The 52,439-nt window shown below is 74.2% G+C and carries 49 protein-coding genes (1 of these 49 running past the window's edge); 21 read left to right on the top strand and 28 right to left on the bottom strand.

The window, feature by feature from the left end; genetic code table 11:
- Positions 1-255: 255 nt before the first annotated feature.
- Genes ACWDYF_RS33585 through dapD form a run of 3 tightly spaced genes read left to right on the top strand, consistent with a single transcriptional unit; the run spans position 256 to position 2,161 of the window.
- A complete protein-coding gene (locus ACWDYF_RS33585) occupies positions 256-576 on the top strand; it encodes a DMT family transporter (RefSeq protein WP_018567634.1) in 321 nt (106 codons plus the stop codon).
- Entirely contained in the window at positions 576-1,130 is a 555-nt protein-coding gene (locus ACWDYF_RS33580) for a TetR/AcrR family transcriptional regulator (RefSeq protein ID WP_381743854.1), read from the top strand. The genes ACWDYF_RS33585 and ACWDYF_RS33580 overlap by 1 nt, the downstream gene beginning before the upstream one ends.
- Before the next feature lie 44 nt (positions 1,131-1,174).
- Complete coding sequence (dapD, locus tag ACWDYF_RS33575; RefSeq protein ID WP_018567636.1) at positions 1,175-2,161, top strand: 2,3,4,5-tetrahydropyridine-2,6-dicarboxylate N-succinyltransferase; 987 nt, start codon at positions 1,175-1,177, stop codon at positions 2,159-2,161.
- 142 nt (positions 2,162-2,303) lie between these two features.
- Here dapD and dapA read toward each other — a convergent pair whose 3' ends face one another.
- Positions 2,304-3,233, bottom strand: coding sequence for a 4-hydroxy-tetrahydrodipicolinate synthase (gene dapA, locus ACWDYF_RS33570; protein ID WP_389472995.1), 930 nt, complete (start codon positions 3,231-3,233; stop codon positions 2,304-2,306).
- Positions 3,234-3,388: 155 nt separating this feature from the next.
- On the opposite strand from dapA, the gene ACWDYF_RS33565 reads away from it, so the two are divergent.
- The 5 genes from ACWDYF_RS33565 to ACWDYF_RS33545 all read left to right on the top strand — a co-directional run bounded on the left by ACWDYF_RS33565 (position 3,389) and on the right by ACWDYF_RS33545 (position 6,114).
- Entirely contained in the window at positions 3,389-3,565 is a 177-nt protein-coding gene (locus tag ACWDYF_RS33565) for a hypothetical protein (protein ID WP_389472998.1), read from the top strand.
- Positions 3,562-4,287: a hypothetical protein gene (locus ACWDYF_RS33560; protein ID WP_381743857.1), complete on the top strand. Its 726-nt coding sequence runs from the start codon at positions 3,562-3,564 to the stop codon at positions 4,285-4,287. The genes ACWDYF_RS33565 and ACWDYF_RS33560 overlap by 4 nt, the downstream gene beginning before the upstream one ends.
- Before the next feature lie 51 nt (positions 4,288-4,338).
- The gene (locus tag ACWDYF_RS33555; RefSeq protein WP_026252508.1) at positions 4,339-4,776 is read left to right on the top strand and encodes a phage holin family protein; all 438 of its coding nucleotides are present in this window, start codon (positions 4,339-4,341) and stop codon (positions 4,774-4,776) included.
- Entirely contained in the window at positions 4,773-5,186 is a 414-nt protein-coding gene (locus tag ACWDYF_RS33550) for a DUF3618 domain-containing protein (RefSeq protein ID WP_389473001.1), read from the top strand. Before ACWDYF_RS33555 ends, ACWDYF_RS33550 begins: the two co-directional genes overlap by 4 nt.
- A gap of 196 nt (positions 5,187-5,382) precedes the next feature.
- Positions 5,383-6,114, top strand: coding sequence for an antibiotic biosynthesis monooxygenase (locus ACWDYF_RS33545; RefSeq protein WP_389473004.1), 732 nt, complete (start codon positions 5,383-5,385; stop codon positions 6,112-6,114).
- Positions 6,115-6,196: 82 nt separating this feature from the next.
- Here ACWDYF_RS33545 and ACWDYF_RS33540 read toward each other — a convergent pair whose 3' ends face one another.
- Positions 6,197-8,029: an endonuclease/exonuclease/phosphatase family protein gene (locus ACWDYF_RS33540; protein ID WP_381743859.1), complete on the bottom strand. Its 1,833-nt coding sequence runs from the start codon at positions 8,027-8,029 to the stop codon at positions 6,197-6,199.
- 305 nt (positions 8,030-8,334) lie between these two features.
- Here ACWDYF_RS33540 and ACWDYF_RS33535 point away from each other — a divergent pair, with 305 nt between their 5' ends.
- On the top strand, positions 8,335-9,789 hold the full coding sequence (locus ACWDYF_RS33535) for a hypothetical protein (RefSeq protein ID WP_389473007.1): 1,455 nt from the start codon (positions 8,335-8,337) through the stop codon (positions 9,787-9,789).
- 118 nt (positions 9,790-9,907) lie between these two features.
- Positions 9,908-10,477 (top strand): TetR/AcrR family transcriptional regulator, encoded by a 570-nt coding sequence (locus tag ACWDYF_RS33530; protein ID WP_381743861.1) that lies wholly within the window; start codon positions 9,908-9,910, stop codon positions 10,475-10,477.
- 114 nt (positions 10,478-10,591) lie between these two features.
- Here ACWDYF_RS33530 and ACWDYF_RS33525 read toward each other — a convergent pair whose 3' ends face one another.
- From ACWDYF_RS33525 to ACWDYF_RS33490, 8 genes are all read right to left on the bottom strand, one after another.
- On the bottom strand, positions 10,592-11,782 hold the full coding sequence (locus ACWDYF_RS33525; RefSeq protein WP_389473135.1) for a TerD family protein: 1,191 nt from the start codon (positions 11,780-11,782) through the stop codon (positions 10,592-10,594).
- Between the two features lie 96 nt (positions 11,783-11,878).
- A complete protein-coding gene (locus tag ACWDYF_RS33520) occupies positions 11,879-12,100 on the bottom strand; it encodes a hypothetical protein (RefSeq protein WP_389473009.1) in 222 nt (73 codons plus the stop codon).
- A 137-nt stretch (positions 12,101-12,237) separates the two neighbouring features.
- A complete protein-coding gene (locus tag ACWDYF_RS33515) occupies positions 12,238-13,227 on the bottom strand; it encodes a zinc-dependent alcohol dehydrogenase family protein (RefSeq protein ID WP_018567648.1) in 990 nt (329 codons plus the stop codon).
- Positions 13,224-14,048, bottom strand: a complete 825-nt coding sequence (locus tag ACWDYF_RS33510; protein WP_018567649.1) for a carbohydrate ABC transporter permease — start codon at positions 14,046-14,048, stop codon at positions 13,224-13,226. The genes ACWDYF_RS33515 and ACWDYF_RS33510 overlap by 4 nt, the downstream gene beginning before the upstream one ends.
- Positions 14,045-14,983: a carbohydrate ABC transporter permease gene (locus tag ACWDYF_RS33505; RefSeq protein WP_018567650.1), complete on the bottom strand. Its 939-nt coding sequence runs from the start codon at positions 14,981-14,983 to the stop codon at positions 14,045-14,047. Before ACWDYF_RS33505 ends, ACWDYF_RS33510 begins: the two co-directional genes overlap by 4 nt.
- The gene (locus tag ACWDYF_RS33500) at positions 14,980-16,353 is read right to left on the bottom strand and encodes an ABC transporter substrate-binding protein (protein WP_381743863.1); all 1,374 of its coding nucleotides are present in this window, start codon (positions 16,351-16,353) and stop codon (positions 14,980-14,982) included. Before ACWDYF_RS33500 ends, ACWDYF_RS33505 begins: the two co-directional genes overlap by 4 nt.
- A 143-nt stretch (positions 16,354-16,496) precedes the next feature.
- Positions 16,497-17,267: a DeoR/GlpR family DNA-binding transcription regulator gene (locus tag ACWDYF_RS33495; RefSeq protein WP_018567652.1), complete on the bottom strand. Its 771-nt coding sequence runs from the start codon at positions 17,265-17,267 to the stop codon at positions 16,497-16,499.
- Positions 17,268-17,556: 289 nt separating this feature from the next.
- The gene (locus ACWDYF_RS33490) at positions 17,557-18,366 is read right to left on the bottom strand and encodes an NAD-dependent epimerase/dehydratase family protein (RefSeq protein WP_389473015.1); all 810 of its coding nucleotides are present in this window, start codon (positions 18,364-18,366) and stop codon (positions 17,557-17,559) included.
- 305 nt (positions 18,367-18,671) lie between these two features.
- Between ACWDYF_RS33490 and ACWDYF_RS33485 the strand changes: the two genes are divergently transcribed.
- The 4 genes from ACWDYF_RS33485 to ACWDYF_RS33470 all read left to right on the top strand — a co-directional run bounded on the left by ACWDYF_RS33485 (position 18,672) and on the right by ACWDYF_RS33470 (position 22,410).
- Positions 18,672-19,613, top strand: a complete 942-nt coding sequence (locus ACWDYF_RS33485) for a 5-dehydro-4-deoxyglucarate dehydratase (protein WP_389473017.1) — start codon at positions 18,672-18,674, stop codon at positions 19,611-19,613.
- Entirely contained in the window at positions 19,610-20,773 is a 1,164-nt protein-coding gene (locus tag ACWDYF_RS33480; RefSeq protein ID WP_389473020.1) for a hypothetical protein, read from the top strand. Before ACWDYF_RS33485 ends, ACWDYF_RS33480 begins: the two co-directional genes overlap by 4 nt.
- Positions 20,774-20,869: 96 nt before the next feature.
- The gene (locus ACWDYF_RS33475) at positions 20,870-21,469 is read left to right on the top strand and encodes a TIGR03086 family metal-binding protein (RefSeq protein ID WP_389473023.1); all 600 of its coding nucleotides are present in this window, start codon (positions 20,870-20,872) and stop codon (positions 21,467-21,469) included.
- 137 nt (positions 21,470-21,606) lie between these two features.
- Positions 21,607-22,410, top strand: coding sequence for an HAD family acid phosphatase (locus ACWDYF_RS33470; RefSeq protein WP_389473028.1), 804 nt, complete (start codon positions 21,607-21,609; stop codon positions 22,408-22,410).
- A 49-nt stretch (positions 22,411-22,459) separates the two neighbouring features.
- Here the strand turns inward: ACWDYF_RS33470 and ACWDYF_RS33465 are convergent, their stop codons facing one another.
- The 3 genes from ACWDYF_RS33465 to ACWDYF_RS33455 all read right to left on the bottom strand — a co-directional run bounded on the left by ACWDYF_RS33465 (position 22,460) and on the right by ACWDYF_RS33455 (position 25,286).
- Complete coding sequence (locus ACWDYF_RS33465; RefSeq protein ID WP_389473137.1) at positions 22,460-23,908, bottom strand: peptidoglycan D,D-transpeptidase FtsI family protein; 1,449 nt, start codon at positions 23,906-23,908, stop codon at positions 22,460-22,462.
- Between the two features lie 130 nt (positions 23,909-24,038).
- Entirely contained in the window at positions 24,039-24,509 is a 471-nt protein-coding gene (locus ACWDYF_RS33460) for a GNAT family N-acetyltransferase (RefSeq protein ID WP_389473032.1), read from the bottom strand.
- A gap of 3 nt (positions 24,510-24,512) precedes the next feature.
- On the bottom strand, positions 24,513-25,286 hold the full coding sequence (locus ACWDYF_RS33455; RefSeq protein ID WP_381743869.1) for an IclR family transcriptional regulator: 774 nt from the start codon (positions 25,284-25,286) through the stop codon (positions 24,513-24,515).
- Positions 25,287-25,445: 159 nt separating this feature from the next.
- On the opposite strand from ACWDYF_RS33455, the gene ACWDYF_RS33450 reads away from it, so the two are divergent.
- The 4 genes from ACWDYF_RS33450 (at position 25,446) to ACWDYF_RS33435 (ending at position 29,701) form a co-directional block, all read left to right on the top strand.
- Positions 25,446-26,975 carry an aldehyde dehydrogenase (NADP(+)) gene (locus ACWDYF_RS33450; protein WP_389473036.1) on the top strand — a complete coding sequence of 510 codons (1,530 nt, stop codon included), beginning with the start codon at positions 25,446-25,448 and terminating at the stop codon, positions 26,973-26,975.
- Between the two features lie 83 nt (positions 26,976-27,058).
- Positions 27,059-27,679: a DUF1349 domain-containing protein gene (locus ACWDYF_RS33445; protein WP_389473039.1), complete on the top strand. Its 621-nt coding sequence runs from the start codon at positions 27,059-27,061 to the stop codon at positions 27,677-27,679.
- Between the two features lie 148 nt (positions 27,680-27,827).
- Positions 27,828-28,550 (top strand): DsbA family oxidoreductase, encoded by a 723-nt coding sequence (locus tag ACWDYF_RS33440; RefSeq protein WP_389473042.1) that lies wholly within the window; start codon positions 27,828-27,830, stop codon positions 28,548-28,550.
- A gap of 101 nt (positions 28,551-28,651) precedes the next feature.
- On the top strand, positions 28,652-29,701 hold the full coding sequence (locus tag ACWDYF_RS33435; RefSeq protein WP_389473044.1) for an aminotransferase class V-fold PLP-dependent enzyme: 1,050 nt from the start codon (positions 28,652-28,654) through the stop codon (positions 29,699-29,701).
- Positions 29,702-29,783: 82 nt separating this feature from the next.
- Here the strand turns inward: ACWDYF_RS33435 and thpD are convergent, their stop codons facing one another.
- The 5 genes from thpD to ACWDYF_RS33410 all read right to left on the bottom strand — a co-directional run bounded on the left by thpD (position 29,784) and on the right by ACWDYF_RS33410 (position 34,552).
- On the bottom strand, positions 29,784-30,680 hold the full coding sequence (thpD, locus tag ACWDYF_RS33430; protein WP_389473047.1) for an ectoine hydroxylase: 897 nt from the start codon (positions 30,678-30,680) through the stop codon (positions 29,784-29,786).
- Positions 30,681-30,687: 7 nt separating this feature from the next.
- Positions 30,688-31,092 carry an ectoine synthase gene (locus ACWDYF_RS33425; protein WP_064532216.1) on the bottom strand — a complete coding sequence of 135 codons (405 nt, stop codon included), beginning with the start codon at positions 31,090-31,092 and terminating at the stop codon, positions 30,688-30,690.
- Between the two features lie 54 nt (positions 31,093-31,146).
- Positions 31,147-32,418: a diaminobutyrate--2-oxoglutarate transaminase gene (gene ectB / locus ACWDYF_RS33420; protein WP_381743875.1), complete on the bottom strand. Its 1,272-nt coding sequence runs from the start codon at positions 32,416-32,418 to the stop codon at positions 31,147-31,149.
- A gap of 122 nt (positions 32,419-32,540) precedes the next feature.
- Positions 32,541-33,080 carry a diaminobutyrate acetyltransferase gene (gene ectA / locus ACWDYF_RS33415; protein ID WP_355481564.1) on the bottom strand — a complete coding sequence of 180 codons (540 nt, stop codon included), beginning with the start codon at positions 33,078-33,080 and terminating at the stop codon, positions 32,541-32,543.
- 347 nt (positions 33,081-33,427) lie between these two features.
- Positions 33,428-34,552, bottom strand: coding sequence for a pyridoxal-phosphate-dependent aminotransferase family protein (locus ACWDYF_RS33410; RefSeq protein ID WP_381743876.1), 1,125 nt, complete (start codon positions 34,550-34,552; stop codon positions 33,428-33,430).
- Between the two features lie 169 nt (positions 34,553-34,721).
- Between ACWDYF_RS33410 and ACWDYF_RS33405 the strand changes: the two genes are divergently transcribed.
- The gene (locus ACWDYF_RS33405) at positions 34,722-35,819 is read left to right on the top strand and encodes an amidohydrolase family protein (RefSeq protein ID WP_381743877.1); all 1,098 of its coding nucleotides are present in this window, start codon (positions 34,722-34,724) and stop codon (positions 35,817-35,819) included.
- Between the two features lie 321 nt (positions 35,820-36,140).
- Positions 36,141-37,070, top strand: a complete 930-nt coding sequence (locus ACWDYF_RS33400; protein WP_389473053.1) for an SCO1860 family LAETG-anchored protein — start codon at positions 36,141-36,143, stop codon at positions 37,068-37,070.
- A 90-nt stretch (positions 37,071-37,160) separates the two neighbouring features.
- On the opposite strand, the gene cobC is transcribed toward ACWDYF_RS33400, so the two are convergent.
- From cobC to cobM, 5 genes are all read right to left on the bottom strand, one after another.
- Entirely contained in the window at positions 37,161-38,291 is a 1,131-nt protein-coding gene (gene cobC, locus ACWDYF_RS33395) for an Rv2231c family pyridoxal phosphate-dependent protein CobC (RefSeq protein WP_389473056.1), read from the bottom strand.
- Positions 38,281-39,213, bottom strand: a complete 933-nt coding sequence (locus ACWDYF_RS33390) for a sirohydrochlorin chelatase (RefSeq protein WP_381743880.1) — start codon at positions 39,211-39,213, stop codon at positions 38,281-38,283. Before ACWDYF_RS33390 ends, cobC begins: the two co-directional genes overlap by 11 nt.
- A gap of 82 nt (positions 39,214-39,295) precedes the next feature.
- A complete protein-coding gene (cobJ, locus tag ACWDYF_RS33385; protein WP_389473059.1) occupies positions 39,296-40,996 on the bottom strand; it encodes a precorrin-3B C(17)-methyltransferase in 1,701 nt (566 codons plus the stop codon).
- Positions 40,993-42,333, bottom strand: a complete 1,341-nt coding sequence (gene cbiE / locus ACWDYF_RS33380; protein ID WP_389473062.1) for a precorrin-6y C5,15-methyltransferase (decarboxylating) subunit CbiE — start codon at positions 42,331-42,333, stop codon at positions 40,993-40,995. Before cbiE ends, cobJ begins: the two co-directional genes overlap by 4 nt.
- On the bottom strand, positions 42,330-43,148 hold the full coding sequence (gene cobM, locus ACWDYF_RS33375) for a precorrin-4 C(11)-methyltransferase (protein WP_018567676.1): 819 nt from the start codon (positions 43,146-43,148) through the stop codon (positions 42,330-42,332). Before cobM ends, cbiE begins: the two co-directional genes overlap by 4 nt.
- 95 nt (positions 43,149-43,243) lie before the next feature.
- Between cobM and ACWDYF_RS33370 the strand changes: the two genes are divergently transcribed.
- Positions 43,244-43,975, top strand: a complete 732-nt coding sequence (locus tag ACWDYF_RS33370; protein WP_018567677.1) for a ZIP family metal transporter — start codon at positions 43,244-43,246, stop codon at positions 43,973-43,975.
- Positions 43,976-44,007: 32 nt separating this feature from the next.
- On the opposite strand, the gene cobI is transcribed toward ACWDYF_RS33370, so the two are convergent.
- The 5 genes in view from cobI to cobN are tightly spaced (at most 4 nt apart) and all read right to left on the bottom strand, a layout consistent with a single transcriptional unit that may run on beyond the window.
- A complete protein-coding gene (gene cobI, locus ACWDYF_RS33365) occupies positions 44,008-44,739 on the bottom strand; it encodes a precorrin-2 C(20)-methyltransferase (RefSeq protein ID WP_026252513.1) in 732 nt (243 codons plus the stop codon).
- Positions 44,736-46,163, bottom strand: coding sequence for a cobyrinate a,c-diamide synthase (locus ACWDYF_RS33360; protein ID WP_389473068.1), 1,428 nt, complete (start codon positions 46,161-46,163; stop codon positions 44,736-44,738). The genes cobI and ACWDYF_RS33360 overlap by 4 nt, the downstream gene beginning before the upstream one ends.
- A gap of 4 nt (positions 46,164-46,167) precedes the next feature.
- Positions 46,168-46,767, bottom strand: coding sequence for a cob(I)yrinic acid a,c-diamide adenosyltransferase (gene cobO, locus ACWDYF_RS33355; RefSeq protein ID WP_018567680.1), 600 nt, complete (start codon positions 46,765-46,767; stop codon positions 46,168-46,170).
- A complete protein-coding gene (locus ACWDYF_RS33350) occupies positions 46,767-48,824 on the bottom strand; it encodes a putative cobaltochelatase (protein ID WP_389473070.1) in 2,058 nt (685 codons plus the stop codon). Before ACWDYF_RS33350 ends, cobO begins: the two co-directional genes overlap by 1 nt.
- A protein-coding gene (cobN, locus tag ACWDYF_RS33345; protein ID WP_389473072.1) for a cobaltochelatase subunit CobN crosses the window boundary here: on the bottom strand, positions 48,821-52,439 show its 3' portion. The gene runs 35 nt beyond the window's last position; only the last 3,619 of its 3,654 coding nucleotides appear in the window; its start codon lies beyond the right edge, outside the window — the gene reads right to left on this strand; its stop codon occupies positions 48,821-48,823. Before cobN ends, ACWDYF_RS33350 begins: the two co-directional genes overlap by 4 nt.

Here is a 52,439-nt window from a genome sequence, read left to right as displayed (position 1 = left end):
TTGCGGAGCGGCTCATCCGCATCCAGTTCCCTCTGCCGGTGCACGACGCGGCCCGCGCGTACTTCCTCGACCTCAACCGGACGGTATGGGAAGGCCTGCCCGACGGTGAAAGCGTGCGGGACTACCTGGAGGACAACCGGCTGGCGTTTCTGGACGCGGCTCGCGCGGTCATGGGGTAGCGCACCGCCGTCCCCCGGAGACCTTTTACGGGACAGCCCTTAGAAGCTGCACAAAACGATGTGTACGCTCGTACACATGGGATACCTGTTCCTTGCCGGAGCCATAGCCGCCGAGGTCGCCGGCACCACCGCCATGAAGTACAGCGAGGGGTTCAGCAGGCTGGGGCCCTCGGTGCTGACCGCGCTCGGCTATCTGATCTCCTTCGGGCTGCTCGCCCAGACGCTCAAGACGCTGAACGTCGGTACGGCGTACGCCATCTGGTCCGGCATCGGGACCGCGGCCATCGCCGCCATCGGCGTCGCCTTCCTGGGCGAGGGCATGACGCTCACCAAGGCCGCCGGGGTCGCGCTGATCATCGTCGGTGTGGTGGTGCTCAATCTGGGCGGCGCGCACTGATGGCCCGGCGGCACGATCCCGGCCGGCGGCAGCGGATCATCGACGCGGCGATCCGGGTCGTGGGGGCGAAGGGCATCGCGGGGCTCAGCCACCGTACGGTCGCCGCCGAGGCCGACGTGCCACTCGGCTCGACCACGTACCACTTCGCCACCCTCGACGATCTGCTGGTGGCCGCGCTGCGCCAGGCCGACGAGAGCTTCGCCGAGGCCGTCGCCGCGCGCGGCGCCCTGAGCGGCCCGCACCCCGACGTGGCCCGGGAACTCGCCGCCGCGATGGGGGAGTGGCTGGCCGGGGACCGCACCGGGGTCGAGCTGGAGTACGAGCTGTATCTGGCCGCGCTGCGCCGCCCGGCCCTGCGTCCGGTCGCCGCCGAGTGGGCCGACGGCCTCGCCGCCCTGCTGGCCCGGCACACCGACCCGGTCACCGCCCGCGCCCTGGTGGCCGTGGTGGACGGCATCTGCCTCCAGGTACTGCTGACCGGTGGTTCCTACGACGAGGAGTACGCCTGCGGGACGCTGGCCCGGCTGATCCCACCGAAGCCGCCCGGCACGTGAGACACGGTTCGCTCCCGCACCCCGCCCCACGTTAGGTTTTCCCCATGACCGAGACTGCTCCCCGCACCACCGGCGCCGTGGCCGCCGGACTCGCCACGATCGCCGCCGACGGCACCGTCCTCGACACCTGGTTCCCCGCTCCCGAGCTGACGGCGGAGCCCGGCCCGGCCGGTACCGAGCGGCTGTCCGCCGAGCGCGCCGCCGAACTGCTCGGCGCCGGCGCGACCGCGGCGACCGGGCCGGACACCCGCCGGGGCGTCGAGGTGGTCGCGGTCCGCACGGTCATCGCCTCGCTCGACGACAAGCCGCTCGACGCGCACGACGCCTATCTGCGGCTGCACCTGCTCTCCCACCGCCTGGTCAAGCCGCACGGCGTGAGCCTGGACGGCATCTTCGGCCACCTCGCCAACGTCGCCTGGACCTCGCTCGGCCCGGTCGCCGTGGACGACGTGGAGAAGGTGCGCCTCAACGCGCGCGCCGAGGGCCTGCACCTCCAGGTGACCTCCATCGACAAGTTCCCGCGCATGACGGACTACGTGGCCCCCAAGGGCGTCCGGATCGCCGACGCCGACCGGGTCCGCCTCGGCGCGCACCTGGCCGAGGGCACCACCGTGATGCACGAGGGCTTCGTGAACTTCAACGCGGGCACCCTGGGCACCTCCATGGTCGAGGGCCGCATCTCCGCCGGTGTCGTGGTCGGCGACGGCTCGGACATCGGCGGCGGCGCCTCCACCATGGGCACGCTCTCCGGCGGCGGCAACGTGATCATCTCCATCGGCGAGCGCTGCCTGATCGGCGCCGAGGCGGGCGTGGGCATCGCGCTCGGCGACGAGTGCGTCGTGGAGGCCGGCCTCTACGTCACCGCGGGCACCCGGGTCAGCATGCCCGACGGACAGATCGTCAAGGCCCGCGAGCTCTCCGGCGCCTCGAACATCCTCTTCCGCCGCAACTCGGTCACCGGCGCCGTCGAGGCCCGCCCGAACAACGCGGTCTGGGGCGGCCTCAACGACGTGCTGCACAGCCACAACTGACCGCCCGGCAGCCATTGCGGCCACGGCGGCCACGGCGAGGCACCCTTCCCGTCCGGGGAGCGGTGCCTCGCCGCGTTTCGGGGCGGTCAGGGGGTGAGCGGGCCGTCGACGTCGAGGGACAGCAAGAGGGCCGCTCACCCGGTCAGCGTGCGGGGCAGAGTGCGGGGGCGGTCAGGTCTTCGTGTGCCGTCAGCAGGGCGGCCGTGGTTTCCTCGGAGGCGGGCAGCAGTGGGGCGCGGACCGGGCCCGCGGGCAGGCCGAGCGCGCTGAGCAGGGCCTTCGCGGTGACCGCGCCGGGCAGACCGGAGGACGTCGTCAGCTCGATGAGGTGTGTGGCCCGCTGCTGGGCGCGGGCCGCTCCCGCGGTGTCGCCCGCGTCGAACGCGTCCAGGACGGCGCGCAGCCGCCCGGGGACCGCGTTGGCGACCGTGCTGATGTATCCGGCGCCGCCGACCGCGTACAGGGCGAGGTTGTGCTCGTCGCAGCCCGCGTAGACGGCGAGATCGGTGCGGGCCAGCAGCTTCTGGACGCCGAGGAGGTCGTAGGAGCAGTCCTTGACCGCCGTGATCCGCGGGTGCTCCGCCAGGCGCAGCAGCGTGTCCGTCTCGATGCGGGTGCCGGTGCGGGCGGGGATGTCGTACAGCACGACGGGCAGCCCGCAGGTGTCCGCGACGGTGCGGAAGTGGGCCTCGACGGCGTCCTGCGGCGGCCTGCTGTAGTACGGCGCCACCACGAGCACCGCGTCGGCGCCGGCCTTCTCCGCGGCCAGGGCCAGCTCGGTGGTGTGCCGGGTGTCGGCGGTGCCCACGCCCGCGACGAGCCGGACGCGGTCCCCGACCGCGTCCCGGACGGCCCGGACCAGTTCGGCCTTCTCGGTGTCGGTGGTGGTCGGCGACTCGCCGGTGGTGCCGTTCAGCACGAGGCCGTCGCACCCCTCGCGCACCAGGTGGTCGGCCAGGCGCGCGGCGCCGTCCAGGTCGAGCGCTCCCGACGGGGTGAAGGGCGTGATCATCGCGCACAGGGCGCGGCCCAGCGGGGGCGTGGGGGCGGATGCGGGGTGCGTGGTCGTCATGGGGGTAGTCTCGGCAACCCGAACGTACAGCACCACTTAATTCTTCTACGCCATATTGATAAGTGATGCTTCAATCGTGGGCGGTCTGTCCAAAGTCGCCCGTCATGGGTCACCATGGGCATGAGGTCACCGACCGGCAGCTCATGGGAGGCGTCATGAAGCTCGGAAAGGCACTGGCCACCGGATTCGCCGAGGAGCGGCGGCAGCCGCGGCCGGAGGAGGCGGAGACCCTCGTACGGCCCGGACGGCCCGTACCGCTCCTGGAGGAGCGGCAGGACACCGTCTCCGCCGAAGAGAACCCCGTCGCCGAAGAGGTCCCGGCCGCCCGATGAGGCTGCGGCTGCCGACGGAGCACCCGGCGGAGCCGCCGACCGGATACAAGATCGCCCACCCGGTGCTGTGGCAGGACGGCAGCCGGGCCGGGTTCACCGGAGTGTCGCTCGGCGGCGCGCTGCCGTACGGCGTCGTCGCGGACGCCGGCTGCGTCTACGGCCGGCGGCACCGGCCGCCCGCGCGCCGGTGCGACTGCGGCTTCCACTGCGTGCGCGAACGCGCCGCCGCCGAGGCCCTGTTGTGCATCACGGAGCACCGGGCCGCCGTCCTTCTGGAGGTCTCGGTGCTCGGCGCCTACATCCGTTTCGAACGCGGCTACCGCTCGGCCCGCCAGCGGGTGCGCACGATGACGGTCGGGCCCTGCGCGTGCGGCGCGCCCGCCCTCGCGCTGGCCGACGCGGGCTGGGGCCGGCCCGGCCGCAGCGCCCTGGCCGCCACCTGCGCGGGCTGTGTGCGCGGGCGTACGCCCGTGACGTTCGCCGCCTTCGCGCGGCTCGCCGGGGACGGGCTGCGCGTCGTGGCCGCCCCCGGCGCGGAGGTCCTCCCGGGTCCGGCGGGCGCGGAGTCCGCTCCGGCAGCGGGCGGGCCGGGCAGCCAGGCTGTGCCGGGGATGCCCGAACTCGTCGCGGAGGCGGCCCTGTTGCAGGCCCGGCTCGACTGGTTCCAGACCCGGCTGGCGCTGCTGGGCGAGCGCGGACCCGGCGGCGCGGGCCAGGGGTAGCGCGGGCGACGCGGGGTACCCGGGCCTCCGACCGAGAGGAGGCGGTCCACCGTGACCGGGACCATCGATGCCAGACCAGTGCACGCGGAGCACGCTCCGGCGGGCGACCGCTCGGTGGGCGAGCTGGTGCACGACGCCACCGAACAGCTTTCCCTGCTCGCCCGGCAGGAAGTGGCCCTCGCCAAGGAGGAACTGACCGCGAAGGGTCGGCGCATGGGGCGCGGCGGCGGCCTCCTCGGGGCCGCGGGCGCCCTCGCCTACGTCGGCGTGTTCGCACTCGCCGGTACGGGCGTCGCCGCGCTCAGCCTGGTGCTGCCCGTGTGGGCCGCGGCACTCATCGTGACCGGCGTGCTGTTCGCGCTGGCGGGCCTGCTGGCCCTCACCGGCCGCGCCCAGCTGCGCCGCGCCGGACCGCCCACGCCGCAGCGGGCACTGGGCAGTGTCCGGGCGGATGTCGAGGAGATCAAGGAAAGGGCACACCACCGATGACCGACAGCAGGCACGGGACGGACAAGGCCGCGACGGCGCCCGGCGCCAAGGGGCCCGACGAGCTGCGCGCGCAGATCGAGCGGACCAGGACCCGGCTCGGCGACACCGTCGAGGAACTGGCGGCCAAGGCCGATGTGAAGGGCCGCACCAAGGCCCGCGCGGCCGATCTGCGCGACCGGGCCGGGGCGATGACGGTGCAGCTGCGCAGCGGCGCCGCCCACGTCGGACACCGCGCCCAGGACCGGGCGGCGCTCACGGCCCGCAACGCACCGGACGCCCTCGGGCAGCCGCTGGACAGCGCCGTGCGGACCGTCCGCCGCAACGCCCGCCCCCTGCTGTTCGCGGGCGCGGCCGGAGCGGCGGTCCTGGCGGTGGGGCTGCTGCTCAACCGGCGCCGCGCGCACTGCTGAACCGCTGGCCCCGGCGCGTACGGCCGACAGGGGACGACCGCGCCCCCGGACGCCCCGCGCCGGGGCCCGACCGGAGAGGCCCCCCGCCGGGCTCCTGCCGGGCTCCCGTCGGGCTCACGGACAGGGCTTGACCTCAATCTTGGTTGAGGTCGGAGAGTGATCGTGTCGCTCAGACAGCCGATCACCGGAGGCCCCGATGAGTTCCGTACCGCGTACGACCCTGCGCACCGACGACCACCCCGATCTCACCGATCCGCGCGTGGGCTCGCCGCTCTTCAGCACCTGGCGGGTGGGCACGCCGCAGCGGCAGCGGGCGACGGTCGAGGCGATCGCCGGGACCTGGCAGCGCCGTCCCTGGCCCGCGGACGGGCTGATCTCCTACCACGTCTACACGGGCGAGGACGGCACCACGCTGCTGCACCACTCGCAGTGGGCGAGCGAGCAGGAGTTCGAGGCGTTCGTACGGACCCGACGGCAGGAGCGGGTCGACGAGATCGACGTCGCCGTGCCCGGGATCGAGCGGGTCGGGCTCGGCCGGTTCCGGCACCACCGGAGCGCCGCCCGCGGCGGCCCCGCGGGGCGGGACCGCCGGGTGCCCGGCTGCCTCGTGGTCGTCGACGTCGAGTTCGACGGGCCCGACCCGGACCGGCAGCGGGCCTGGGTCGACGCCGTCCTCGAGGCCCTGGAGAGCGACCCCGCGCCACGCCCCGGCGGGATCGCCGCCCACTTCCATCTGAGCACCGACGGCCGGCGGGTGCTGAACTACGCCGAGTGGGAGAGCGCGGAAGCCCACCGCGCGGCGCTCGCCGCCCCGGGCGACGGCGTCGGGTCGGCGACCGCGCAGTGGAAGCGCGTGCAGACCTGGCCCGGCGTCCGGAGCAGCACGGTGAGCCGGTACGAGCACGCGCTCGGTCTCGTACCCGCCTGACGCCCGACGCCCGGCTCCTGCCCCCCGACGGCTGACGGCTGACGGGCGGGCACGGGACCGGGGCCGTGCGCCATGGCACGGCCTACGGGCGGAAGCGCAGCACCTGCGGGTCGTGGTCGCTGATCTGGTCGTGGAACTCCGAGTTGATGTGCACGCTGTCGTACGCGAAGCGGCCGTGCCGGATCGAGGGGCTGACCAGGATCTGGTCCAGGACCTGCGTGTTGCCCTGGTAGTCGTAGGTGTACCGCTCGCTCCTGGGCAGCGACTTGATCGCCGACCACAGCTCGCCGCGGCCCTCCAGGATCTGCGCGGTGCCGGAGAACTCGAAGTCGTTGATGTCGCCGAGGGCGATCACGTCCGCGTCGCGCTGGACCTTCAGGATGTCCTTGACGAAGGAGTTCACCTCGGTCGCCTGGAGGTGGCGCTGCGTCTCCGAACTGCGCACCGGCGGCTGGTACTTGGACGTCAGACCCTGGTCGCCGCCCTTGGAGGCGAAGTGGTTGGCGATCACGAGGACCGTACGGCCGTGGAAGACGAACTCGCCGGCCAGCGGCTTGCGGCTGGACTTCCACGCCTCGCTCGCCGGGTCGATCCGGCCCGGCGAGGAGGTCAGGGCGGCCCTGCCGTGCACCCGGGTGACGCCCACGGCGGTGGTGGAGCCGCCGCCGGGGCGGTCGGTGAAGGAGACCCGGGCCGGGTTGAACAGGAACGCCTGGCGGATGTTGCCGCCCGGTTCGCCGCCGTCCTGGTCGTTGACCGGGTCGATGGAGCGCCACTCGTAGCGCGGGCCGCCCGCCGCGACGATGGCGTCGATCAGCTTGGCCATCGTCACGCCCGCGGTGACGGTGCCGTCGTCGGTGGCGCCGTTGTCGTCCTGGATCTCCTCCAGGGACACGATGTCGGGCGAGCGGAGGTTGTTCACGATCGCGGAGGCGTGCGCCGCGAAGGTGGTGTCGGACGGGTCCAGGTTCTCCACGTTGTAGGTGGCCACGGCCAGCTCGTCGCGGGACTGCTTGCGGGTGCTCTCGCGGCGCAGGCCGCCGCTCTCCAGGGCGCCGATGCGGTTGGCCACCAGGGTGTAGCCGCCGTACTGGGTGTAGTCCAGCGGCCCGGCGGTGGTGCCGCGCAGGGTGTCGCCGACGTCCGCCACCGGGAAGTCGGCGGTGGCGCCGAGCGACTGGATCTGGAGCCGGCCGGTGTTCTGCGAGGTGTAGGAGCCGTACACCGTGCCGCCGCGCCTGTTGGCGTTCTCGTGCGGCTTCACCGTGACCCACAGCTCGGTGTACGGGTCGCTGGCGGTGACCACGCGGACGTCCTTGACCTGGACGTTCATGCCCTCCAGGGACTCGTAGTAGTCCAGGGCGTAGCGCTTCGGGCGCAGCGGCAGGGCGTCGATCGAGCCGTTGGCCGCGCTGTCGCCTGCCGGGGTGTAGGCGGCCGGGACCGACTTCGCGTCGACGACGACCGGGGCCGGGACGGCGTTGCCGGAGGAGAGCACGGTGACGGCCGGCTTGGTGATCTCGGTGATCGACTGGTTGCCCGAGGAGGTGCCGCCGGGCACGTACTCGGAGACGGTGCCGGTGACCGTGACGGAGTCGCCGACGGCGGCCTTCGGGGCGGAGCTGGTGAAGACGAAGACGCCCTCACTGGTGGCCGGGTCGGCGTCGGGGTGCGGGTCCTGCATCCAGAACCCCTTCGAGGCGCCGTAGGTGCGCACCCCGGTGACGATTCCGGCCACGTCGGAGACCTGCCGGCCGGCGTACGGGGAGATCCGGGTGGTGCCCTGGATGTCATGGATGCGCACGGAGTCCGCGTGTGCGGGCGCGGGGAGCACGATCATCTGGGTGACCGCCGCCGCGGAGCACACGGCGGCGACGGTCAGCGCGGCGAGACGGGCGGAAGACTTGCTCGGCAACGGAATCCCTCCGGGGACGTACAGAAGCGCCGGGACGAGGGTGGAGCGGGGAACAGGATGCCGCGACCGGGGCGGCCGTGGCACGCAGCGCGCTCGGTGGACAGTTGTCCCCCGAATGTCTACGCGCGTCAATCTCCTGCGGAGCCAGGGGCGTTGTCAAGGTTTCGGCCATGTACGAAGAGCGTCGGGGAGATGAACCGGGCGGCATGGGTGGAAATCCGTCTAGGCTGAGCGGTCGAGTCGTCAGGCTTCACCGGTCCGGGGTGCGCAACCCCCGGTCCATCAGGTCCTAGGAGAACCCGCCGATGTCAGACACGTCCCCGCTGCCGCCGGTGCGGCTGGCTTCCGAACCGGAGCTGGCCCGGGACGCCCTCGCCGCTCCGCTGCTGTCCCGGGCCGCCCGGCTGGCCCGCTGGGCCTCTCCCGCCACCCGGGTCGACGCGGGCGGCGCGCTGCTGCCCGAGCAACTGCCCGCCGCCGCCGGGGAGCTGGGGCTGAGCGGCGACGACGCGGCGGCCTCGGCGAGCGAGGCATGGCGGATGGCCGTCGACACCGGACTCGTCGAGATCACCGACGAGGAGGAGGGCACCGTCGCGGCGGGCGCGGAGCTGCGGCGGCTCACCGGCGGCTCGCCGCACGACGTGCTCACGCTCTGGCTGACCGCGCTGGACGCCGTCCTGGCCGACGCGAGCGTGCCCGACCTGGACGGCCTGATCGACGCCATGGACGAGGGCGGCGCCGTCGACCTCTCCGCCCTCGACTGGGACCCGCAGGCCGAGGCGGAGTTCCTGGACGGGGTGCTGGCCAATCTGTATCTGCTGACCGTCGGCGAGAGCGGGCCGGGCGCCGGGCCGGTGCCGCTGCCCGCGCTCGCCGCCTCCATGATCGTGCCCAGCGACATGGGCGAGCCCACCGACGACATACTGGAGCAGGTCTCCGACGCCATGATGCGGCTGGACGACCAGTTCCGGCTGCTGGAGCCGATCGGGCTCGTCGACCACCGGCCGGTGGACGAAGCCCTGCTGGAGGACGCCGAGTCCGGCACGGACGGCGGCAGGCCCGCCGCCTCGGCGCCGGGGTCCGACGACGACGTGGACGTCGCCCGCTACGGCATGGTCCGGCTCACCCCGCTCGGCCTGTACGGCGTCCGGGCGCGGCTGCTGGAGGCCGGGCACGACGCCCCGGCCGTCGGTGACCTCGCGGACAAGGGCGCCGACGCGCTGCTGGACGGCACCGCCGTCTTCCCGCCCCCGGCCGCGCACGCCGAGACCGAGCAGTGGCTCGCCCGCCGCGAACCGCTGGCCGCCGCCCGTGAACTGCTCGCCGCGGCCCGCGGCGCTGACGCCGGGGGCCCGCTGCGCCGGCTGCGCTGCCAGCAGGCCCTGTCCCTGGTGGGCGTGGTGGCCGAACCGGCGCTGCGCGAGGTGCTCGGCGACGCCGAACTGGGCGGTCTGGCCCGGGTCTGGCTGACCGAGCGGGGCCTGCCCGACGTACCGCCGCCCTCCCAGGACATGGTCTTCTGGCTCACCATCGACACGGTGGCGGCGCAACTGGCCGCCGAGGGCGACTCGGAGGAGCTGCTCGCGCTGGTGCAGGGGCTCGCCGAGCAGCACAGCGGGTTCTTCGCCGCGGCCTGGCGGGTGGACCATCCGCACACCGCCGACGTCCTGGAGGCCATGGGCCGGCTGCACCCGGACAAGAAGATCGCCAAGGAGGCCCGCAAGGCGGCCTTCAAGGCGCGCTCCGCGCACGGGGGCTGAGCGCCTGCGGGACGTGGCCGGGCGGGACCTGGGGGGCCGGGAGAGGGCGGGCGGGGAGGTGCCCGCTCCGGCTCCGGTACATTCTGGAGACGGCCTCCGGTCCCCGAGGAGTATGCGGATGGCGCAGGTCAGACCCATGCGGGCGGACGCCCGGCGGAACTACGAACGGCTGCTGGAGGTGGCCCTCCGGGCCTTCACCGAGCACGGCGAGAACGCCTCGCTCGATGACATCGCCAAGCGGGCCGGGGTCGGTTCCGGGACGCTGTACCGGCACTTCCCGAACCGGCAGGCGCTGCTGGAGGCGGCCTTCGTCGGCCGGGTCGAGGCGATCGCCGCGCGCGCGGACGAGCTGGCGGAGCGGCTGGCGCCGGGCGAGGCGCTGTCGCAGTGGCTGTACGAGCTGTGCGCCTGGACGATCGAGGCGCGCGGGCTGAAGGCGCTGCTGGGCTCGGCGGTCACGGACGGCAGCACGACGGCGGTCACCGTCTGTGGTACGTCGCTCATGGGCGCCGCGGCCCGTCTGGTGGAGGCCGCCCGGCGCGCGGGCACGCTGCGGGCGGACCTGGAACCGGTCGAACTGCTGCGGCTGGCGCACGGCGTGGCGACGGCCGCGGAGCTGGCGGACGGGCAGGGCGCGCACCTGCGCCGCTATCTGACGCTGCTGCTGGAGGGCCTGCGGGCGTCGTGAGGGTCCGTGGCCGCGGGGGAGCCGGGCGCGGGGCGGGCGTGGCCGGTGGCCGGTCCCGGGCGCCCGGGCGTCCCGGCACCGCCCGGTGCCGGGACGCCCTGACGGAGGGTGCCGCTACAGCGCCTGGGCCGCCGGCTTCACCATGTTCCGTACCGTGCGGGCCTTGACGAAGTCGCCCATGGCGGTCATGTCCCACTCGCCGGAGAACTGCCGGACCAGCTTGGCCATCATCACGCCGGTCTGGGCCTCGGCGTTGGTGAGGTCGAAGCGGACCAGCTCCTCGCCGGTGGCGGCGTCCAGCAGGCGGCAGTACGCCTTGGCGACCTCGGTGAACTTCTGGCCGGAGAAGGAGTTGACCGTGAAGACCAGGCCGGTGACCTCCTGGGGGAGACGTCCGAGGTCCACCACGATGACCTCGTCGTCGCCCGCGCCCTCGCCGGTGAGGTTGTCGCCGGAGTGCTTCACCGCGCCGCCCAGGATGGACAGCTTGCCGAAGTAGCAGCTGTCGATGTGGTTGCGCTGCGGGCCGTAGGCGATGACGGAGGCGTCCAGGTCGATGTCCGCGCCCCGGAACGCGGGCTCCCAGCCGAGACCCATCTTCACCTGGGACAGCAGCGGGCGGCCGCCCTTGACCAGGGACACCGTCTGGTTCTTCTGGAGGCTGACGCGGCCCTTGTCCAGATTGACCTTCCCGGCGCCGGGGGCGGGCGGCGCGGGCGGGGCGGGCGGCGGCGGGGCCATCGGCTGCGGCGGGGTGTGGGGCTGCGGCGGGGCCGCGGCCGGTGCGACGGGCGCCGCCGGTGCGGACGCCGGTTCCTCGACGCTGACGCCGAAGTCGGTCGCGATGCCCGCGAGCCCGTCGGCGTACCCCTGGCCGACGGCCCGTGCCTTCCACTGGCCGGCGCGCAGATAGATCTCCATGACGACCAGGGCCGTCTCGGTGCCCAGCCGGGGCGGGGTGAACGTGGCCAGCGCGGCGCCGCTGTCCGCGTCGCGCAGGGTGGCCGTGGGCTCGATGCCCTGGAAGGTCTGCCCGGCGGCGTCCGGGCTGGCGGTGACCACGATCTTCTCGATGCCCGGCGGCACGGCGGAGGTGTCGACGGTGATCGCGTCCGGCGCGCCGCCGCCGCCCGAGCGGTGGGTGACGCCCGGACCGGAGGGCTGGTTGTAGAAGATGAAGTCGTCGTCCGAGCGCACCTTGCCGTCGGCGGTGAGCAGCAGGCCCGAAACGTCCAGCCGCACCGGAGCGGCCACGTCCACCGTGACGCGGGCGGTGGGCAGGGGGATGTTCGAGCCGGGGGTCATAGCTGTCATGCCGGGTGTAACGAGCGAGGGCGCTTTACCGTTCCCTTACCCTCCATTCGGGTGCGTCCACGGCTGCCTGGTCATCGTCTGTGCAGGTCAGCGGCGGTTGCGAGGGTGCTCGCGCGCGGTGCGCTCGGTGCCGCGCCGGTAGTTGCCGGTCCAGCGGGCCATGACGAGCTGGGGATCGCCCGCGGCGACCTCGGCGAGGAAGCGGGCGGCGCGCGGACCCCTGAGGGTGGCCGCCGCGCGGTCGTGGTGGGTGATGCGGACGGTGCCGTCGCCGTCGGTGGCACAGGCGAAGCCGTGGGGTCGGGGCATGCGGGGGATCGTACGGCGGCGGGGCGGACGGTCCCAGCGGATTTCCGCCCGCCCCGCCCCCCGCATGCCCCGTACGATCCCCCGGGCTCACGATCCCCGGGTTCACGATCCCCGGGTTCACGATCCCCGGGCTCGGGTCAGGGCACGACCACGATCTTGCGGCCGACGCCCGCCGCGAACTGCTCCAGCGCCTGCGGGTAGCTGTCCAGCGGCAGGCGGTCGCTGATGAAGACGTCCGGGTCCAGGACGCCCCCCGCGAACAGTTCCGCCGCGCGCTCGTAGCTGTGCAGGACCGCCATGGAGCCCGTGATGGTGATCTCCTGGTTGTAGATGCGGTACGGGTCGATCTGCACGCGGGTGGCGTAGTCGGCCACGCCGAACTGGAGGAACGTGCCCGCCTTGGCGACCCGGTCCAGGCCGTCCTGGATGGCCGCCGCGTTGCCGGTGGCGTCGATGACCAGGTCCCAGCCCTCGGGGCGGTCCAGCTCGTCCGCGTTCGCGGCGGACGCCGAGACGCCGAGGCCGCGCGCCGTCTCCAGGCGGGCCGGGTTCAGGTCGACCACGTCGACGCTCGCCGCGCCGGTGCGCTTGGCCAGCTCCAGCATCATCAGGCCCATCGTCCCGGAGCCGTAGATCAGCACATGGGCGCCCAGCCGGGACCGGAGGACGTCGTAGCCGCGCACCGCGCAGGACAGCGGCTCGATCAGCGCGGCGTCCTCGGTGCGCACATGGTCGGGCAGCTTCACGCAGTTCGCGACCGGCGCCAGGGCGTAGCGGGCGGCGCCGCCCGCGGTGGTGACGCCGATGGCGGCCCAGCGCTCGCACAGGTTGTTGTGGCCGGTACGGCACTGTCGGCACTCGTAGCAGTACAGCGAGGGGTCCACCGCCACCCGGTCGCCCTCGGCGACCTCGGTGACACCGGTGCCCACGGCGACCACCCGGCCGGCGAACTCGTGGCCCGGCACGATCGGCAGCTTGGGCGCGAACTCGCCCTGGAGGATGTGCAGATCGGTGCCGCACAGCCCGCACGCGGCGACCTCCACGACGACCTCGCGCGGCCCTGGCGTCGGGTCGGGGACCTCGGTGACGACGGCGCGGCCCACGGACTCGATGACGGCGGCCTTCATTTCACGGCTCCCAACGACAGGCCCTGGACCAGTTTGTCCTGGGCGGCGAACCCCGCGGCGAGCACCGGCAGGGAGATGACGAGCGACGCGGCGCACACCTTCGCCAGGAACAGGCCCTGGCTGGTGATGAAGCCGGTCAGGAAGACGGGGGCGGTCTCGGCGACCACGCCGGTCAGGACCCGGGCGAAGAGCAGCTCGTTCCAGCTGAAGATGAAGCAGATCAGCGCGGTGGCCGCGATCCCGGGGACGGCGATGGGGGCCACCACCCGGGCCAGGATCGTGGGCAGCCGGGCCCCGTCGACCCGGGCCGCCTCGATGACGGCGACCGGCACCTCGGCGAGGAAGGACTGCATCATCCACACCGCGATCGGCAGGTTCATCGAGGTGTAGAGGATGACCAGCAGCCAGATGTTGTCCAGCATCCCGGTGTTCTTGGCGAACAGGTAGATCGGCAGCAGGCCCGCCACCGCCGGGAGCATCTTGGTGGACAGGAAGAAGAACAGCACGTCCGTCCACTTGCGCACCGGCCGGATCGACAGCGCGTACGCCGCCGGCAGGGACAGGACGAGGACGAGCAGCGTCGAGGCCACCGAGGCGACCGCCGAGTTGGCCAGCGCGGGCCAGGGGCTGGCCCCGCCGCCGCTGCCGAAGAACTCGCGGTAGCCGTCCAGGGTCAGGGAGGCGGCGAAGGACGGCGGGTTGGTCGCCGCGTCCGACTCGGAGTGGAAGGACGTCAGCGCCATCCAGGCGATGGGCAGGAAGAACACGATCCCGGCGAGCCAGGCCACGAGGCCGAGACCGTTGCGCTTGAGGGCGTTCATGCGCGGGACACCTCCTCGCGGAACAGGGACGAGACCACGCGCAGGGCGAAGGTCGCGATGAGGATCGAGCCGATGACGACCAGGACACCGGCGGCGGAGGCCAGTCCGTTCTCGTGGGCCTGGTAGAAGCTCTGGTAGACGGTGTAGGGCAGGTTGGCGGTGCCCAGGCCCCCGGAGGTGAGGGTGAACACCGCGTCGAAGTTCTGCACGATGTAGATCGAGCCGAGCAGCGCGCCGAGTTCGAGGTAGCGGCGCAGGTGCGGCAGGGTCAGATGGACGAAGATCTGCCAGTCGCCGGCCCCGTCGACCCGGGCGGCCTCGATCTGCTGCTGGTCGCGGCTCTGGAGCCCGGCCAGCAGGATCAGCATCATGAACGGCGTCCACTGCCACACCAGCGAGGCCTCGACGGCGAGCAGCGGGGTGTTCGAGATCCAGTCGGGCTGCGGGCCGCCCACGTAGTGCAGCAGGCCGTTGAGCAGGCCGTACTCCGGGTTGTAGAGGACGTGCTTCCACAGCAGGGCGGCGGCGACCGGCACCACCAGGAACGGCGCGATCAGCAGGGTGCGCACGGCGCCCCGGCCGGGGAAGCGGCGGTCCAGCAGCAGGGCGAGGGCGAGGCCGAGGACCAGGCTGGCCAGCACCACCCCCACGGTCAGCAGCACGGTCGTCCACACCGAGTGGCGCAGGTCCGCGTCGGTGAGCACCTGCTGGTAGTTGTCGAGCCCGGTGAAGCGGCGGGCCTTGGGATAGAGGGCGTTCCAGTCGAAGAAGGAGATCACCAGCGTGGCCACGAACGGCAGCTGGGTCACGGCGATCATGAAGACGAGGGCGGGCAGCAGCGGGGCGCGGGTGGCCCAGGCGCGCAGCCGGGGTGAGGTCCGGCGGCCCGTGAGCGGCTGGGTGGCGGCCACGGGGGCCGTGGTCGTGGCGGTCATCGTCCCTCGTACTCCTTGGAGATCTTCTCGGCGAGCCGCTGGGCCTTCGCGAGGGCGGACTCGACCGACTGGCGTCCGGCGACGGCCGCGCTGATCTCCTGGGAGACCTTGGTGCCGAGGTCGGTGAACTCGGGGATGTCGACGAACTGGATGCCGGGCGCGGGCCGGGGCTGGACGCCCGGGTCGTTGGGGCGGGCGTTCGCGATCGCGTCCTTGGTCCGCTCCTGGAAGGCGGCGGCCTCCGCGCGGTAGGCGGGGATCCGGTAGGTGGAGGCGCGCTTGCCCGCCGGGACGTTCGACCAGCCGCTCGTCTCGCCGACCAGCCGCTCGTACCCCTTGCCGGAGGCCCAGGAGACGAACTTCCACGCCTTGTCCGGGTTGCGGGACGCCTTCTGGATGCCCCAGGCCCAGGTGTAGAGCCAGCCGGAGGACGCGGTCTTCTCCACCGGCGCGGGGGCGTAGCCGACCTTGCCCTTGACGGGGGAGTCCTCGGCCTCCAGCAGGCCGGCCGCGCTGGTGGCGTCGTACCACATGGCGACCTTGCCCTGGGTCATGTTGTTGAGGCATTCGGCGAAGCCGGACTGGGCGGCGCCGGACTCGCCGTGCTGCCGTACCAGGTCGACATAGAACTTCGTCGCCCCGGTGAACTCGGGGGAGTCCAGGTGCGCCTTCCAGTCCTGGTCGAACCAGGTGCCGCCGAAGGTGTTGACGACCGTGGTGAGCGGCGCCATCAGCTCGCCCCAGCCGGGCAGTCCGCGCAGGCAGACGCCCTTCATGCCGGGCCGGGCGCCGTCCGCCTTCGCGGCCAGGTCGGCGACCTGCCGCCAGGTGGGGTGGGCGGGCATGGTCAGGCCCTTGGCCGCGAAGACGTCCTTGCGGTACATGAGGAAGGACGACTCGCCGTAGAAGGGCTCGCCGTAGAGCTTGCCGTCGTCGGCGGTGAGGGACTGGCGCATCGGGGCCAGTACGTCCTGCTGGTCGAAGCCCGGGTCCCGGGCGACATAGGAGTCCACCGGGTGCAGCCAGCCGTTGCGGGCGTAGATCGGGATCTCGTAGTTGGACAGGGTGGCCACGTCGTACTGGCCCGCCTGGTTGGCGAAGTCCTGGCTGATCTTGTCGCGGACGTCGTTCTCCGGCAGCACGGTGAAGTTCACCTTGATGCCGGTCTCCTTGGTGAAGTGCGCGGCGGTGAGCTTCTGCAACTCCGTCATCTGCGGGTTGTTGACCATCAGCACATTGATCGAGTCGCCGCCCGAACCGGCCCCGCCCGCCCCGACCCAGCAGCCGGAGAGCAGCGGGGCGAGCAGCGTCCCTGCGGCGGCCAGGGCGAGTGTCGCTCGCGGTGGCCGCCGTCGGCTCTGGGTTCGCATGGATCGCTCCTGAACATTGGGGAGGGAGGGGCATGGGGAGTGGGAAGTGCAGAGGTACTAGGTACAGGGGGATAGCGGGACATAAGGGGTGGTGCGGGGTGTGCCGGTCCGCGCGGCGGGGGCCGCCGTACGGGCGGGGTGGTTCAGACCCGGATGACCTGCGGGCCCAGCAGGGCGTAGCGGTGGGCCTCGGCGGCCGGGAGCAGGGTGCTGGTCACGATCGCCTCCAGCGCGCCGACCTCGGCGAACCGGCAGAAGCTGACCGCGCCGAACTTGGTGTGCACCCCGGCGAGCACCGTGCGCCGCGCGGCCCGCATCGCCTGCGACTTGACCTCGCTGACCGCCGGGTCGGGCGTGGTCAGGCCGTGTTCGCGCGAGATGCCGTTGGCGCCGATGTAGGCGAGGTCGACGACGAATCCGGCGAGCATCTTCGTCGTCCAGTGGTCGACGGTGGCCAGCGTGCCCGCGCGCACCCGGCCGCCGAGCAGCAGTACCGAGACGTTCGCCGCCCCGGCGAGGGCCCCGGCGACCGGAAGGGAGGCGGTCACCACGGTCAGCGGCCGGTCCACGGGCAGGGCCTCGGCGATCAGCTGCGGGGTGAAGCCCTCGTCCACGAAGACCGTCTCGGCGTCCCCGAGCAGTTCGGCCGCCGCCGCGGCGATCCGGCGCTTCTCGGGCACATGGGTGGTGGCGCGGACGGCGAGGGTCGTCTCGAAGCCGGCGCTCTCCACCGGATAGGCCCCGCCGTGGGTGCGGCGGACCAGCCCGTGGTCCTCCAGGGCGCGCAGATCGCGGCGGATGGTCTCCTTGGCCACGCCCAGCGTGCCGGCCAGCGCGGTGACGTCGACCTGGCCGTCGGCACGGGCGGCCCGCACGATCTCCCGCTGCCGTTCCTCCGCCGTCCGCGCGCCCATGGCCGGTACCTGCCCTCCTGGTGTGTTGCCCGTTCGGGCCCGGTGCGGCCCTCGGGGCACAGTTGTACAGCCGGTGTGCGGTGCTGACCAGGTCTGTTGCCGGTCCGATGATGCCCGGGTGCGCCCGTTTGCCGGGGTGTGTGTCCGTCGCGGACCTGGGCGGCTGTCCGGCGCCCGGTGGGACCGGGCACGGCGGATGCCCGCATGGCGCGGCGGGCGGGCCCGTTCGGTGCCCGCCCGCCGTGTGCGGGGGTGGTTCCGCGCCGTGCGGCGGACGGCCGCGGCGCCGTCAGTACGGCCAGATCGGCGGGTCGGTGACGAAGTGGCCGCCGAGGAAGGCGTGGGCCGGCTCGTCCGGGTCGAGTCCGCCCTGCTCGGCGACGAGCTTCGCGGCGTACGGCTCCGAGTCGTCCCGGGGGTCGTAGCCGAGCGCCCGCGCGCCCGACAGGTCCCACCACAGGCGGGTGTTGGCGGAGGAGCCGTGGACGACGGTGTGGCCCACGTGCTCGGCGGTGAGGGCGGCGTGGAAGAGGCGCGCGGCGTCGGCGGGACTCAGCCAGATCGAGAGCATGCGCACACTGGTCGGCTCGGGGAAGCAGGAGCCGATGCGCACCGAGACGGTCTCCAGGCCGTGCCGGTCCCAGTAGAGCTGGGCGAGGTCCTCGCCGAACGACTTGGACAGGCCGTAGAAGGTGTCGGGGCGGCGCGGCGTGCCGACCGGGATCAGCGGATCGCCCTCGCGCGGCACGAGCGTGCGGCCGACCGCGTGGTTGGAGGAGGCGAAGACGATCCGCCCGACGCCCTCCTCGCGCGCGGCCTCGTAGAGGTGGTACGTCCCCTCGATGTTGGCCCTGAGGATCTTCTCGAACGGGGCTTCCAGGGAGATGCCCGCCAGGTGGATGATCGCGTCGACACCGCGGACCGCCTCGCGCAGGGCCGCCCGGTCGGCGAGGTCGGCGGTGACGGCGTCCGGGGCGCCCTCGACCGGCCGCATGTCGAACAGGCGCAGCGCGTAGCCGTACGGGGGCAGCAGCTCCCGCATCAGGGTGCCGAGTCCGCCGGCGGCGCCGGTGAGCAGAACGGTGCGGGGAGCGGGCATCCGTGGACTCCTTGCGTCGGGCGTGCGCGACGGTCAGCCGTATGCGGAGTCAGCCGTATGCGGGCTCAGCCGTATGCGTGGACCGGATTCACATGCATGATCACGCTAGGGAGCGCGGGCGGGCGGCGTCAAGGGTGCCGTGCCGGGGCGGGATCCCTGGTCGCTCGCGGGTGGGGGCGCTTGACCGGCCGCAGGGAGGCCACTTAGCGTGGACGCGTTCATGCATATGGACGTCAGTCAGAAACATGAGTGACTGTCTGCCTGTTCTCTTGTCCGTCCCTGCCCGCCTGCCCCAGGGAGAGCCCGTGACGTCAGTCCCCCTCGCCGAGCGCCTCAGCATCCCCAGCGGGCCGCTGTTCTTCCCCGTCACCGCCTACGGCCCCGACGGCGCCCTCGACCTCGACGTCTACCGCGCCCATGTGCGCCGCGGCGTCGAGGCCGGGGCCGCCGCCGTCTTCGCCTGCTGCGGCACCGGCGAGTTCCACGCGCTCACGCCCGAGGAGTTCGGGACCTGCGTCCGCGCGGCCGTCGAGGCGGCCGGCGGACGCGTCCCGGTCGTGGCGGGCACCGGCTACGGCACCGCGCTCGCCGTGCGGTACGCCCGGCTCGCCGAGGCCGCGGGCGCGGACGGACTGCTCGCGATGCCGCCGTACCTCGTCGTCGCCGGACAGGAGGGACTGCTGCGGCACTACCGCGAGCTGGCCGCGGCGACCGCCCTGCCCGTCATCGTCTACCAGCGCGACAACGCCGTCCTCACCCCGCGGACCGCCGTCGCGCTCGCCCGCACGGACGGCGTCATCGGCCTCAAGGACGGCCTCGGCGACCTCGACCTCATGCAGCGCGTCGTCAGCGCCCTCCGCACCGAGGGCCTGGACGGCTTCCTCTGCTTCAACGGACTGCCCACCGCCGAACAGACCCAGCTCGCCTACCGGGGCATCGGCGTCACCCTCTACTCCTCCGCCGTCTTCTGCTTCGTCCCCGAGATCGCCCTCGCCTTCCACCGGGCGCTGCGCGAGGGTGACGACACCACCGCGCACCGTCTGCTGGACGGCTTCTACCGCCCCTTCGTCGAACTGCGCGCGCAGGGCGCCGGATATGCCGTCTCCCTGGTCAAGGCCGGGGTGCGGCTGCGCGGACTGGACGTGGGCGGCGTACGGCCGCCGCTGCACGAACCGGCCCCCGAGCACATCGAGCGGCTGGCCCGGCTGGTCGAACGCGGCCGCGCGCTCACCGAGGGGGCCGAGTGAAGGCGTCGGCGTTCCTCTACCCCTGGGACGTCAACGGCGACCCGGCGGCCCCCGAGCGCACCGCCGCCCTCGGCGTGCGGGCGGCGACCCTCGCCGCCGCCTACCACTCCACCCGCGCGCTGACCCCCCGCCACCCGCGCCACCGCGTGGTCACCGCCGAGTACGCGGCCGTCCTCTACCCGCCCGGCGGCCACTGGCGGGAACGGACCCCGCGCCCCCACCCGGCCGGTGACTGGGCGCCCGGGGACGCGTACGGCGAGGCCGCCGGGGCGCTGGCCGCCGCGGGCCTTGAGGTGCACACCTGGGTGGTCCTCGCGCACAACTCCCGGCTGGGCGCCGAACACCCGGAGACCTCCGTCGTCAACGCCTACGGCGACCGCTACCCGTGGGCGCCCTGCGTCGCCCAGCCCGCCACGCGCGCGTACCTGGTGGACCTGGCCGCCGAGGCCGCCGTACGGCCCGGCGCGCGCGGCACCGAACTGGAGTCCCTCGGCTGGTACGGGTTCGCCCATCTGCACGCCCACGACAAGACCGCCGGGGTCGCGCTCGGCGACGCCGGGCAGTACCTGATGTCCCTGTGCTTCTGCCCGGCGTGCCGCACCGGCTACGGCGCGCGGGGCCTGGACGCCGACGCGCTGGCGCACGCCGTGCGCGGCGCGCTGGAGCCGGTGTGGCGGGGGGCGCCCTCCGGGGGCGGCTGGCCCGCGGTGGAGCGGCTGCTCGGCGCCGGGGAGGCGGGCTCCACGCGCGCGTGGCGCGAGACGACCGCGCGCACCCTCCAGGAGGAGGCCGTCGCCGCGGTCCGCGCGGCCGCCCCCGAGGGCTTCCGGGTGCTGCTGCACGCCGACCCGGTGTCCTACCACTGCGGCGCCGACGCCGGTACCGACCCCGCGCACGTCCTGTCCGTCGCGGACGGCGTGGTCGTGCCCTGCACCCAGGGACCGGACCGGCTCGCGCCCTTCGCGCGGCACGCCCGCGCGGGCACCGTCCTGGCCGCCAACCTCACCGTCGTCTCCGGCCTGGGCGGCCGTCCCGCCGCGCTGGCCCGGGACGCCGCACGCGCCCGCAGCCTCGGCGCCACCGAGCTGCGCCTCTACCACGCGGGCCTGGCCTCGGACGCCGACCTGGAGGCGGTCGCGGCCGGGCTCGCCGCGCTGTGAACGGGGCGGCGCCGCCCGGCCGGGCACCGATGAGTTCCGGCGCTCCGGGCGGTCTGCCTCCAGGAGAGACGCCCCACGCGATCCCAGGAGCAGACGATGACGACCGGCACCCCTCTCGACCTCGGCCCGCAGGCCCGCATCGTGGCACGGCTCGCCCTGGACGTGCGCGACGACCAGCTCGCCGCCCCGACGCCCTGCCCCGACCTGGCCGTCCGCCATCTGCTGGGCCATCTGCTGGGCCTGTCCGCCGCCTTCCGTGACGCGGGCCGCAAGGAGCTGGGCCCGGGGACCGACACCCGCCCGGACAGCACCCGGCCCGACGTCGGACCCGGCTGGCGCGAGGAACTGCCCCGGGCCCTGGGCGAACTGGCCGAGGTCTGGCGCGATCCGGCCGCCTGGACCGGCATGACCCGGGCGGGCGGCGTCGACCTGCCCGGCGAGGTCGCCGGTGCCGTCGCCGCGGACGAACTCGTCGTCCACGGCTGGGACCTGGCACGCGCCACCGGGCGCCCCTACGAGCCGGATCCGGCCGCGCTGCGGGCGGCGTTCGGCTTCCTGTGCGCGGCGGCCGACGGCAGCCCGGAGGAGGGCAGCGGCATCTTCGGACCCGTCGTGCCCGTCCCGGGCCGGGCCCCGCTGCTGGACCGCGCGGTGGGCCTGAGCGGGCGCGACCCGGACTGGCGTCCCGGGTCCTGACCCGGCGCCGGCCGCCGCCGCGCGGACCCCGGGACGGCGTCCGCGCGGCGGCGAGCGGCCCGCTCGCGCGGAACCGGTAGGTATCGATCGGGCAACGGTGCTCGCGCTCGCCGGGGTGACGCGCGTAGAAACCTGTCATGAATAAGCCACTGCGTCTCGCGGCGATCGCCGCCACCTGCGCCCTCACCGCCACCGTCGTCTACGGTGCCGGAGCGGCCACCGCCGGGCAGTCCACCGCCAACTCCACCCGTGAGCCGTACAACATCGGCCTGCTCACCAAGGACATCGACACCTACTACGGCACCACGCTCGACGCGGACGGCGTGTACCAGGCGTCCCCCGACAGCCAGTACGCCAAGGACCTGGCGCGCGTCGACGCCGCCGCCAAGCGGCAGATCGACAAGGCGGCGCGCGCGGCGCAGCACCACGGCCACCGGGGCAAGAAGCCGGCCGTCGTCTTCGACATCGACGACACGCTGCTGCTCAGCCTGGACTACGAGAAGAAGAACAACTACGGCTACAACGGCACCACCTGGGCCGCCTACGTCGACAAGGCCGACCGGCCGGAGGTCTTCGGCAGCCCGGACCTGGTGCGCTACGCCGCGAAGAAGGGCGTGGCCGTCTTCTACAACTCCGGTCTGAGCGAGGCCCAGCGCACCGCCGCCGTGCAGAACCTGAAGAAGGTCGGCGCCGATGTGAACCTGGACGCCGGGCACATGTTCCTCAAGGACGCCGCCAACCCGCCCGCCTATCTGCGCGACTGTGCGGCGCCGGGCGCCTGGAAGTGCACCACCGTGCAGTTCAAGGCGGGCACCCGCAAGCACATCGAGAGCCTCGGGTACGACATCGTCGGCAACTTCGGCGACCAGTACTCCGACCTGGAGGGCGGCTACGCGGACCGCACCTACAAGCTGCCCAACCCGACGTACTACGTCGCGTAGGGACGGACGGGCCACCGTCCGGGGTGCCCGGCGGCACCCCGGGCGGGGCTCACTTCAGCGCGGCCTCGGTCATGGCGCGGGCCACCGGCGCCGCGAGACCGTTGCCGCTGACCTCGGAGCGGGCCGCGTCCGACTGCTCGACCAGCACCGCGACCGCGATCTGCTTGCCGGTGCGCTGCGAGGTGCCGAACGAGGTGAACCAGGCGTACGGCACCTGGCTGTTGTTCTCGCCGTGCTGCGCGGTGCCCGTCTTGCCGCCCACCGTGACCCCGTCGACGCGCGCGTTGGTGCCGGTGCCCTGCTCGACCACCGTGCGCATGGCCGATTGCAGCTGGGCGGCGGTGGCGGCGCTGACGATCCGCTTGCTGTCCGGATGGTCGTCATAGTCCCGCACCACATTGCCGTTGCCGTCCGTAGTGCGCGACACCATGTGCGGTGAGACGAGAGTGCCGCCGTTGGCTATAGCTGCCGACACCATGGCCATCTGGAGCGGAGTGGCCGTCACATCGAACTGCCCGATGCCGCTCAGCGCGGTCTGCGCCTTGTCCATCCCGGACGGGTACACACTCGGATAGGCCCGTACGGGCACGTCCTGCGCGCTGTCGTCGAAGCCGAACCGGTCGGCCATCGCCCGCACCTTGTCCTGCCCGAGGTCGACGGCCAGCTTGGCGAAGACGTTGTTGCACGAGTAGCGCAGCGCGGTGCGCAGCGTGGCGTTCTCGCAGGGCGCGGACGGGTTCTCGTTGGCCAGGTCCCGGGTGGTGCCCGGCAGCCGGTACGGGTCGGGGCTGTCGGTGGGGGTGTCCACCGAGGCGTAGCGCCCGTCCTCCAGCGCCGCCGCCGCGACGACCAGCTTGAACGTCGAGCCCGGCGGCAGCGGCTGGCGCAGCGCCCGGTTCGTCATCGGCTTGTCCGGGTCCTCGGTCAGCTTCTTCCAGGCGGCGCTGTCGCCGGTGCTGAGCACGGAGGGGTCGTACGACGGTGTGGAGACCACCGCCAGGATCCGCCCGGTGGCCGGGTCGATCGCCACGGCCGCGCCCTTCTTGTCGCCGAGCGCCCGGTAACCGGCCTTCTGCACCTCGGGGTCGATCGTCGTGACCACGTCCCCGGGCGCGGCCCGCTTGCCGGTGAGGGTGTCCAGCGGGTCGCGCAGCCGGCTGTCGGAGCCGTTCAGCAGGTCCTTGTAGACGCCCTCCAGCTGGGTCGTGCCGTAGACCTGCGAGCTGTAGCCCGTGACGGCCGCGTACAGCTTGCCGTCCTCGTAGGTCCGCCGGTAGGCGAGGTCACCGCTCGTGGTCCGCGCGGACCCGGTCACGGCTCTGCCGCCCACGACGATGTTCCCCAGCGGCTGCGCGTACGTCGCGATCGCCCCGCGCCGGTTGTCCTTGTCGTCCGCGAGCGCCCTGCCTTCGTAGAACTGCACCCAGGTCGCCCTGACCAGCAGCGCGAACACCAGCAGCAGCGTGAAGACGGCCGCCCGCCTGATCGTCTTGTTCATCCCGTTCATCGCGTTCATCCCGGTCAGGACGACGAACGGGAGGGGACGAATCGTTCCGGTCCGGCCCTTTTCTCATCGGACGCTCAGGAAACCGGCGGGACGCGGGGCAGGGCGAGGGCGCCGCCCGGGGTCAGTCGCGCAGGGTCAGGACGACCTCGTCGATCTCCTCGCCGCGCGCCTGCGCGTAGCCGCGGGCGGTGGCGGTCTGGAGGAAGCCGCACTTCTCCAGGACCCGGCGGGAGGCGGCGTTGTCCGCCGCGGCCCGTGCGTACAGGGGGCGTTCGGGGAACTCGGCCAGCAGGGCGCGCAGGGCGGCGGTCGCCACGCCGCGGCCCCAGTGGGCGCGGTCCACCCAGTAGGTGACCTCGCGCTCACCGGGCTCGCCGTACACCGCGGCGCTGCCGACCACGTCCCCGTCGGCCAGGATCGTGCGCTGCACGTCGCGGGAGGCCCGCAGCCGCGCCCAGTGGGCGGCGAAGGCGTCCGCGTCGGCCGGGTCCTTCGGGGTGAAGGCGGCCATCCGCAGCGCCTCGGGGTCGTTGAGCAGGCGGAAGAACACCGGCAGGTCGCTGTCGTGGACCTCGCGCAGGACGATGTGCATGGTTCAGAGCCTCCGGGTGGCGAGCGTCAGGCGGTCACGGGCGTCGAAGAGGGCATCCTTCACCACCTGCTCGTGCGCGGGCGTCAGGCGCGCCACCGGGATCGAGCAGCTGATCGCGTCCCGGGCCGGGGTGCGGTACGGGATGGCCACGCCGAAGCAGCGCAGGCCCAGTGTGTTCTCCTCGCGGTCCACGGCGAAGCCCTGCTCGCGGATCTGGTGCAGCTCCTCGATGAGCTTCTCGCGGTCGGTGAGGGTGTGCTCGGTCAGCGCGGGCAGCGTCTCGGGGAGCATCTTGCGCACCTGCTCGTCCGAGTACGTGCTCAGCAGCGCCTTGCCGAGCGAGGTGGAGTGGGCGGGCAGCCGGCGGCCGACGCGGGTGAACGGCCGCAGGTAGTGCTGCGACTGGCGGGTGGCCAGGTAGACGACGTTGGTGCCGTCCAGCCGGGCGAGGTGGATGGTCTCGGTGGTGTCGTCGGAGAGCCGGTCCAGGGTGGGGCGGGCGGCCGCGACCACCTCGTCGCCGTCGATGTAGGAGGTGCCGACCAGCAGGGCGCGCACCCCGATGCCGTACCGCGTGCCGGTCGCGTCGGTCTCCACCCAGCCCAGCTCGACCAGGGTGCGCAGCAGCATGTACAGACTGGACTTGGGATAGCCCACGGCCTCCTGGACCGCGGCCAGGGAGTGCATGCCGGGCCGGCCGGCGAAGTACTCCAGCAGTTCCACGGTCCGCACGGCGGACTTGACCTGTGATCCGCTGCCTGTGTCGCCTGCCGGCATCGCCCTTGACCCCTTCGTTCGGCGGGAAATAGTCTCGTGGTCATTCAGCATCAGAGACAGCGTTCAGTATATCGAACGACTCTGCTGGATGACCCACGGACGAGCGACGGACGGCCTACGTCCTGCGGCGCGAGCGGCAGGCAGGTGGAGGGACCCGCGGTGGCAGCAGCACCAGTCTGGAGTGTCGATCCCCGAACCGGGAAGCAGCGCGAGCGGGTTGCGGCCGAGGCCACAGCCGAGGACGTGGACGCCGCGGTGCGTGCCGCCCGCGGCGCGCGCGGCACGCTCGCCGACCGGGCCGTCCGGGCGGCCTTCCTGCGCACCGCGGCCGACCGCCTGGAGGCGGCCCGGGACCGGCTCGTGGCGACCGCCGACGCCGAGTCCGCGCTCGGCCCGGCCCGGCTCACCGGAGAACTGGCCCGCACCTGCCACCAGTTGCGCTCCTTCGCGGACCTCGCCGACGAGGGCGCCTTCCTCGACGTGATCATCGACCACCCCGACGACACGGCCACGCCGCCCGTCCCCGACCTGCGCCGCTACAAGGTGCCGCTCGGTGTGGTCGCCGTCTACGCCGCCTCCAACTTCCCGTTCGCCTTCTCCGTCGCCGGGGGCGACACCGCGAGCGCGCTCGGCGCCGGCTGCCCGGTCGTCGTCAAGGCCCACCCGGACCACCCGGCACTGTCCGAGCAGGTCGCCGAGGTGCTGCGCGCCGCCGCCGCCGAGCACGGCGTCCCGGCGGGCGTGCTCGGCCTGGTCCACGGCTTCCGGGCGGGCCTGGACCTGATCCGGCACCCGCTGGTCGCCGCCGCGGGCTTCACCGGCTCCGTACGCGGCGGCCGGGCGCTGTTCGACGCCGCCGCGGCCCGCCCGGCGCCGATCCCCTTCCACGGCGAGCTGGGCTCCCTCAACCCGGTCCTGGTCACCGAGGCGGCGGCCGAGGAGCGGGCGGAGGCCGTGGGCGCCGGGCTCGCCGGGTCGATGACGCTGGGCACCGGGCAGTTCTGCGTCAAGCCCGGCCTGGTGCTGGTCCCGGCGGGCGCGGCCGGGGACCGCCTGGTCAAGGCCCTGGCGGACGGCGTCGGCGCCACCGCGCCCGGCGTCCTGCTCGACCACCGCATGCGCGACGCCTTCGTCGCCGGGGTCGCCGAGCGCGCCGCGCTGCCCGGCGTCGAGGCACCCCTCACCCCGGGCGCCGCCGACGAGCACACGGTGCGCGCCGGGTTCCTCACCGTCCCGGCCGCGGAACTGACCGGCGGGGGCGCCCACGACCTGCTCCTGGAGGAGTGCTTCGGGCCGGTCACCGTGGTGGCCCGCTACAGCGGCGCGCACGAGGCGACGGCCGTGCTGTCCCGGCTCCCGGGCAACCTCACCGCCACCGTGCACCTCTCCGCCGACGAGGCGGCCGGCCGGGGCCGGGGCGCGGAGATTCTCGCCGAGCTGACCCCGCTCGCCGGACGCGTCCTGGTCGACGCCTGGCCGACCGGCGTGGCGGTGGCCCCCGCCCAGCACCACGGCGGCCCCTACCCGGCGACCACCTCCACCTCCACCTCGGTCGGCGGCACCGCCGTGGAACGCTGGCTGCGCCCGGTCGCGTACCAGAACACCCCCGAGGCCCTGCTGCCCCCGGAACTGCGCGACGACAACCCGCTCGGCCTGCCGCGCCGCTACGACGGGCGTCTGGAGCGCTGATACGACGGGCGCCCGGAGCGCTGAGGGGCGGCCGCCGCGGGCCCCGTGGCGGCCGGGCGGAGCCGGGCTGCGAGACTGCGGCGATGGACGCCGAACCTCTCGCACTGCCCGGACTCCCCTTCGCGCTGCGCCCGTACGGGCCCGACGGCCGGTGGGCGTACGCGGACGGGACCCTCACCGGCCGGGCCGGTCCCCGGCAGGACCGTTTCGTGCCGCCCGCCGGGGAGTCCCTGGAGTCCGTCTCCGACGCGCCCCGGCTGCTCGGCGCGCCCCCGGAGGGCGACTTCCAGCTGATCGCCCGCGTCACGGTCGGCTTCGGCGCGGCCTTCGACGCGGGGGTGCTCTATCTGCACGTCGGCGAACGGGCCTGGGCCAAGCTGTGCCTGGAGCTGTCCCCGGACGTGCCGACCGTGTGCACGGTGGTCACCCGCGGCCACTCCGACGACGTCAACTCCTTCACCGTGGACGGCGACGCGCTGTGGCTGCGGATCAGCCGCACCGGACGCGCGTACGCCTTCCACGCCTCCCTCGACGGCGCGCGCTGGACCTTCGTCCGTGTCTTCGGTCTGGCCGCAGCCGAGCGGCCGGAGGAGACCCTGGTGGGCTTCCTGGCGCAGTCGCCGACGGGCGAGGGCTGCACGGTGACCTGGGACGGCATCGAGTTCCGGCCGTACGGGCTCACGGACCCGCGGGACGGCAGCTGAGGCGGGCCGTCGGGCACCCGGCCGCGCAGGCGCCGTGCGCCGTGAGCGCCGGTGACCGCGGCCGGGGAATGAACCCGGCTGCTTGAACGTTCACACATCCGCGCGGAGCGTCCTTCCGCACCCGTACGACTGGAGAAGAGCCGAGAGCATGCGCGTCGAGATCTGGACGGACATCGCCTGTCCCTGGTGCTACGTGGGCAAGGCCCGCTTCGAGAAGGCGCTGGCCGCCTTCCCGCACCGCGACCAGGTCGAGGTGGTGCACCGCTCCTTCGAACTGGACCCGCACCGCGCCAAGGGCGACGTCGAGCCCGTGCTCACCATGCTCACCAGGAAGTACGGGATGAGCCAGGCGCAGGCACAGGCGGGCGAGGACAGCCTCGGCGCCCAGGCCGCCGCCGAAGGACTCGACTACCGCACCCGGGACCGCGACCACGGCAACACCTTCGACCTGCACCGCCTGCTGCACCTCGCCAAGGAGCACGGCAGGCAGGACGCGCTGCTGGACGCGCTGTACCGGGCCAACTTCGCCGAGGAGCGCTCCGTGTTCGCCGAGGGCGACGAGCGGCTGGTCGACCTGGCCGTGGCGGCGGGCCTGGACGCCGGGGCCGTGCGCGCGGTGCTGGCCGACCCGGACGCCTACGCCGACGACGTGCGCGCCGACGAGCAGGAGGCCGCGCAGCTCGGCGCCACCGGGGTGCCCTTCTTCGTCCTCGACCGCGCCTACGGGGTCTCCGGCGCCCAGCCCGCCGAGGTGTTCACCCAGGCCCTCACCCAGGCGTGGGGCGACCGCGCGCCGCTGACCCTGGTCCAGGACGGCTCCGCCGACGCGGCGGCCTGCGGCCCGGACGGCTGCGCGGTGCCGGGGGCCTGAGCCCCGGCGCGGACCTTCCGGTGTTCACATAAGTGTTCCTTGGGGGAACCGCGCAGAACGACGCGATGGACTTCGATCCGGACGGGCCGCACAGTGGTCCCATGGAGACCTTCGAGAGCCGCGTCCGAGCCGAGTTCGCCCCGAAGAGCACCTATCTGAACACCGCGAGCTGCGGGCTGCTGCCGGGCCGCACGGTGGAGGCGCTGCGCGTCGCCGTCGAGGCGGCGGCCGGCGGCCGGCCCACCGACATGTTCGCCGACGTGGAGGCGGCCCGCGCGAGCTTCGCCCGGCTGGTGCGGGTGCCGGCGCACCGGGTGGCCGCCGGTGCCTCGGTCGCCGTCTACAGCGGGGTCGTCGCCGCCTCCCTGCCCGAGGGCGCGGAGGTCGTCACCGCCGAGGGCGACTTCAGCTCCGTGGTGAACCCCTTCCACCTGCGCGGCGACCTGAAGGTGCGCACCGTGCCGCTGGAGGAGGTCGCCGAGGCCGTACGGCCCGGCACGGCGCTGGTCGCGGTCAGCGCCGCGCAGTCCGCCGACGGCCGGATCGCCGACCTGCCCGCCGTCCGCGCGGCGGCCCGCGCCCACGGCGCCCGCACCTACGTCGACGCCTCCCAGGCCGCCGGCTGGCTGGACCTCGACGCGGACGCCGACGACTACGTGGCGGCCGTCGCCTTCAAGTGGCTGATGTGCCCGCGGGGCGTGACCTTCCTGGTCGTCCCGGAGGACCTCGGCGGCCTCCGCCCGCTGTTCGCCGGCTGGGTGGCGGGGGAGCGGCCCTGGGACAGCTGCTACGGCCCGATCGCCGAACTCGCGCACTCGGCCCGCCGGTTCGACGAGAGCCCCGCGCTCTTCTCCTACGCGGGCGGCCGCCGCTCCCTGGAACTCGTCGAGGAACTGGGCGTGTCCGCCGTACGCGCCCACGACCTGGCCCTCGCCGACCGCTTCCGCGCCGGACTGCGCTCGCTGGGCCACGAACCGGTCCCGGCACCGGGCTCACCGATCGTCTCCGTGCCCGGACTCGGCGACCGGCAGGGCGAGTTGAGCACCGCCGGGCTGGAGCTGTCCGCCCGCGCGGGACGGCTGCGGGCCGCCTTCCACCTCTACAACACCGAGGCGGACGTGGACCGGCTGCTGGACGTCCTGGCGGGCTGAGCGCCGGAGGTGTCCCGGGGCGTGCGCGGACACGGGAAGGGGCCTCCCGTCCCACACGAGGAGGCCCCTTCCCGGCTCGGTGTCAGCGCACGGGCGTGAAGTCCCGCGCACCGATGAAGTCCGGCCTGCGCACCGGCGCCGCGAACGGCTCCACCGCCGCGTTCTCCACGCTGTTGAACACGATGAAGACGTTGCTGCGCGGATACGGCGTGATGTTGTCGCCGGAGCCGTGCATGCAGTTGCAGTCGAACCAGGTGGCCGAGCCCGCCCGACCGGTGAACAGCTTGATGCCGTGCGCGTCGGCCAGCGCGGTCAGCGCCTCGTCGGACGGGGTGCCCGCGTCCTGCATCTGGAGCGACTTCTTGTAGTTGTCCTCGGGCGTGGCGCCCGCGCAGCCGAGGAACGTCCGGTGCGACCCCGGCATGATCATGAGGCCGCCGTTGGTGTCGAGGTTCTCGGTCAGCGCGATCGAGACGGACACCGTCCGCATGTTCGGCAGCCCGTCCTCGGCGTGCCAGGTCTCGAAGTCCGAGTGCCAGTAGAAGCCGCTGGCGCCGAACCCCGGCTTGACGTTGATCCGCGACTGGTGGACGTACACGTCCGAGCCGAGGATCTGCCTCGCCCGGCCGACCACCCGTTCGTCGCGCACCAGCCGGGCGAACACCTCGCTGATCCGGTGCACCTCGAAGACGGAGCGGATCTCCTGGGACTTCGGCTCCACGATGGAGCGCTCGTCGGCCCGGACCGCCGGATCGGCCACCAGCCGGTCCAGCTCGCGCCGGTAGACGGCGACCTCGTCGGGGCCGATCAGCTCCTCGACGGCGAGGAAGCCGTCGCGCTCGAACGACTGGAGCCCGTCGGACGTGATCGGGCCGGGCGTGTCCGGGGCGCCCCAGAGCACCGGGTCCTGGCGCGGGACGGACACCTCGGTGGCGCCGCGGGTCGGGTAGAGGTCCTGCACGGTGGCGGTGGTGGTCATGGGTTCCTCACACCTCCTCGGGCTCGGTGAGCAGCGGGTAGACGCCGTTCTCGTCGTGGTCCTCCCGCCCGGTGACCGGCGGGTTGAACACGCAGATGCAGCGGAAGTCCTCCTTGACCTTGAGCGTGTGCCGCTCGTGGCCGTTCAGGAGGTACATGGTGCCGGGCGTGATCGTGTACGTCTTCCCGGTCTCGCGGTCGGTCAGTTCGGCCTCGCCCTCGACGCAGACCACGGCCTCGATGTGGTTGGCGTACCACATCGACGTCTCCGTGCCCGCGTACAGGATCGTCTCGTGGACGGAGAAGCCGACCTTCTCCTTGGCCAGGACGATGCGCTTGCTCTCCCAGGTGCCGGACGCCGCCTTCACGTGCCGGTCGGTGCCTTCGATCTCCTTGAACGATCGGACGATCACGGTGGTACGTGCCTCCTTGCAGAGTGTTCGCGATGGGTCGGGGGACGACCCGGGTCAGGCGGTCTCGCGGACCGCGCGGGCGAGGGTGCTCATGCCCTCGTCCAGTTCCTCGGGGGTGGTGGTCAGGGCCGGCAGCAGCTTGACGACCTCGCTCTCGGGACCCGAGGTCTCGATGAGCAGGCCGAGGGCGAAGGCGCGCCGCGCCACCCGCTCGGCGCGGCCCTTGTCGTGGAACTCCAGGCCCCACACCAGGCCGCGGCCCCGGTACTCCTTGATGTCGGCGGCGTTCTCCTCGGCGATCGAGACGAGCCACTGCTCGACGCGCTCACCGCGGGCGCGGGTCTGCTTCTCCATCGCCGCCCCGTCCGCCCAGTACGCCTCCAGGGCGGCGGTCGCGGTGACGAAGGCCGGGTTGTTGCCGCGGAAGGTGCCGTTGTGCTCGCCCGGCTCCCAGACGTCCAGCTCGGGCCGGAACAGGCACAGCGACATCGGCAGGCCGTAGCCGCTGATGGACTTGGACACCGTGACGATGTCGGGGACGATCCCGGACTCCTCGAAGGAGAAGAAGGCGCCGGTGCGTCCGCAGCCCATCTGGATGTCGTCGACGATCAGCAGCATGTCCTGGCGTTCGCACAGCTCCTTGAGCGCGCGCAGCCACTCGGGCCGGGCGACGTTGATGCCGCCCTCGCCCTGCACGGTCTCCACGATCACGGCGGCCGGCTTGTTCAGACCGGAGCCCTGGTCCTCCAGGAGCCGCTCGAACCACAGGAAGTCGGGGACCGTGCCGTCGAAGTAGTTGTCGAACGGCATCGGTGTGCCGTGCACCAGCGGGACACCGGCTCCGGCCCGCTTGAAGGCGTTGCCGGTCACGGCGAGCGAGCCGAGCGACATGCCGTGGAAGGCGTTGGTGAACGACACGATGGCCTCGCGCCCCTTCACCTTGCGCGCCAGCTTCAGCGCGGACTCCACGGCGTTGGTGCCGGTCGGGCCCGGGAACATCACCTTGTACGGCAGGTCGCGGGGGCGCAGCACCAGGTTCTGGAAGGTCTCCAGGAAGCGGCGCTTGGCGACGGTGGACATGTCGAGTCCGTGGGTGACGCCGTCGCGTTCGAGGTAGTCGATCAGCGCCCGTTTCAGCACGGGGTTGTTGTGGCCGTAGTTGAGGGAGCCGGCACCGGCGAAGAAGTCGAGGTACTCGTGGCCGTCCTCGTCGTACATCCGGCTGCCGCGCGCGTGGTCGAAGACGGTGGGCCAGCCGCGGCAGTAGCTGCGCACCTCGGACTCCAGGGTCTCGAAGACGCTCAGGTCGGGCTGGGTGATGGTCACGACGAATCGCTCCTCGGGGGGTGGGGAGTGGAAGACCGGTCGGGTCGGCGGTTCGGGCGGGGCCGGCGGGCGCGGTGGTCCGGTGCGCCGCGCGGGTCCCCGGTGGGTCCGTGGGCCGGGGGTCAGTGGTTCAGCGGGCCTATCCGGTGCAGGACCTCGGGGTCGTGCGGTCCGTCCGGGAACTCGGCGGTGCGGAACAGCACCTCGCGCTCGACGCGGGCGCCGTGCCGGGCGGCGAAGGAGGCGAAGAGCCGCTCGGAGGCGGTGTTGCCCGGAGCGATCGTGGTCTCCAGGGCGGTGAGCCCGCTCTCGGCGGCGACGCGGGCGGCGAGCGCGTCCAGCAGCCGGGCGGCGAGTCCGCGTCCGCGGTGGCCGGCGTCGACGGCGACCTGCCACACGAGGAGGGTACCGGGGCGGTCGGGCCGCACGTACCCGGTGATGAAACCGACCGGCTCGCCGTCGGCGCCACGCGCCACGGCGGAGGTGGCGGCGAAGTCGCGGCACCACAGCAGGTAGCTGTACGAGGAGTTCACGTCCAGCGTCCCGGAGTCCTTGGCGAGCCTCCAGAGCGCGGCGCCGTCGGCGACGACGGGGCGCTCGATGGATACGGGATCTGTCTTTTCCGTGGAGTCGGTTCGCAGGTCTGCTTGTGCGGCAGTCATGTGAATTGAACTTACCGAGCTGAATTGGAAAATGCATCGCCCGGCACTCTTACGTGGCAACGCCACGTGTGTTACCGCGCGAGCGCGCGTCCGCGCGATCGGCCGCAACTTGCGGTGGTTTGCCCGTTAATTACCGGGCAAAAAGGGCGCGTCTGTGGAGTGCATCACAATGGCGTAACTCCCGGGACCGCCTTGTCGAGGCCCGGGAATTACGTCTTCGAACGTTCGTGAAAACGTGGCGTTTAGAGATGGAGAAACGGGGCAGAAGAGAACGGGAAGCTGCCCCTGATTTAATTCCTGGAATTACTGTGCTTTCACGGCTCTCACCGATAGCGGTGCTGCCGCTCTCACAGCTGTCGCGGCTGGCTCCAGGCCGCCGCGGCGGCCCGGCGGGCGGCCTCCGGGTCGAGACCGTCCGCGGTGCCGCGTTCGGCGGACAGGGCGGCGGCGAGGGCCGTCAGGCAGGCGTCGACGGTCTCGGGGGTGGCGTCCGGGCCGTAGTGGTTGACCCGGATCATCTCCTCGGCCAGTGGACCGCCGCCCGCCGCCAGCGGGAGCGCCGGGTCCGCCGCCAGGGCGCGGGCCACCAGGGCGGAGGCCGCGACGTCGGCGGGCGCGCGCAGGGTCGTGGCGACCGGGGCCGCCTCGGACGCCTTGTGGACGTACGGTTCGAGGCCGCCGCCCAGCGCGCTCGCCCCGGCCCGGGTCGCCGCGGCGGCGGACCGGTGGCGGGCCGTCACCGCGTCCAGGCCGCTCTCCTCGATGCGTTCGACGCACGCCTCCAGGGCGAGCATCTCCAGTTGCGCGGGGGCGTGCAGCAGCGCGCGGCGCCCGCCGTCGATCCAGCGCTCCTTCCAGTCCAGCAGGGACAGGTAGGAGCGGCGGGGCGCGTGCGGATTGGCCGCCATCCGGGCCCAGGCGCGCTCGCTGACCGACACCGCCGACACCCCGGCGGGACCGCCCATCGCCTTCTGCGCCCCGATCACGCACAGGTCCACGCCCCACGCGTCCGGCAGCACCGGCTCCGCGCCGATGGAGGCCACCGCGTCCAGGTAGAAGAGGGCGCCCTGCTCGCGTACCGCCGCGCCGATCTCCGCGACCGGGTTGGTGTTGCCGGTCGCCGCCTCCGCGTGCACCAGCGACACGAAGTCGATCTCGGGGTGCTCGGCAAAGGCCGCGCGGACCTGCGCGGCGGTCACCGCCGTGTGGTACGGCACCGACAGGTCGTGCACTGTGGCGCCGCAGTCCCGCAGCCAGTCGCCGAACGTCTGGCCGTAGGGACCGGTGATCACGTTCAGCGCCACCGTGCCGGGCCCCGCCGCCGCGCGGATCGCGCCCTCCAGCGGCAGCAGCGCCTCGCCCTGGGTGATCACGACGTCCTGCTCGGTGGCGAGCAGCCGCGCCACCCGGTCCTCGATGGAGGCGAAGCGGGCGGCGCTCAGCGGGGCGAGGTCCAGGAAGGGATGGGTCACGGCGGTGCTCTCTTCTCGGTCACGAGGTACGACGGAGTCGAGAGTATCCGGCGGCCCCGTCCGGGGTGCCCGGCGCCCGCCCCTCGCCGGGCGGCGCCCGCCCTGCGCCGGGCCGGGCGGCCCGGGGCGGCCCCGGCCCGCCGGGGAGCGGGTCACTAGGGTGCGGGGCATGAGCGATGGCGCGGTGCTGCATGTGAAGGGGCGGGTCCTTCTCGGTCCCGGCGACGACCAGGTCCGTGACGAACTGTGGGTGGTGGGCGGCCGGATCACCTACACCCGCCCGCCCGGCGCCCGGGAGGCGCGCACCGTCGAGGGCTGGGCGCTGCCCGGTCTGGTCGACGCGCACTGCCACGTCGGCCTGGACGCGCACGGCGCGGTCCCCGACGAGGTGGCCGAGAAGCAGGCGCTCACCGACCGGGAGGCCGGGGCGCTGCTGCTGCGGGACGCCGGTTCGCCCGCCGACACCCGCTGGACCGACGACCGCGAGGACCTGCCGAAGATCATCCGCGCGGGCCGGCACATCGCCCGCACCCGCCGCTACATCCGCAACTACGCCCACGAGATCGAGCCCGGGGACCTGGTCGCGTACGTCGACCGGGAGGCCCGGCGCGGCGACGGCTGGGTCAAGCTGGTCGGCGACTGGATCGACCGCGACCTCGGCGACCTGTCCGCCTGCTGGCCCCGCGAGGCGGCCGCGGCGGCGATCGCGCGGGCGCACGAGCTGGGCGCCCGGGTGACCGCGCACTGCTTCGCCGAGGACTCGCTGCGCGACCTGGTCGAGTCCGGCATCGACTGCATCGAGCACGCCACGGGCCTCACCGAGGACCTGATCCCGCTGTTCGCCGAGCGCGGGGTCGCCATCGTGCCCACCCTCGTCAACATCGCGACCTTCCCCTCGCTCGCGGCGGGCGGCGAGGGCAGGTTCCCGCGCTGGTCGGCCCATATGCGCCGGCTCCACGAGCGCCGCTACGACACCGTCCGCGCCGCCCGCGACGCCGGGATCCCGGTGTACGTCGGCACCGACGCGGGCGGCTCGCTGCCGCACGGCCTGGTCGCGGCCGAGGTCGCGGAGCTGGTCAAGGCGGGCATCCCGCCGGTCGAGGCGCTGTCGGCGACGGCCTGGGGCGCCCGGTCCTGGCTCGGCAGGCCCGGCCTGGAGGAGGGCGCCCCGGCCGACCTCGTCGTGTACGAGACGGATCCGCGGGCGGACGTACGGGTGCTGGCGGCGCCGCGGCGGGTGGTGCTGAACGGGCGGGTCGTCGGCTAGGGCAGCTCCCGGCCGGGAGCACCGGCCGGGACACCGGGCGGGCGGCGGGCGGCGGTCGTCGCGCGGTTGACGGGTGGGTGACCGCCGCACCGGCCGGTCGTTGTGCACGCCCTCACGCGCGCCGGGTGCGCCCGGTCGGTGCGCGCGTCCGGTGCGCGCGGGGGGCATGAGGGTGACGCGGGCGAACACCCGTACCGGACAAATCGAAAACGTGGCCGGAAACCCCACGAAGGAGTGAAGTCACGCAGGATCGCCGCCCGTTCACTCTGGGTGCGTAATTCTGTCCGGGTCCCAAGCATCACTCTCTGGGGGTCCCACTCCGTGAACGGCAACAACTTCCGCATGCCCGCACGCCGCTGCGCCGTCGCAGCCGCGGCCACCGTCCTCGCCGCAGGCCCGGTGGCGCTGGCCGGCGCGGGCTCCGCCCACGCGAGCGACGGCCACGGCCGCGCGAGCGCGTCCGTGCTGCGCACCGGCCTGGACGTGTCCCTGCTCAACAGGACGGTGAACGTCCCGCTCACCCTCTCCCTCAACGAGGTCCAGGCACCGGCGAGCGCCCGGCGGACCGCGCTGAGCGCCCGCCTCGACGGCGTCGACGGCGGCAGGCCGTTCACCGTGCTCAGCGCGGACGTGGCGACGGCGGACGCGAAGGTCTCGCCGAGCGGGGCCGAGGGCAGCGTGCGCCTCGCCCACGCCCGCGTCCACCTGCCCGGACTGCCCCTGCTGTCCGTCATCGAGGTCGACCAGGTCACCTCGAAGGCGATCTGCGCGACCGGCCGGGCCCCGGCCGCCACCAGCGACGTGCTGGGCGCGGTGACCGTGCTCGGCAAGAAGGTGACGCTGTCCGCGGGCGGCACCACCCGGGTGCAGGTCCCGGCGGTCGGCGAGGTCCGCCTCGACCTCTCGCAGCACGAGACCACCTCCCGCACGGCCGCGGCGACGGCCCTGCGGCTCAAGGTCTCCGTCAACCCGCTCAAGCTCAACGTCGCCGAGGTCGAGGGCACCGTCACCCTCGCCCACGCGAGCTGCGAGTCCCCCGCGGCCCCGGAGAAGTCCCCCGAGCCCGCCGCCACCCCCGCCGCCGGGGTGAAGCCCCAGGGCGCCCCCGCCACCGCGCCCGCCGAACCCGCGAAGGCCGACCTCGCCGAGACCGGCGGCAGCTCCCTGACGCCCTACCTCGCGGGGGGCTCGGCGGTGCTGCTGGCCGTGGGCGGCGGAGTCCTCGCGCTGCTGCGCAGGCGCAGGAGCTGACGCGGGGGAGGGGCGCGGCGGCGCGGGAGGCGGTCGGCCTTCCACGCCCGCCGTGCCGCCCTCCGGGGCGCCGGCCGTACCGCCGCCCGGTCAGGACAGCGCGGCGCCCAGTGCCGCCAGGAACCCGTCCGTCGTCTCCCGGTCCCGCACCGCGACCCGTATCCAGTCGGGTCCGAGCCCCGGGAAGGTGTCCCCGCGGCGGACCGCGTACCCGAGGGTGCGCAGCCGTCGGCGTACGCCTGCCGCGTCCGGTGTCCGCACCAGGACGAACGGGCCCTCGGCGGGCCCGGCCACCTGGAGGCCCCGGTCCGCGAAGGCGGTCAGGCCCGCCACCAGGTGGCCGCGGTCCGCGGCCGTGCGGTGCGCCGCGTGTGCCGCCTCGGCCAGGGCGCGCGGCTCCACGCACGCCGTCGCCGCCGCCAGCGCCGGGCCGGACACCGGCCACAGCGGCTGGGCCCGTTCCAGCGCGGCGACGGTCTCCGGGGCGGACAGCACATAGCCGATGCGCAGTCCGGCCAGCCCCCAGGTCTTGGTGAGGCTGCGCAGCACCACGAGGCCGGGCACGTCGGTCCGCCCGGCCAGCGCCTCCCGCTCGCCGGGCACCGCGTCCATGAACGCCTCGTCGACCACCACCGTGCGGCCCGGCCGGGCGAGCCGGGTGAGCGTCCGGGCCGGATGCAGCACCGACGTCGGGTTGGTGGGGTTGCCGACCACCACCAGGTCCGCGTCCCCGGGCACGTCCGCCGGGTCGAGCCGGAAGCCGTCCCGCTCCCGCAGCAGCACCCGGTCCACGGAGTGCCCCGCGTCCCGCAGCGCCGCCTCCGGCTCGGTGAACTGCGGGTGCACGACGACCGGCCTGCGCACCTTCAGCGCCCGCGCCAGCAGCACGAACGCCTCCGCCGCGCCCGCCGTGAGCAGCACCCGGTCCACCGGCAGCCCGTGCCGGGCGGCCACCGCGGCCCGCGCGGCCCGCCCGTCCGGATAGGCCGCGAGCGAGTCCAGCGAGGCGGTGATCCGCTCCCGCAGCCACGGCGGCGGGGTCCCGGTCCGCACGTTCACGGCGAGGTCGGTCAGCGCCGCGCCGTCGTCGCGCACCTCCGCGTCACCGTGGTGCCGCAGATCGTGGCCGCCGGTCTCGTCGGCCCCGGCCGCCCCGGCCGCCCCGGCCGCCCCGGCCGCCCCGGCCGTCTCGTCCGTCACCGCGTGCTCCTCAGTGCGCATGCTCGTGCGAGTGCCCGCCGTGGTGGTGCCCGTGTCCGTGGCCGTGGTGGTGACCGTCGTCGTCCGGGTGGAAGTGCGGCTGCTGCGGCAGTCCCACCTTGTCCTCGAAGCCGGGCAGGGCGATGCGGTAGACGCAGGAGTCGCAGTTCATGCGCACCATGCCCCCGGCCGCCTCCTCGTAGCGCTCCATCACCAGGTCCAGCAGCTCGGGCTCCGGTCCGATGACGTCCGCCGAGCGCACCTCGACGTCCGGGTGGGCCGCCGCCCAGTCCTCGGTCTGCCGCCGGACCCGGTCCGGCAGGATGCCGGTGAACAGGAAGTACGGCAGGACGACGATCCGACGGGCGCCCAGCCGGACACAGCGGTCCAGGCCGCTCGGCACGTCCGGCGCGGCCAGCGACACGAACGCGGTCTCCACGCCCGCGTACCCGCGCCCCTCCCACAGCAGCCGGGACGCCTTGAACACCTCGGCGTTGGCGTCCGGGTCGGTCGAACCGCGCCCGACCAGCAGCACGGTCACCTCGGAGCGGTCGCCGCCCGTGCCCTGAAGAGCCTCGTCCAGCCGCCGCTCCAGCACCCGCAGCAGCGCCGGGTGCGGGCCCAGCGGACGGCCGTAGGTGTACGAGATCCCCGGGTGCCGCTCCTTCTCGCGGGCCAGGGCCGCCGGGATGTCCCCCTTGGCGTGCCCGGCGGACACCAGCATCAGCGGCACGGCGGCGAACCGGCGCGCACCGCGCTCCACCAGCTCGGTGACCGCGTCGCCCAGCGGCGGCGGGGACAGCTCGATGAAGCCGCCCGCCACGGGCAGTTCGGGGTGGCGGCGGCCCAGCTCCCGCACGAAGTCGCGGAAGGCCTCGGCACCGGCGTCGTCCCGGGTGCCGTGTCCGGCGATGAGCAGGGCGGGCGGCGTCGGGGTGGTCACAGGATCTCCTCGGGTGAAAGGGGGTGGTGCGATGGGGGGTACGGGGTGCGGCGGGGGAGCCGGGCGGCGGCCGCCGGGGCGTTCACGCGTGCTCCCCCTGCCAGCGGTAGCCGCGCGGGGTCACCATGCGGCCCGCGATCCGCCGCGTCGCCGTGTTGCCCACGGTCACGACGGTCATCATGTCCACGGTCGCCGGGTCGAGCGCGGCCAGCGTGGTCAGCCGGCTGGACTCGTCGGGCCGTGAGGCGTTGCGCACGACACCGACCGGTGTCGCCGGGTCCCGGTGCCCGGCCAGGATCGCCAGCGCCTTGGGCAGCTGCCAGTCCCGGCCCCGGGAGCGGGGGTTGTAGAAGGTCACGACGAGATCGGACTCGGCGGCGGCCCGCACCCGCCGCTCGATGACCTCCCACGGGGTGTGCAGGTCCGAGAGGCTGATCGAGACATGGTCGTGCCCGAGCGGCGCGCCCAGGATCGCCCCGGCCGCGAGCGCCGCCGTGACCCCCGGCACCCCGACCACGTCGATGTCGTCGGACGCCTCGGCGAGCGCGGGCGAGGCCATGGCGTACACCCCGGCGTCGCCGCTGCCGATCAGCGCGACGGCGTGCCCGGCGCGGGCCTCGGCGACGGCGGTCCTGGCCCGCTCCTCCTCGGCGCCGAGCCCCGACTCCAGGATCCGGGTGCCCGGCCGCAGCAGGTCGCGGATCTGGTCGACGTACTGGTCGAGCCCCACCAGCACGGCGGCGCGGCGCAGTTCGTCGCGGGCGCGCGGGGTCAGCAGGTCCCGGGCGCCGGGGCCGAGCCCGACCACCGCGAGCCGCCCGCGCACCGGCCGCCGTACGACCGCGCACGTCGCCATCGCGGGCCGCCCGTCCGCCCGCGCCGACTTCCGCTTGGGGACGAGGAGTTCGCCGCCGCCGAGCAGGGCGGCGGCCTCGGCGACCGAGGGGGTGCCGACGGCGGCGAGCGGCGCGTCCGACGGGTGGGGCACGTCGACCCCGGCCAGCTCGGCGGCGGAGTACGTCACCAGGGGCACGCCCAGCGCCCCGGCCGCGGCGACGATGCCGGGCTCGGCTGCCTTGGCGTCCACCGTGGCCAGGCGGGCGACGCTGCGCGGGGACAGCCCGGCCTCGCGCAGCGCGTCCTCGACCAGGTGCAGCACCTCTTCGGCGGGCGCCCCGGCGGAGGCGCCCACGCCGACGACCAGGGACGGCGGCCTGAGGACCACCTCGCGCCCGCCCGCCGCGCCCGCCCGGTCCGTCACCCGTACGGCGTACTCGGCCGCCGTTCCGGGGGGCGCGAGGGGCAGCGCGGGCAGCGGCCAGGGCACCTCGGCGTCGAGCCTTACCGGCACCCCGTCCAGCAGGGCCCGCGACACCCCGGCCACATCGCCCTCGACGGGCAGGCCGAGGGTGTCCAGACCGGCCAGTCCCGCGGCGTCCGTCGCGGTCGTCACCACCGGCGCGGCGCCCAGCACCCCGGCGACCTCTGCGGCCAGCCCGTTGGCGCCGCCGCCGTGCCCGCCGACCAGCGACACGGCGAACCGGCCGCCCTCGTCGACGCAGACCACGCCCGGGTCGGACGCCTTGTCCGCCAGCAGCGGCGCGATCAGCCGGACCACCGCGCCCGTGGCCAGGAAGCACACGAGCTGCTCGCACTCGGCGAACGCGGCCCGTACGGCGGCGCCCGCGGGCCCGTCGTAGACCCGGGTGCGCTCCGGCCACGCGGCCGCCAGCCGGTCCCGCGCCACCGCGCCCGCCGCGGTGGCGGAAATGAGGCCGATCACTGGGCAACTCCTTCTTCGGGTTCTTCTGCTTCGTCTGCTTTGTCTGGTTCGTCTGCTTCTTCTGCGGATCCGATTTCGGGCAGGGCCGCCGGGGGCCCTTCGGCGGGGGCCGCCGGGGGCCGGACGCCCCACAGCAGGAAAACGGGATGGGTCGCCGCGAGCCGGTTCACGTCCCCCGGCAGCGGGGCGAGCCGGGACGCTTGGAGCAGTACGCCGTCGCAGGTCAGCCCGGCGTCCAGGAGCGCCTGCCGGGCGGTGGGCACCCGGTCGAGGGCGGCCAGCGCGACGACGACCGTACGGCGGGCCCGGCGCGCGCACACCCCGACGACGGCCGGCAGATCGCGCCCGCCGCCGCCGACGAACACGGCGTCCGGATCGGCGTCGAGCCCGGCCAGCGCGCCGGGCGCCGTCCCGTGGACCACGGCCACGTCCACGCCGTGCGCGGCCGCGTTGGCCCGCACCCGCCGCACGCCGTCCGCGGTCTTCTCCACCGCGACGACCGCCGCGCCCAGCCGGGCGCACTCCACGGCCACCGAACCCGAACCGGCGCCGACGTCCCACACCAGGTCGCCGGTGCGCGGCCCGAGCCGGGCCAGGGCCAGCGCCCGCACCTCCGCCTTGGTGATCATCGAGTCGCGGTGCGCGAAGGCGTCCTCCGGCAGCGCCCAGCCCGGGGCGGGCGGCGGCGTCCCGGCGAGCGTCCGCACGGCGCCCAGCGCCCGCGCCTCGTCCAGACAGAGCACCACGTTGACCGCCGTGCCCCAGTCCCGGGCGGCGGCCTCGGCGGGCGTGACCCGCTCCACGCGCTCGCGGTCGCCGCCCAGCGCCGAGGCCACCACCAGCACCCGGTCACCGGCCGGATGCCGCGCCAGCGCGGCGCCCAGCTCGGCGGGGCCCGCGCCCGGACCGGTCAGCACGGCCACCTTCGGCCGGGCCCTGCACACGTTGACCGCGGTCCGCAGCTCCCGCCCGTGCGCGCTGACCACCACGGCGTCCTCCCACGGCAGCCCCGCCCGCGCGAACGCGGCGGCCACCGAGGACACCCCCGGCCGCACGTCCAGCGCCCTGGGCCCGAACCGCTCCGCCAGCGCCCGTACGATCCCGAAGAACCCCGGATCGCCCGAGGCCAGCACGACCGCGCGCCGCCCCGCCCCGGCGCACTCGGCGAGCGCGTCCAGCGCGGGCGCCAGCGGCCCCAGCACCACCCGCCGGGCGCCCTCGGGCAGCACGGCGGCGTCCAGGTGCCGCCGCCCGCCCACGACGAGCGCGGCCCCGGCGAGGACATCGGCGCCCACGCCCCCGGAGACGCCCGTCCCCGTGCCGACCACCGTGATCACGTGCTCGCACCCCGCGCGCGCAGGGCCTTGCGGGCCTCCGGGTCGGCCTTGCGGAAGCCGTGGAAGTGCCCCGGGTGGTACAGGTGGGAGCGGGTGCCGTGCGCGCCGAGCGCCGGGCCGACCAGGAAGAGGGTGTGCTTCCAGAGCCGGTGCTCCTTGACGGTCTCCTCCAGGGTGCCGATCGTGCACCTGACGACCAGCTCCTCCGGCCAGGTCGCCTGATGGGCCACCACGACCGGCGTCGACGTCGGATAGCCGCCCTCCAGCAGCTCCCGCACCAGCTGGCCGCTGCGGGCCGCCGACAGGAAGACGGCCATGGTGGTGCCGTGCCGGGCGAACTCGCGCACCTCCTCGCCGGGCGGCATCGGCGTCTTGCCGCCGCCGAGCCGGGTGAGGACGACCGACTGCGCCACCTCCGGGATGGTCAGCTCGCGCCCGGCGAGCGCCGCCACGGCGGAGAAGGACGACACCCCGGGCACGATCTCCGTCTCGATGCCGAGGTCCGCGCACCGGTCCAGCTGCTCCTGCGTACCGCCCCACAGCGCCGGGTCGCCGGAGTGGATCCGCGCCACCTTCAGACCCTCGGCGCGGGCCCGCTCGTACACGGCGACGACGTCCTCCAGGGACATGGTGGCCGAGTCCAGGATCTGGGCGCCCGCGCGGGCGTGCTCCAGCACCTCGGCCTGGACCAGGCTGGCCGCCCAGATCACCACGTCGGCCTCGGCGATGGCCCGCGCGGCGCGGAAGGTCAGCAGGTCGGCGGCGCCGGGACCGGCACCGACGAAGGTCACCTTGCCGGTGGGGGCATCGGCCATGGGGTCGGGTCCTCTCGTACGGAATGTCATGGTGTGTGGTGGTCGGGAAGTGGCCGGATGTGCGCGATCGGGGGTTGATCGGATAGCAAGGGCACATGGCGGTCTTCGTCGCGCTCGGCGCGTTCCTGATGACGCTGGCCGGCGGCTGGACGGCACAGCGGGTCACCGACCGCCGCCATCTGGTCCTCGGACTGGCCGGCGGCCTGATGCTCGGTGTGGTCGGACTCGATCTGCTGCCCGAAGCGCTCGACGCGGTGGGCCGGGAGGTGTTCGGCGTCCCCGCGGCCCTGCTGCTGTTCGTGGCCGGATTCCTGCTGGCCCATCTCGTCGAGCGGCTGCTGGCCGCCCGGCAGGCCGCGCACGGCGGTGAGGAGGGCCACCGGCACCGCTCGGCCGAGGTGGGCCTGACGGCCGCCGCCGCGCTGGTCGGGCACAGCGCCATGGACGGCGTGGCGATAGGCGCCGCCTTCCAGATCGGCGGCGGCATGGGCATCGCCGTCGCCCTCGCCGTGATCGCCCACGACTTCGCGGACGGCTTCAACACCTTCACCCTGACCAGCCTGTACGGCAACGCCCGCCGCAAGGCGATCGCGATGCTCGTCGCGGACGCGCTGGCCCCCGTGGTGGGCGCCGCCTCGACCGCGTTCGTCACCATCCCCGAGTGGTTCCTCGGCGGCTATCTCGGCCTCTTCGCCGGCGTGCTGCTCTATCTCTCCGCCGCCGAGATCCTGCCCGAGGCCCACCACGAGCACCCGGCCCGCTCCACCCTGCTGTGCACGGTGGCGGGCGTCGCGTTCGTCTGGCTCGTGGTGGGCCTGGCGGCCTGAGCGGCCCCGGGCACGCTCCCGGACGGCGGCACTCACAGCTTGCCGCCCCGGCCGTCCGCGCGCCGCGCCGGTGCGATCAGCGTCGACAGATACGGCAGCGGAGCACCGTCCAGCTCGGCGGCCGGCCGCACCGACTCCTCCGGCAGCCCCAGCGCGGAACCCCACACGGCGTCGTCCAGCCGCCCGCTGTCCCGCAGCGCCTCGGCGACCTCGGCCGCCTGCCGCCCGAACTTGTACGCCACGACCGTCCCCGGCCCGTTCAGCGCGTCCTTGAGCACCGCCGCACCGGCGGTCACCGGCACCAGGGTCAGCGGCTCCGTGCCCTCGGTCAGCACCGCGCCCGAGCGGGCCGCCAGGTCCTGCATCGCGGTGATCCCCGGCACCGTCTCCACCACCGTGCCCGGCACCAGGGCGGCCACGGTCTGCGCCAGATACGTGAACGTCGAATAGACGTTCGGGTCGCCGATGGTCGCGAAGGCCACGCTCCCGTGCTCCCGCAGCAGCCCGGCGACCCGCTCCCCGGCCGCGTCCCACGCCGCCTCCCGCCGTGCCCGGTCGGTCCGCTCGTTCAGCGCGAACACCACCCGCACGACCTTGTCCGACGGCACGTAGTGCAGCACGGTCGCCTCCGCGCGCCCGCGCTCCCCGGTGTCCATGACCGGCACCACCACGACGTCGGCCGCGCGCAGCGCGTTCACGCCCTTGACGGTCACCAGCTCCGGATCACCCGGCCCGACCCCCACTCCGACCAGCCTGCTGCTCATGACGTCCGGCACCTTTCCACGAACCGACGGGCCACACCGGGCTCGGACGCCCAGTGCGTGTGCAGATAACTCGCGTGCACGCCCCGGCGCACGAAACCCTCCATCCGGCGCACCGGGGCCCGCAGGCCCCAGGCGGCCTCCTCACCGGCCCCGGGCTCCACGGCGGTGCGGTGGAACTCGTGCCCCCGCATCCGCGTACCGGCCGGCGCCAGCGCGCTGTCGGAGACGGCCACCGCGTCCCGGTAGCCGAGGGTCAGCCGGTCCGTCATCCGCGCGGTGGCGTCCAGCACCCCACACATCGGCTTCCCGTCCAGCTCCCGGCACAGATACAGCAGCCCGGCGCACTCGGCGGCCACCGGGGCCCCGGACAGCGCCAGCGCGGCGACCGCCTCGCGCAGCGGCTCGTTGGCCGACAGCTCGGCGGCGTAGACCTCCGGGAACCCGCCGCCGACGACCAGCCCGGCGGTGCCCTCCGGCAGCTTCTCGTCCGTCAGCGGATCCAGGGCGACGACCTCCGCACCGGCCGCGGCCAGCAGCTCGGCGTGCTCGGCGTAGGAGAAGGTGAACGCGGCCCCGCCGGCCACGGCGACCACGGGCGCGCGCCCGCCGCCGGAGCCCGGCGCCGGACCCCCGGGATCCCAGGGAGCGGGGTCGCCGGGCAGCGGCCCCGCGGACCGCGCCAGCGCCTCCAGCGCGGCCAGGTCGCAGCCCCGCTCGACCTGCGCGCCCATCGCGGCGACCGCCTCCACCGCGGCACTCTGCCGCTCGGCGACCGGCACCAGACCCAGATGCCGGGACGGCGTGTCCACCTGCGGCGCCCGCCGCAGCACCCCCAGCACCGGCACCCCCACCGACTCCAGCGCCTGGCGCAGCAGTTCCTCGTGCCGGTCGGAGCCGACCTTGTTGAGGATCACGCCCCCGATCCGCACCAGCGGGTCCCACGTCACGAACCCGTGCACCAGCGCCGCCACCGACCGCGACTGCGAGGACGCGTCGACCACCAGCACGACCGGCGCCCGCAGCAGCTTCGCCACCTGCGCGGTGGACGCCAGCTCGCCCTGCCCGGCCGCCCCGTCGTACAGCCCCATCACGCCCTCGACGACGGCGATGTCGCACCCGCGCGCCCCGTGCAGGAACAGCGGTGCGATCAGCTCGGGGCCGCACAGAAAGGCGTCGAGATTGCGCCCGGTCCGCCCGGTGGCGAGCGCGTGGTACCCGGGGTCGATGTAGTCCGGCCCCACCTTGTGCGGGGACACGGCGAGACCGCGCCCGGCCAGCGCGGCCATCAGACCGGTGGCCACGGTGGTCTTGCCGCTGCCGGAGGCCGGCGCGGCGACGACCAGCCGCGGCACGGACGCGGCGGACGCAAAGGACGCACCGGACGCACCGGACGCGGCCGGGCGCGGGGCAGGAGAGGTCAGCACGGCGTCACCACTCGATGCCCCGCTGGCCCTTCTGCCCCGCGTCCATCGGGTGCTTGACCTTGGACATGTCGGTGACGAGGTCGGCGGCCCCCACCAGCTTCTCCGGCGCGTTGCGCCCGGTGATCACCACATGCTGGTTCCCCGGCCGGTCGCGCAGCACCTCCACGACCTCGTCGGTGTCCACCCAGCCCCAGTGCATCGGGTACGCGAACTCGTCGAGCACGTACAGCCGGTACGTCTCGGCGGCCAGGTCCCGCTTGACCTGCTCCCAGCCCTCGCGGGCCTTGGCCTCGTTGTCCGTCTGCGCGTCCCGCTGGACCCACGACCAGCCCTCGCCCATCTTGTGCCAGACGACGCTGCCGCCCTCGCCGGAGTCGCCGAGCACCCGCAGCGCCCGCTCCTCGCCGACCCGCCACTTCGCCGACTTGACGAACTGGAACACCCCGATCGGCCAGCCCTGGTTCCAGGCGCGCAGCGCCAGCCCGAACGCGGCCGTCGACTTGCCCTTGCCGATCCCCGTGTGCACGACCACCAGCGCCCGGTTGCGGCGCTGACGCGTGGTCAGCCCGTCGTCCGGCACGGCACTCGGCTGTCCCTGCGGCACTACGCGGCCCTCCTCGACGTCCCCTGCACATCCCGGACCAGACCGGCGATGCTGTCGGCCCGCAGCTCGTCCAGCGTCACCGGCGTCCCGCCCAGCTCACCGGCGAGCCGCCCGGCCAGACCCAGCCGCACCGGACCGGACTCGCAGTCCACGACCACCGAGGCGACCTGTTCGGCCGCCAGCAGCCGCGCCGCCCGCTCGGCCAGGGCGACCGGCTCGGGCCCGCCCGTCGCCCGGCCGTCGGTGACGACCACGAGCAGCGGACGCCGCGCCGGATCGCGCAGCCGCTCCACCCGCAGCACCTCGCGCGCCCGCAGCAGCCCGGCCGCCAGCGGCGTACGCCCGCCGGTCGGCAGCGACTCCAGCCGGACCGCCGCCGCGTCCACCGACGAGGTCGGCGGCAGCGCCACCTCGGCCGAGGACCCCCGGAAGGTCACCAGACCCACCTTGTCCCGGCGCTGGTAGGCGTCCAGCAGCAGCGACAGCACGGCACCCTTGACCGCGCTCATCCGCTGCCGCGCCGCCATCGACCCGGACGCGTCCACCACGAAGAGCACGAGGTTGCCCTCGCGCCCCTCCCGGGTCGCCTGCCGCAGATCGTCCCGGCGGACCACCAGACCGGGTCCCGACCGGCCCCGCGCCCGCTGGTGCGGCGCCGCCGCCCGCACGGTCGCCGCCAGGTGCAGCTTGGTCAGCGTGCCGCGCGGCCGCCGCGCGCCGGTCGTCCGCCCGTGCTCGGTCCGCGCCCGCGAGCGCCGCCCGGCGGCACCCTCGCCGAGCCCCGGGACACTGAGCACCTTGGTACGGAACGGCTCCGCCGCCCCCACGGCGGCCTGCTCGCCCGCGCCCGCGCCGGACGGCCGCGGCTCGCCGCCCGTCTCGTCCTGCTGGTCCTTCTGGTCCTGCTCGGGCCGCGCGCCGCTCTCGTCGCCCCGCGGACCGCCGTCCTCGGGCTCCGGCTGTCCGCCGCCCCCGTCCGGCCCGTCCGTCCCCGGACCGGGATCCGGGTCGGGGTCGGGGTCCGGGTCGGGATCGTCGTCCTCGGGACCGGCGTACTCCTGGAGCGTCTCGTCCAGCTTGTCCTCGTCCAGGCCCGGCGCGTCGAACGGATTGCGCCGCCGCCGGTGCGGCAGCGCCAGCAGCGCGGCCTGCCGCACGTCCTCGGCGAGCACATCGGTCCGCCCCGCCCACGCGGCCAGCGCGGTCGCCGTGCGCGCCATCACGATGTCGGCGCGCATGCCGTCGACCTCGAAGGCCGCGCAGGTCGCCGCGATCTGCCGCAGCGCCGCGTCACCGAGCCGCACCCGCGGCAGCAGCTCCCGCGCCGCCGCGATCCGGGCGCGCACCGCGGCCTCCTCGTCGGCCCAGCGCGCCGCGAAACCGGCCGGATCGTCGTCGTACGCCAGCCTCCTGCGCACCACCTCGACCCGCTGGTCCGGCTCCCGCGAGGCGGCCACCTCCACGGTCAGCCCGAACCGGTCCAGGAGCTGCGGGCGCAGCTCGCCCTCCTCCGGGTTCATGGTCCCCACCAGCAGGAACCGCGCGGCGTGCCGGACGGACACGCCCTCGCGCTCCACGTAGGAGGCGCCCATGGCGGCGGCGTCCAGCAGCAGGTCGACCAGATGGTCGTGGAGCAGGTTGACCTCGTCGACGTACAGGATCCCGCGGTGCGCGTCGGCGAGCAGCCCCGGCTCGAACGCCTTCACGCCCTCCGCGAGCGCCCGCTCGATGTCCAGCGCGCCCACCAGCCGGTCCTCGGAGGCGCCCACGGGCAGCTCGACCATCCGCGCCGGACGCGTCTCGAACGTCCCCGGCTCGTGCGGTCCGTCCGGGCAGGACGGGTCGGGGGAGTCCGGGTCGCAGGAGAACCGGCATCCGGCGACCACGTCCACCGCGGGCAGCAGCGCCGACAGCGCCCGCACGGCGGTGGACTTCGCGGTGCCCTTCTCGCCGCGGACCAGCACCCCGCCGACCGCCGGGGAGACGGCGTTCAGCAGCAGCGCGAGCCGCAGGTCGTCCTGACCCACGACCGCCGTGAACGGAAACGGGGTACTCACTTCTCGTCACCCTCCAAGTCGCCCTCCAGCTCCAGATACGTGGCGCGCAGCCGCTCCAGCGTGTCCGCGTCCGGCTCCGCCCACAGCCCGCGCTCGGCGGCCTCCAGGAGCCGTTCGGTGATGCCGCGCAGCGCCCACGGGTTGGACTTGCGCATGAACTCCTGGTTCTCCGGCGAGAACACGTACTCCGCCGACAACTTCTCGTACATCCAGTCGTCGACCACGCCCGCCGTCGCGTCGTACCCGAACAGGTAGTCCACGGTCGCGGCCATCTCGAAGGCGCCCTTGTAGCCGTGCCGGCGCATGGCGGCCATCCAGCGCGGATTGACCACCCGGGCCCGGAAGACGCGGTGGGTCTCCTCGCCCAGCGTCCGCGTCCTCACCTGGTCGGGCACGGCGGAGTCGCCGACGTACGCCTCGGGGCTGCCCCCCGTCAGATGCCGCACCATGGCGACCATGCCGCCGTGGTACTGGAAGTAGTCGTCGGCGTCGACGATGTCGTGCTCACGCGTGTCGACGTTCTTGGCGGCCACCGCGATCCGCCGGAACGCCGTCTCCATGTCGCCGCGCGCCGCCCGCCCGTCGAGCCCGCGCCCGTAGGCGTAGCCGCCCCACACCGCGTACACCTCGGCGAGGTCCGCGTCCGAGCGCCAGTTGCGGGCGTCGATCAGCGGCAGCAGGCCCGCGCCGTAGGCGCCCGGCTTGGAACCGAAGATGCGGGCCGTGGCCCGGCGCCGGTCGCCGTGCTCGGCGGTGTCCTCGTCCGCGTGCGCCCGTACGTAGTTGGACTCGGCGGGCTCGTCCAGCTCCGCCACCGCCCGGACCGCGTCGTCGATCAGCCCGACCACGTGCGGGAACGCGTCCCGGAAGAAGCCGGAGATACGGACCGTGACGTCGACGCGCGGCCGGCCCAGCTCCTCCAGCGGGACGATCTCGAAGCCGGTGACCCGGCGCGAGGCGTCGTCCCACACCGGACGGCAGCCCAGCAGCGCCAGGATCTCCGCGATGTCGTCGCCCTGGGTGCGCATCGCGGAGGTGCCCCACACCGTCAGGCCGACCGACCTCGGGTACGCGCCGGTGTCCTGGAGGTACCGCTGCACCAGCGAGTCCGCGAGGGACTGCCCGACCTCCCAGCTCAGCCGCGACGGGATCGCCTTGGGGTCGACGGAGTAGAAGTTCCGGCCGGTCGGCAGCACATTGACCAGACCGCGCGTCGGCGAGCCCGAGGGACCCGCCGGGACGTAACCGCCGTCCAGCGCCCGCAGGATGTGCCCGATCTCGTCGGTGGTCCGGGCCAGCCGGGGCACCACCTCCGTGCAGGCGAACTCCAGCACGGCCACGGCCGCGGGGAGTTCACCGCCGAGCACCCCGGCCACCAGCGCGGGGACGGCGGCCCGGTCCCAGCCGCGCTCCTCCATGCCCTCGGCGAACCGCCGGCACAGCGTCTCCAGCAGATCGATCGTGTCCGCCGCCGTCCGCGCCGGGCCCTCCACCAGGGCGGTCAGCTCCACCGGCACCTTCACCGCGGCACCCGGCTCGGCCAGCAGCTCCTTCTCCACCAGCCCGAAGTGCGCGGCCAGCGCCGCCCGCAGGCCCGGCAGCGCGTTCGCCTGCCCGCCCCACACCTGCGAGGCGCGCAGCACGGCCAGCACCAGGTTCACCCGGGGCTCGCCGACCGGTCCGCCGCCCAGGATGTGCAGTCCGTCGCGGATCTGCACGTCCTTGATCTCGCAGAGATAGCCGTCGATGTGCATGACGAACTCGTCGAACGCCTCGTCGTCGGGCTGCTCGTCCACATGCAGGTCGTGGTGGAGCTCGGCGGCCTTGACCAGGGTCCAGATCTGCGCGCGCACGGCCGGGGCCTTCACCGGGTCCAGGTCGGAGACGAGCGCGTACTCGTCCAGGAGCTGTTCCAGCTTGGCCAGGTCGCCGTAGGTGTCGGCGCGGGCCATCGGCGGCACCAGGTGGTCGACGACCGTGGCGTGCCCGCGCCGCTTGGCCTGGGTGCCCTCACCGGGGTCGTTGACGATGAACGGGTAGATCAGCGGCAGATCGCCGAGGACCGCGTCCGGGGCGCAGCCGCCGCTCAGGCCCAGGCCCTTGCCCGGCAGCCACTCCATGGTGCCGTGCTTGCCCATGTGCACGACCGCGTCGGCGCCGAAGCTGTGGTCCAGCCAGCGGTAGGCCGCCATGTAGTGGTGCGAGGGCGGCATGTCGGGGTCGTGGTAGATCGCGATGGGGTTCTCGCCGAAGCCGCGCGGCGGCTGGATCATCACGACCACGTTGCCGAACCGCAGGGACGCCAGCACGATGTCGTCGCCGTCCACGTACAGGCTGCCCGGCGGCTCGCCCCACGCCTCGGTCATCGCCTCCCGCAGCGCCGGGTCCAGCGTCTCGAACCAGGCCCGGTAGTCGGCCAGCGGCACCCGCGCGGGCGCGGCGGCCAGCTGGTCCTCCGTCAGCCACTCCACGTCGTGGCCGCCGGCCTCGATCAGCCGGTGGATCAGCTCGTCGCCGTTGTCCGGGTACTCCGTGAGCCCGTACCCGGCCTCCCGCAGCGCGTCCAGGACCCGTACCGCCGAGGCGGGCGTGTCCAGGCCGACCGCGTTGCCGACCCGGGAGTGCTTGGTCGGGTACGCGGTGAAGACCAGCGCGACCTTCTTCCCGGCGTTCGGCGTGTACCCGAGCCGGGCGTGCCGCACGGCGATCCCGGCGACCCGGGCCGCCCGCCCGGGATCGGCGACGTACACCGGTACGCCGTCGGGGCCCTGCTCCTTGAAGGAGAACGGGACGGTGATCAGCCGTCCGTCGAACTCGGGGATGGCGACCTGCATCGCCGCGTCCATGGGGGACAGGGCCGCGTCGGAGGCGTCCCAGGCGGCGCGCGAGGAGGTCAGGCACAGCCCCTGGAGCACCGGGACGTCCAGGTCGGCGAGGGCGCCGATGTCCCACGCCTCGTCGTCGCCGCCCGCCGACGCCTGCGAGGCGTGGGTGCCCCCGGCCGCCAGGACGGTGGCCACCAGGGCGTCGGTCCGCCCGAGGATCTCGAACAGGCCGGGGTCCGCGCCGCGCAGCGAACCGCAGTACACCGGAAGCGCGTTGGCGCCGTGCGCCTCGATCGCCTCGCACAGGGTGTCCACGAAGGCGGTGTTGCCGCTCAGCTCGTGCGCGCGGTAGAAGAGCACACCGACCGTGGGGCGGCCCGGCACGTGAGGACGCTCCCCGCGCACCCCGAACTCCGGCATCCGGCGCGGCTCCTCGAAGCCCTCGCCGGTCAGCAGCACCGTGTCGGACAGGAACCGGGCCAGCTCGGCGAGGTTGGCCGGGCCGCCCTCCACCAGGTAGCGCAGCGCCTCGGCGACCACACCGGCGGGCACCGACGACTCGGCCATCAGCTCCGCGTCCGGCACGCTCTCGCCGCCCAGCAGCACGGTCGGCACACCGGACGCCTTCAGCGCGGCGAGCCCGTCCTCCCAGGCCCGCTTGCCGCCCAGCAGCCGCACCACGGCGAGGTCCGCGCCGTCCAGCAGCGCGGGCAGCTCACCGGTCACGTCCACCCGGGTCGGGTTGCCGATCCGGTAGGACGCCCCGCAGGCGCGGGCCGCCAGCAGATCG

It is taken from the genome of Streptomyces sp. NPDC003284 (assembly GCF_053589675.1).
This window is presented reverse-complemented; position numbering and strand designations above follow the sequence as displayed.

Coding starts and splice junctions, on each gene's coding strand:
- ACWDYF_RS33455 (WP_381743869.1), bottom strand. CDS start 25,286: ATGCCGGCAGGCGACACAGGCAGCGGATCACAGGTCAAGTCCGCCGTG.
- ACWDYF_RS33580 (WP_381743854.1), top strand. CDS start 576: ATGGCCCGGCGGCACGATCCCGGCCGGCGGCAGCGGATCATCGACGCG.
- ACWDYF_RS33495 (WP_018567652.1), bottom strand. CDS start 17,267: ATGGGCGCGCGGACGGCGGAGGAACGGCAGCGGGAGATCGTGCGGGCC.
- ACWDYF_RS33545 (WP_389473004.1), top strand. CDS start 5,383: ATGAGTTCCGTACCGCGTACGACCCTGCGCACCGACGACCACCCCGAT.
- cobI (WP_026252513.1), bottom strand. CDS start 44,739: ATGAGCAGCAGGCTGGTCGGAGTGGGGGTCGGGCCGGGTGATCCGGAG.
- ACWDYF_RS33535 (WP_389473007.1), top strand. CDS start 8,335: ATGTCAGACACGTCCCCGCTGCCGCCGGTGCGGCTGGCTTCCGAACCG.
- ACWDYF_RS33515 (WP_018567648.1), bottom strand. CDS start 13,227: ATGAAGGCCGCCGTCATCGAGTCCGTGGGCCGCGCCGTCGTCACCGAG.
- ACWDYF_RS33500 (WP_381743863.1), bottom strand. CDS start 16,353: ATGCGAACCCAGAGCCGACGGCGGCCACCGCGAGCGACACTCGCCCTG.
- cobC (WP_389473056.1), bottom strand. CDS start 38,291: ATGCGCACTGAGGAGCACGCGGTGACGGACGAGACGGCCGGGGCGGCC.
- ACWDYF_RS33565 (WP_389472998.1), top strand. CDS start 3,389: ATGAAGCTCGGAAAGGCACTGGCCACCGGATTCGCCGAGGAGCGGCGG.
- dapD (WP_018567636.1), top strand. CDS start 1,175: ATGACCGAGACTGCTCCCCGCACCACCGGCGCCGTGGCCGCCGGACTC.
- ACWDYF_RS33530 (WP_381743861.1), top strand. CDS start 9,908: ATGGCGCAGGTCAGACCCATGCGGGCGGACGCCCGGCGGAACTACGAA.
- thpD (WP_389473047.1), bottom strand. CDS start 30,680: ATGACCACCACCGCCACCGTGCAGGACCTCTACCCGACCCGCGGCGCC.
- ACWDYF_RS33525 (WP_389473135.1), bottom strand. CDS start 11,782: ATGACCCCCGGCTCGAACATCCCCCTGCCCACCGCCCGCGTCACGGTG.
- ACWDYF_RS33505 (WP_018567650.1), bottom strand. CDS start 14,983: ATGACCGCCACGACCACGGCCCCCGTGGCCGCCACCCAGCCGCTCACG.
- ACWDYF_RS33510 (WP_018567649.1), bottom strand. CDS start 14,048: ATGAACGCCCTCAAGCGCAACGGTCTCGGCCTCGTGGCCTGGCTCGCC.
- ACWDYF_RS33490 (WP_389473015.1), bottom strand. CDS start 18,366: ATGCCCGCTCCCCGCACCGTTCTGCTCACCGGCGCCGCCGGCGGACTC.
- ACWDYF_RS33465 (WP_389473137.1), bottom strand. CDS start 23,908: ATGAACAAGACGATCAGGCGGGCGGCCGTCTTCACGCTGCTGCTGGTG.
- ACWDYF_RS33440 (WP_389473042.1), top strand. CDS start 27,828: ATGCGCGTCGAGATCTGGACGGACATCGCCTGTCCCTGGTGCTACGTG.
- ACWDYF_RS33460 (WP_389473032.1), bottom strand. CDS start 24,509: ATGCACATCGTCCTGCGCGAGGTCCACGACAGCGACCTGCCGGTGTTC.
- ACWDYF_RS33585 (WP_018567634.1), top strand. CDS start 256: ATGGGATACCTGTTCCTTGCCGGAGCCATAGCCGCCGAGGTCGCCGGC.
- ACWDYF_RS33370 (WP_018567677.1), top strand. CDS start 43,244: ATGGCGGTCTTCGTCGCGCTCGGCGCGTTCCTGATGACGCTGGCCGGC.
- ACWDYF_RS33560 (WP_381743857.1), top strand. CDS start 3,562: ATGAGGCTGCGGCTGCCGACGGAGCACCCGGCGGAGCCGCCGACCGGA.
- ACWDYF_RS33475 (WP_389473023.1), top strand. CDS start 20,870: ATGACGACCGGCACCCCTCTCGACCTCGGCCCGCAGGCCCGCATCGTG.
- ACWDYF_RS33405 (WP_381743877.1), top strand. CDS start 34,722: ATGAGCGATGGCGCGGTGCTGCATGTGAAGGGGCGGGTCCTTCTCGGT.
- dapA (WP_389472995.1), bottom strand. CDS start 3,233: ATGACGACCACGCACCCCGCATCCGCCCCCACGCCCCCGCTGGGCCGC.
- ACWDYF_RS33445 (WP_389473039.1), top strand. CDS start 27,059: ATGGACGCCGAACCTCTCGCACTGCCCGGACTCCCCTTCGCGCTGCGC.
- ectA (WP_355481564.1), bottom strand. CDS start 33,080: ATGACTGCCGCACAAGCAGACCTGCGAACCGACTCCACGGAAAAGACA.
- cobM (WP_018567676.1), bottom strand. CDS start 43,148: ATGGCCGATGCCCCCACCGGCAAGGTGACCTTCGTCGGTGCCGGTCCC.
- ACWDYF_RS33470 (WP_389473028.1), top strand. CDS start 21,607: ATGAATAAGCCACTGCGTCTCGCGGCGATCGCCGCCACCTGCGCCCTC.
- ACWDYF_RS33520 (WP_389473009.1), bottom strand. CDS start 12,100: ATGCCCCGACCCCACGGCTTCGCCTGTGCCACCGACGGCGACGGCACC.
- ACWDYF_RS33435 (WP_389473044.1), top strand. CDS start 28,652: ATGGAGACCTTCGAGAGCCGCGTCCGAGCCGAGTTCGCCCCGAAGAGC.
- ACWDYF_RS33550 (WP_389473001.1), top strand. CDS start 4,773: ATGACCGACAGCAGGCACGGGACGGACAAGGCCGCGACGGCGCCCGGC.